Origin of the sequence: Pseudomonas morbosilactucae, from assembly GCF_023241665.1 — a bacterium.
In the GTDB taxonomy this organism is placed as follows: Bacteria; Pseudomonadota; Gammaproteobacteria; order Pseudomonadales; family Pseudomonadaceae; genus Aquipseudomonas; species Aquipseudomonas morbosilactucae.
On the sequence record NZ_JALQCX010000024.1, the window covers coordinates 57,493 to 115,163 of the forward strand.

Annotated in this window: 43 protein-coding genes and 5 pseudogenes (1 of these 48 running past the window's edge); 20 read left to right on the plus strand and 28 right to left on the minus strand. The window is 60.2% G+C overall.

Going from position 1 to position 57,671, the window contains the following annotated elements; genetic code table 11:
* Together M1B35_RS13835 and M1B35_RS13840 are read right to left on the minus strand one after the other, a co-directional pair.
* Nucleotides 1–1,065: the 5' portion of an MFS transporter gene (locus tag M1B35_RS13835; protein ID WP_123333147.1), read on the minus strand. It extends 234 nt beyond the left edge of the window; only the first 1,065 of its 1,299 coding nucleotides appear in the window; its start codon is at nucleotides 1,063–1,065; its stop codon lies off the left edge, out of view.
* A 98-nt stretch (nucleotides 1,066–1,163) separates the two neighbouring features.
* A complete protein-coding gene (locus M1B35_RS13840) occupies nucleotides 1,164–1,913 on the minus strand; it encodes an SDR family NAD(P)-dependent oxidoreductase (RefSeq protein WP_123333148.1) in 750 nt (249 codons plus the stop codon).
* Nucleotides 1,914–2,112: 199 nt separating this feature from the next.
* On the opposite strand from M1B35_RS13840, the gene M1B35_RS13845 reads away from it, so the two are divergent.
* The gene (locus M1B35_RS13845) at nucleotides 2,113–3,027 is read left to right on the plus strand and encodes a LysR substrate-binding domain-containing protein (protein ID WP_123333149.1); all 915 of its coding nucleotides are present in this window, start codon (nucleotides 2,113–2,115) and stop codon (nucleotides 3,025–3,027) included.
* Here the strand turns inward: M1B35_RS13845 and M1B35_RS13850 are convergent.
* Together M1B35_RS13850 and M1B35_RS13855 are read right to left on the minus strand one after the other, a co-directional pair.
* The gene (locus M1B35_RS13850; RefSeq protein ID WP_123333150.1) at nucleotides 3,024–4,091 is read right to left on the minus strand and encodes an aromatic ring-hydroxylating oxygenase subunit alpha; all 1,068 of its coding nucleotides are present in this window, start codon (nucleotides 4,089–4,091) and stop codon (nucleotides 3,024–3,026) included. The genes M1B35_RS13845 and M1B35_RS13850 overlap by 4 nt on opposite strands.
* Nucleotides 4,092–4,128: 37 nt before the next feature.
* Nucleotides 4,129–5,082 (minus strand): PDR/VanB family oxidoreductase, encoded by a 954-nt coding sequence (locus M1B35_RS13855; RefSeq protein WP_268262261.1) that lies wholly within the window; start codon nucleotides 5,080–5,082, stop codon nucleotides 4,129–4,131.
* Between the two features lie 290 nt (nucleotides 5,083–5,372).
* Between M1B35_RS13855 and M1B35_RS13860 the strand changes: the two genes are divergently transcribed.
* On the plus strand, nucleotides 5,373–5,843 hold the full coding sequence (locus M1B35_RS13860; RefSeq protein ID WP_123333153.1) for a MarR family winged helix-turn-helix transcriptional regulator: 471 nt from the start codon (nucleotides 5,373–5,375) through the stop codon (nucleotides 5,841–5,843).
* Nucleotides 5,844–5,866: 23 nt separating this feature from the next.
* Here the strand turns inward: M1B35_RS13860 and M1B35_RS13865 are convergent, their stop codons facing one another.
* On the minus strand, nucleotides 5,867–6,193 hold the full coding sequence (locus tag M1B35_RS13865; protein ID WP_123333155.1) for a hypothetical protein: 327 nt from the start codon (nucleotides 6,191–6,193) through the stop codon (nucleotides 5,867–5,869).
* A 222-nt stretch (nucleotides 6,194–6,415) separates the two neighbouring features.
* Between M1B35_RS13865 and M1B35_RS13870 the strand changes: the two genes are divergently transcribed.
* The 5 genes and pseudogenes from M1B35_RS13870 (at nucleotide 6,416) to M1B35_RS13885 (ending at nucleotide 11,287) form a co-directional block, all read left to right on the plus strand.
* Complete coding sequence (locus M1B35_RS13870; RefSeq protein ID WP_268262224.1) at nucleotides 6,416–7,024, plus strand: dTMP kinase; 609 nt, start codon at nucleotides 6,416–6,418, stop codon at nucleotides 7,022–7,024.
* Between the two features lie 258 nt (nucleotides 7,025–7,282).
* Nucleotides 7,283–8,038: pseudogene (locus M1B35_RS32220) on the plus strand (HAMP domain-containing protein); the annotation flags it as partial.
* A gap of 132 nt (nucleotides 8,039–8,170) precedes the next feature.
* The gene (locus M1B35_RS32225; RefSeq protein WP_425273411.1) at nucleotides 8,171–8,896 is read left to right on the plus strand and encodes a methyl-accepting chemotaxis protein; all 726 of its coding nucleotides are present in this window, start codon (nucleotides 8,171–8,173) and stop codon (nucleotides 8,894–8,896) included.
* Nucleotides 8,897–9,266: 370 nt separating this feature from the next.
* Entirely contained in the window at nucleotides 9,267–10,127 is an 861-nt protein-coding gene (locus M1B35_RS13880; RefSeq protein ID WP_268262226.1) for an RNA ligase family protein, read from the plus strand.
* Nucleotides 10,128–10,141: 14 nt separating this feature from the next.
* The gene (locus M1B35_RS13885) at nucleotides 10,142–11,287 is read left to right on the plus strand and encodes an AAA family ATPase (protein WP_268262227.1); all 1,146 of its coding nucleotides are present in this window, start codon (nucleotides 10,142–10,144) and stop codon (nucleotides 11,285–11,287) included.
* A gap of 622 nt (nucleotides 11,288–11,909) precedes the next feature.
* Here M1B35_RS13885 and M1B35_RS13890 read toward each other — a convergent pair.
* The gene (locus M1B35_RS13890) at nucleotides 11,910–12,620 is read right to left on the minus strand and encodes a DUF4365 domain-containing protein (protein WP_268262228.1); all 711 of its coding nucleotides are present in this window, start codon (nucleotides 12,618–12,620) and stop codon (nucleotides 11,910–11,912) included.
* Nucleotides 12,621–12,899: 279 nt separating this feature from the next.
* Here M1B35_RS13890 and M1B35_RS13895 point away from each other — a divergent pair.
* A pseudogene (locus M1B35_RS13895) lies at nucleotides 12,900–13,016 on the plus strand (IS3 family transposase); the annotation flags it as partial.
* Nucleotides 13,017–13,032: 16 nt separating this feature from the next.
* On the opposite strand, the gene M1B35_RS13900 reads toward M1B35_RS13895, so the two are convergent.
* Both M1B35_RS13900 and M1B35_RS13905 read right to left on the minus strand, forming a co-directional pair.
* On the minus strand, nucleotides 13,033–13,863 hold the full coding sequence (locus M1B35_RS13900) for an ATP F0F1 synthase synthase (protein ID WP_268262229.1): 831 nt from the start codon (nucleotides 13,861–13,863) through the stop codon (nucleotides 13,033–13,035).
* Between the two features lie 2 nt (nucleotides 13,864–13,865).
* Nucleotides 13,866–14,423, minus strand: coding sequence for a hypothetical protein (locus M1B35_RS13905; protein WP_268262230.1), 558 nt, complete (start codon nucleotides 14,421–14,423; stop codon nucleotides 13,866–13,868).
* Nucleotides 14,424–14,698: 275 nt separating this feature from the next.
* On the opposite strand from M1B35_RS13905, the gene M1B35_RS13910 reads away from it, so the two are divergent.
* Complete coding sequence (locus M1B35_RS13910) at nucleotides 14,699–14,893, plus strand: hypothetical protein (RefSeq protein ID WP_178081568.1); 195 nt, start codon at nucleotides 14,699–14,701, stop codon at nucleotides 14,891–14,893.
* Between the two features lie 321 nt (nucleotides 14,894–15,214).
* Here the strand turns inward: M1B35_RS13910 and M1B35_RS13915 are convergent, their stop codons facing one another.
* The 3 genes from M1B35_RS13915 to M1B35_RS13925 all read right to left on the minus strand — a co-directional run bounded on the left by M1B35_RS13915 (nucleotide 15,215) and on the right by M1B35_RS13925 (nucleotide 22,427).
* Nucleotides 15,215–17,716 carry a DEAD/DEAH box helicase gene (locus M1B35_RS13915; RefSeq protein ID WP_268262262.1) on the minus strand — a complete coding sequence of 834 codons (2,502 nt, stop codon included), beginning with the start codon at nucleotides 17,714–17,716 and terminating at the stop codon, nucleotides 15,215–15,217.
* Nucleotides 17,716–18,180, minus strand: coding sequence for a DEAD/DEAH box helicase (locus M1B35_RS13920; protein ID WP_268262231.1), 465 nt, complete (start codon nucleotides 18,178–18,180; stop codon nucleotides 17,716–17,718). The genes M1B35_RS13915 and M1B35_RS13920 overlap by 1 nt, the downstream gene beginning before the upstream one ends.
* Nucleotides 18,181–18,560: 380 nt before the next feature.
* Complete coding sequence (locus M1B35_RS13925; protein WP_425273409.1) at nucleotides 18,561–22,427, minus strand: DUF4365 domain-containing protein; 3,867 nt, start codon at nucleotides 22,425–22,427, stop codon at nucleotides 18,561–18,563.
* Between the two features lie 375 nt (nucleotides 22,428–22,802).
* Between M1B35_RS13925 and M1B35_RS13930 the strand changes: the two genes are divergently transcribed.
* Nucleotides 22,803–25,679: an AAA family ATPase gene (locus tag M1B35_RS13930; protein WP_268262233.1), complete on the plus strand. Its 2,877-nt coding sequence runs from the start codon at nucleotides 22,803–22,805 to the stop codon at nucleotides 25,677–25,679.
* Between the two features lie 729 nt (nucleotides 25,680–26,408).
* On the opposite strand, the gene M1B35_RS13935 is transcribed toward M1B35_RS13930, so the two are convergent.
* From M1B35_RS13935 to M1B35_RS13945, 3 genes are all read right to left on the minus strand, one after another.
* Nucleotides 26,409–26,885 (minus strand): hypothetical protein, encoded by a 477-nt coding sequence (locus M1B35_RS13935; RefSeq protein ID WP_268262234.1) that lies wholly within the window; start codon nucleotides 26,883–26,885, stop codon nucleotides 26,409–26,411.
* A gap of 473 nt (nucleotides 26,886–27,358) precedes the next feature.
* Nucleotides 27,359–27,664: a hypothetical protein gene (locus M1B35_RS13940; protein WP_268262235.1), complete on the minus strand. Its 306-nt coding sequence runs from the start codon at nucleotides 27,662–27,664 to the stop codon at nucleotides 27,359–27,361.
* A 238-nt stretch (nucleotides 27,665–27,902) separates the two neighbouring features.
* Nucleotides 27,903–28,886 carry a GlxA family transcriptional regulator gene (locus M1B35_RS13945; protein ID WP_268262236.1) on the minus strand — a complete coding sequence of 328 codons (984 nt, stop codon included), beginning with the start codon at nucleotides 28,884–28,886 and terminating at the stop codon, nucleotides 27,903–27,905.
* A 386-nt stretch (nucleotides 28,887–29,272) separates the two neighbouring features.
* On the opposite strand from M1B35_RS13945, the gene M1B35_RS13950 reads away from it, so the two are divergent.
* On the plus strand, nucleotides 29,273–29,884 hold the full coding sequence (locus M1B35_RS13950) for a TetR/AcrR family transcriptional regulator (protein ID WP_123333168.1): 612 nt from the start codon (nucleotides 29,273–29,275) through the stop codon (nucleotides 29,882–29,884).
* 7 nt (nucleotides 29,885–29,891) lie between these two features.
* Here M1B35_RS13950 and M1B35_RS13955 read toward each other — a convergent pair whose 3' ends face one another.
* From M1B35_RS13955 to M1B35_RS13975, 5 genes are all read right to left on the minus strand, one after another.
* Nucleotides 29,892–30,380: a DUF3237 domain-containing protein gene (locus tag M1B35_RS13955; RefSeq protein ID WP_341870147.1), complete on the minus strand. Its 489-nt coding sequence runs from the start codon at nucleotides 30,378–30,380 to the stop codon at nucleotides 29,892–29,894.
* 45 nt (nucleotides 30,381–30,425) lie between these two features.
* Nucleotides 30,426–31,529 carry a polyamine ABC transporter substrate-binding protein gene (locus M1B35_RS13960; protein WP_268262237.1) on the minus strand — a complete coding sequence of 368 codons (1,104 nt, stop codon included), beginning with the start codon at nucleotides 31,527–31,529 and terminating at the stop codon, nucleotides 30,426–30,428.
* A gap of 38 nt (nucleotides 31,530–31,567) precedes the next feature.
* Nucleotides 31,568–32,902 (minus strand): alginate export family protein, encoded by a 1,335-nt coding sequence (locus M1B35_RS13965; RefSeq protein WP_268262238.1) that lies wholly within the window; start codon nucleotides 32,900–32,902, stop codon nucleotides 31,568–31,570.
* A gap of 117 nt (nucleotides 32,903–33,019) precedes the next feature.
* Nucleotides 33,020–34,282, minus strand: coding sequence for a serine hydrolase domain-containing protein (locus M1B35_RS13970; protein WP_425273410.1), 1,263 nt, complete (start codon nucleotides 34,280–34,282; stop codon nucleotides 33,020–33,022).
* Between the two features lie 188 nt (nucleotides 34,283–34,470).
* Nucleotides 34,471–35,082, minus strand: coding sequence for a TetR/AcrR family transcriptional regulator (locus M1B35_RS13975; protein WP_268262239.1), 612 nt, complete (start codon nucleotides 35,080–35,082; stop codon nucleotides 34,471–34,473).
* Between the two features lie 195 nt (nucleotides 35,083–35,277).
* Between M1B35_RS13975 and M1B35_RS13980 the strand changes: the two genes are divergently transcribed.
* Together M1B35_RS13980 and M1B35_RS13985 are read left to right on the plus strand one after the other, a co-directional pair.
* On the plus strand, nucleotides 35,278–35,745 hold the full coding sequence (locus M1B35_RS13980; protein ID WP_268262240.1) for a DUF3237 domain-containing protein: 468 nt from the start codon (nucleotides 35,278–35,280) through the stop codon (nucleotides 35,743–35,745).
* Between the two features lie 69 nt (nucleotides 35,746–35,814).
* Nucleotides 35,815–36,459 carry a DUF3313 domain-containing protein gene (locus M1B35_RS13985; protein WP_268262241.1) on the plus strand — a complete coding sequence of 215 codons (645 nt, stop codon included), beginning with the start codon at nucleotides 35,815–35,817 and terminating at the stop codon, nucleotides 36,457–36,459.
* Between the two features lie 27 nt (nucleotides 36,460–36,486).
* On the opposite strand, the gene M1B35_RS13990 is transcribed toward M1B35_RS13985, so the two are convergent.
* Genes M1B35_RS13990 through M1B35_RS14000 form a run of 3 tightly spaced genes read right to left on the minus strand, consistent with a single transcriptional unit; the run spans nucleotide 36,487 to nucleotide 42,217 of the window.
* Nucleotides 36,487–37,884 (minus strand): efflux transporter outer membrane subunit, encoded by a 1,398-nt coding sequence (locus M1B35_RS13990; RefSeq protein WP_268262242.1) that lies wholly within the window; start codon nucleotides 37,882–37,884, stop codon nucleotides 36,487–36,489.
* Nucleotides 37,881–41,018, minus strand: a complete 3,138-nt coding sequence (locus M1B35_RS13995; protein WP_268262243.1) for an efflux RND transporter permease subunit — start codon at nucleotides 41,016–41,018, stop codon at nucleotides 37,881–37,883. Before M1B35_RS13995 ends, M1B35_RS13990 begins: the two co-directional genes overlap by 4 nt.
* Nucleotides 41,019–41,020: 2 nt before the next feature.
* A complete protein-coding gene (locus tag M1B35_RS14000) occupies nucleotides 41,021–42,217 on the minus strand; it encodes an efflux RND transporter periplasmic adaptor subunit (RefSeq protein ID WP_268262244.1) in 1,197 nt (398 codons plus the stop codon).
* Nucleotides 42,218–42,331: 114 nt separating this feature from the next.
* Between M1B35_RS14000 and baeS the strand changes: the two are divergent.
* Both baeS and M1B35_RS14010 read left to right on the plus strand, forming a co-directional pair.
* Nucleotides 42,332–43,749 (plus strand): annotated as a pseudogene (gene baeS, locus M1B35_RS14005) (sensor histidine kinase efflux regulator BaeS).
* Nucleotides 43,750–43,752: 3 nt separating this feature from the next.
* The gene (locus M1B35_RS14010) at nucleotides 43,753–44,424 is read left to right on the plus strand and encodes a response regulator (RefSeq protein ID WP_268262245.1); all 672 of its coding nucleotides are present in this window, start codon (nucleotides 43,753–43,755) and stop codon (nucleotides 44,422–44,424) included.
* Between the two features lie 76 nt (nucleotides 44,425–44,500).
* Here M1B35_RS14010 and dmpG read toward each other — a convergent pair whose 3' ends face one another.
* The 3 genes and pseudogenes from dmpG to M1B35_RS14025 form a co-directional block, all read right to left on the minus strand.
* Complete coding sequence (gene dmpG / locus M1B35_RS14015; RefSeq protein WP_268262246.1) at nucleotides 44,501–45,523, minus strand: 4-hydroxy-2-oxovalerate aldolase; 1,023 nt, start codon at nucleotides 45,521–45,523, stop codon at nucleotides 44,501–44,503.
* Between the two features lie 11 nt (nucleotides 45,524–45,534).
* Nucleotides 45,535–46,472, minus strand: a pseudogene (locus M1B35_RS14020) (acetaldehyde dehydrogenase (acetylating)).
* Nucleotides 46,473–46,515: 43 nt separating this feature from the next.
* Complete coding sequence (locus M1B35_RS14025) at nucleotides 46,516–47,823, minus strand: MFS transporter (protein WP_268262247.1); 1,308 nt, start codon at nucleotides 47,821–47,823, stop codon at nucleotides 46,516–46,518.
* Nucleotides 47,824–48,017: 194 nt separating this feature from the next.
* On the opposite strand from M1B35_RS14025, the gene M1B35_RS14030 reads away from it, so the two are divergent.
* The 4 genes from M1B35_RS14030 (at nucleotide 48,018) to nhaB (ending at nucleotide 53,727) form a co-directional block, all read left to right on the plus strand.
* Nucleotides 48,018–49,757: an IlvD/Edd family dehydratase gene (locus tag M1B35_RS14030; protein WP_123333199.1), complete on the plus strand. Its 1,740-nt coding sequence runs from the start codon at nucleotides 48,018–48,020 to the stop codon at nucleotides 49,755–49,757.
* A 154-nt stretch (nucleotides 49,758–49,911) separates the two neighbouring features.
* Nucleotides 49,912–50,634 carry a FadR/GntR family transcriptional regulator gene (locus M1B35_RS14035; RefSeq protein WP_123333200.1) on the plus strand — a complete coding sequence of 241 codons (723 nt, stop codon included), beginning with the start codon at nucleotides 49,912–49,914 and terminating at the stop codon, nucleotides 50,632–50,634.
* 61 nt (nucleotides 50,635–50,695) lie between these two features.
* Nucleotides 50,696–52,090: an FAD-binding oxidoreductase gene (locus M1B35_RS14040; RefSeq protein ID WP_123333202.1), complete on the plus strand. Its 1,395-nt coding sequence runs from the start codon at nucleotides 50,696–50,698 to the stop codon at nucleotides 52,088–52,090.
* A gap of 134 nt (nucleotides 52,091–52,224) precedes the next feature.
* Nucleotides 52,225–53,727 carry a sodium/proton antiporter NhaB gene (gene nhaB, locus M1B35_RS14045; protein ID WP_268262248.1) on the plus strand — a complete coding sequence of 501 codons (1,503 nt, stop codon included), beginning with the start codon at nucleotides 52,225–52,227 and terminating at the stop codon, nucleotides 53,725–53,727.
* A gap of 31 nt (nucleotides 53,728–53,758) precedes the next feature.
* On the opposite strand, the gene M1B35_RS14050 is transcribed toward nhaB, so the two are convergent.
* The 3 genes and pseudogenes from M1B35_RS14050 to gnd form a co-directional block, all read right to left on the minus strand.
* The gene (locus tag M1B35_RS14050) at nucleotides 53,759–54,598 is read right to left on the minus strand and encodes an HAD family hydrolase (protein WP_123333205.1); all 840 of its coding nucleotides are present in this window, start codon (nucleotides 54,596–54,598) and stop codon (nucleotides 53,759–53,761) included.
* Nucleotides 54,595–56,113, minus strand: a pseudogene (zwf, locus tag M1B35_RS14055) (glucose-6-phosphate dehydrogenase). Before zwf ends, M1B35_RS14050 begins: the two are co-directional and overlap by 4 nt.
* Nucleotides 56,110–57,090 carry a phosphogluconate dehydrogenase (NAD(+)-dependent, decarboxylating) gene (gene gnd / locus M1B35_RS14060; protein ID WP_123333208.1) on the minus strand — a complete coding sequence of 327 codons (981 nt, stop codon included), beginning with the start codon at nucleotides 57,088–57,090 and terminating at the stop codon, nucleotides 56,110–56,112. Before gnd ends, zwf begins: the two are co-directional and overlap by 4 nt.
* A 265-nt stretch (nucleotides 57,091–57,355) precedes the next feature.
* On the opposite strand from gnd, the gene M1B35_RS14065 reads away from it, so the two are divergent.
* A complete protein-coding gene (locus M1B35_RS14065; RefSeq protein WP_185039244.1) occupies nucleotides 57,356–57,532 on the plus strand; it encodes a DUF6026 family protein in 177 nt (58 codons plus the stop codon).
* The last annotated feature ends 139 nt before the right edge of the window (nucleotides 57,533–57,671 follow it).

Below are 57,671 nucleotides of genomic sequence, written 5' to 3' on the forward strand. Positions count from 1 at the left end.
GGCAGACAGGATGCCGGACGCCGCCAGGCACAGACTCAGGATGGACAGCACCACATTGCCCCCGAGCAGCGCGGCCAAGGTCAAACCCAAGGCGCCGGCAATCATCGGGCCGATCAGATGCCAGCGCCGTTCACGGTGTTTGTCACCGCTGCGCCCCACCAGCAGCATCGCCGCAATGGCACAGAGGTAGGGCAGGCTGGTGAGGAACCCGATGTGCAGCGGATCGGAGACGCCGGCGTTGCGCACCAGGGTCGGTAGCCAAAAGGTGATGGCGTACTGGCCCATGACCACACAGAAGTAAATCGAGGCCAGCAGCCAAAGACGGCGGTCACGAATGAACTCCCCCACAGAGGCATGGGTGACTTTCTGTTGGTTGTCCTCGGCCAGCTCTTTGGCGATGAGCGCTTTTTCATCGTCGTCCAGCCAAGTGGCTTGATGCACACCGTCCTTCAGATAGCTCAACACCAGCAACCCGACCACGACCGTTGGTATCGCTTCCAGGACAAACATCCACTGCCAGCCGGCCCAGCCGTGTACCCCAGCAAAGTGAGTCATGATCCAGCCGGACAGCGGGCCGCCGACCATGCCGGAGAGCGGGATGGCGATAAACCACAGCACCGTCATGCGGGCGCGTCGGTAGGAAGGGAACCAGTAGGTCAGATACAGCAACAGGCCAGGTGCCAGACCGGCTTCGGCGATGCCGAGCAGAAAGCGCAGCACGTAAAACTGCCAAGCGGTTTCGACAAAGGCGAACAACGCGGAAATGATGCCCCAGGTGATCATGATGCGTGCGATCCAGACCCGCGCACCGACCTTGTGCAGGATAATGTTGCTCGGCACTTCGCACAGGAAATAGCCGATAAAGAACATGCCGGCACCCAGTCCATAGACCGTTTCGCTGAGTGCCAAGTCGTTCATCATTTGCAGCTTGGCAAAACCGACGTTAACCCGGTCTAGATAAGCGCACAGGTAGCACAGCATCAAGAAAGGCATCAGGCGCCAGGCGGTTTTACGGTAGGCATTGGAGCGCACGGTCGAAACCGCTTCGAGCGACAGGGTTGTCATGATGGTCTGATCTCTTGTTTTTATTGACCGCCAGGCCCGTAGGCCTGGCTGCGTCGTCGATCCAGATCCGCACGGGCCGTGGGGCCCGCCAGGTGTCATCAGTGAATCAGCATGCCGCCGTTCACATCCAGCGTGATGCCGGTGAGGTAGGACGATAAGTCGCTGGCCAGGAACAACGCAGCATTCGCCACATCCTGGGCTTCACCCAGGCGCCCCAGGGGGATGCCATCGATGATCGCGTGGCGGCGCTCGTCCTGCATCAGGCCGCCGGTGATGTCGGTGTGAATCAAGCCCGGCGCGATGGAGTTGACGCGAACCTTGTCCGGCCCCAGCTCCCGGGCCATGGCTTTGGCCAAGCCCAATACGCCCGCCTTGGCAGCGCTGTAATGTGGGCCGCCAAAAATGCCGCCGCCCCGTTGGGCGGAAACCGAGGACATGCACACGATGCTGCCGCAGGTTTGTTGGCGCATGAGCGGGATCACCGCCTGCGACATCAGCAAGGTGCCACGCAGACTGACGTCCAGCACTTTGTCGTAGTCGGAAGGCCGGATATCCAGGGTCTTGAGCGGTTGGGTAATACCGGCATTGTTGACCAGAACATCAATGCGGCCGTAGTGCTGGATGATGTGGGCGACGGCGCGCTGTACCTGCGCTTCGTCCGCGACGTTGGCCGCCAGGCCCAGATGGCCCTCGCCCAGGGACGCGGCGGCATCACGTGCGGCGGCCTCGTCCAGATCCAGGATGACGACACGAGCACCGTGTTGCGCGAAGGTGGTGGCGGTAGCCCGGCCAATGCCGCGAGCGGATGCGGCGCCGGTGATGATGGCGACTTTGCCTTGAAGAAGCATGGAAGGAGCACCTCAGATTGTTTTTATTGGTTCGACTCGTTACGAATCGATGGCTCAGCTTGTCTTCCGGGCCCACCTTGAGCAATGACGTGGGTTTCATTGGGTGCTGAAAAAAATTCAGCACTCGCCATGTCTTTGCTCGAATGCTTGAATAGCCAGATGCCCGGCCCATGCCACTTGCAGCGGAGTCACTGTCATCATGCGTTATTCCAGCGATGCTCCTGCGTTACTGCCTCCCCTGAAAGCTATTCAGGCCTTTGAACAGACAGCACGCTTTGGCAATGTCGCTCGGGCGGCCGAATTGCTCGACCTGACCCCCTCGGCGGTCAGCCATCAGTTGGCCAAACTGGAAGCGATGATCGGCCGGCAGCTGTTTTTCAGAACCGCCCGCGGCGTGACACTGACACCGGTAGGTGAGCAGTACCTCAAGGAGGTTTCGGGCATCCTGCACAGCCTGGCCGTAGCGACTGAACGCGCCACCAGTGACGTCAGCCTGGATTGTCTGCGCCTGCATTCATCACCCAGTTTTGGGCTGCTGTGGCTGATGCCACGCCTGGAACAGTTTCGCCTGACGCATCCCGATATTCAGCTCAATCTGTCGTGCTCCTATGAGTCGTTGCACTTCAGCCGAGACAAGATTGATGTCGACATCCGCCATGGCATGCCCAACTGGCCCAGTTACGAAGTGCGGACCATAGGCGATGAAAACATTGCGGTGATGGCCTCGCCCAAACTATTGGAAAAGCGCCCGATCGGGGGGATTGCGGACTTGCTGGACAGCAATCTGATTCTGTCGGAAGCGACATTGGTCAAGTGGCCGCAGTTGTTTGCCCAGCACGGTATGTCACGCCCAGAAAAACCCTACACCCTCAGCTTTGACCGCTCGTACATGACGCTGGAGGCCGCCAGCCACGGGCTCGGTTTCGCGCTTGAAAGCACGCTGCTGGCGCAAGACTATCTGGCGCGGGGGGCGTTGGTGGAAGTGCTGCCGCACTTGAGCGCCGCCATCACCGCCCACCACTTGGTATTCCCCCGGGCCCACTCCAACTTTCCACGGGTCAGGCGATTTCTGGAGTGGATGCAGAAAGAGTTGGGGCATGATTTTGCTTATTAGGCGCCGCGCAGTCGCTCGATGATTCTGCGGGCACGGTTGGCACCGACGTCGACATGAATATCGATCATCGGCCGTGTGCCGAAGCGGCACATGTTCTGGTACTGCGCCTCGATCACCAGCTTGTCTTCGTCGAACGTCAGCATGGTCTGCTCGACCACCTTGGCTTTGACGGCCTCAGGATCCGTTTCTGGATTGGTGGCCATGGTCCAGAAGTAGTGGCTGGTGGTTTCCGTTTCCGGGGTCACCCCGTGAAAACCACGCATATGGAAACCGGCGCGATCGGGGTTGTTCAGGTCGTCGGTGCCCACGTCCACCGCGCCGGTCCAGATGCGCAGGTGATTGATGTGGAACTCGATCTCTTGCCAGCGATCGACGTGGCCCTTGAACGGGTAGGCCGCGGTGTAGGTCGGCGGCGGAACGGAGTCGGGCATATGGCGAACCACGCGGACCATCGACTCGTCACCGTCCACCCTCATCTGCGCGTTCATGTGGATGCTGGCGTTACCGCCGATGGTGCGCAAATGGACGTAGCCCAGGTGGCTGAGGTCCATGAGGTTGTCGTGGATGAGTTGATAGGGCGCGTCGTAGTGATAGACATCCCCGTCGAACAAGTATTTACCGCTGCTGTGGACGTCATAGGTCGGCGGTGCGAATGTCGGCTGCGGATGATCGGCGCTGCCAAACCAGATCCAGATGATCTGGTCCTGCTCCCGGACGTGGTAAGCGGGCACCTTGGCTTTGCTCGGAATCTTGTCCTGGCCGGGGATTTCAATGCATTGCCCCCCTTGGTTGAATAGCAGGCCGTGATAGCCACAGCGCAAGCCTCGCTCTTCCAGCGTGCCGTTGGACAGTGGCAGGGCCCGGTGACAGCAACGGTCCTCCAGTGCGGCAACCTGGTTATCGGCGGTGCGAAAGAGCACCACCGGTTTGTTCAGCAACGTGCGGCCAATGGGCTGATCCTTCAGCTCCCAGCCGAGCGCCGCGACGTACCACTGATCGAGGGGGAAACTCGGCAAGGCGGCCGGGGCAATGTCATGGGCAAGGGGCAGGGTAGACGTCGTCATAGGGTTCTCCGGCGAGCGATCTTTGCTCGGGTCAGGGTCAAAGGTCCAATACCAGGCGCGGCGATTTGGCACGTGAGCAGCACGGCGTGAAGCGGTCATTGGCGGCGTGTTCTGCGGCGGTCATGAACTGGTCGCGATGATCACCCACGCCGTCGAGCAGACGGGTGACACAGGTGCCGCAAACGCCTTGCTCACACGAGGACTCGATGTCAATTCCGGCCTCATCGAGCACCTCGAAAACCGTGCGGTCGGCGGGTATGTAGAAAACCTGCCCGCTGCTGGCTATCTGAACTTCGAAGGGCGTGTCGCCCCCTGGGTCGACAGGGGCGGCGGCGAAAAACTCCCTGTGCACCTGGTCTTCGGGCCAGCCAGCTTCCTGGGCCGTGTCGAGGATGAACTTCATAAACCCCGTCGGTCCGCAGACATACAGGTGGCGTGTGCTGTCCGGCGCGGCCAGTAGCGCGCAGGCATCGAGCTTCTGTTCGGGCGAGCCGCTGTCGTCATGCAAATGCACGCGACTGGCGAACGGCGCTTGCCCGAGCCATGGGATAAACGCGGCGCGTTCGCTGGATCGAAAGCTGTAGTGCAGCTCGAAATCCGCACCTTGATGGTGAAGCTCGTGGGCCATCGCCAGCATCGGCGTGATGCCAATGCCGCCGCCGAACAGCAGGTGACGTTTGGCTGAACGAGATAGGGCAAAGAGGTTGCGCGGCGCGCTGATGCTGAGGGTCTGCCCTGGGTCGACGTGCTCGTGCATGGCGCTGGAGCCGCCCCGCGAGGCGGGGTCCTTGAGCACACCGATCACATAGCGATGACGCTCTTGGGGGGCATTGCACAGCGAATATTGGCGGGTGAGGCCGCTGGCAAGGTGAATGTCGATATGTGCACCGGCTTCGAAAGGCGGCAGTGTGCTGCCGTTTGCGGCGCACAGCTCGAAGCTGCAGATGCCTTCGGCTTCAACGGCTTTGCGGGTGACCTTGACTTGAAGCATGACTTCTCCCTCCACACTGAAGTGGCTGCTGAAAAATAGGGGGGCGAAAAGACCGAGTGCTGGAAAACTCAGCCGGGAGAGAAGGCGCAGGGAAGGGGGGAAGTGGCGGGCACCAGGGTTGGGCACAGTCGGCAAGGGTTCATAAGCAAGACCTGATAATTATTTTTTGAGGTTGTGCTACGGCGTATCATGCGGGCCATTGCCCGCACTGCTTGGCGGAGTAAATCCTCAGGCGAATTGGTTGCGGTGTCAACTAATTTCAAAGCTGCTCGACCTACGGTGTTTTCTTGATGCCTACCGATACACAGTTGAACCTGTCTCGCTATGTCCCTGGTCTATTGACGTTCCTGGCCAACAAGCTCGCCACTGGCGCATCCCAGTGTTATCGCAAGCACTTCGGCATTGGCGTGGTGGAATGGCGGATGCTGTCGATGCTGGCCGTCGAGACAGACATCACCGCCAATCGCATCTGCCAGGCTATCGGGCTCGACAAGAGTGCGGTCAGTCGTTCGTTGCAGACGCTGGAAGCGGCGGGGCACATCACCAGTCAGTTGGATCCCAAGGATGCCCGGCGTTACACCGTCCGATTGACCGCCAGCGGTCAAGAACTGCATGACCGCGTGATTAAAGTGGCGCTCGAGCGAGAGTCCCGTCTGCTCAGCGGGCTCTCTGCAGCCGAGGTCGACACCCTGGTTGACTTGCTCGGTCGCCTGCATCTGCAAGTGCCGAACGTAAACAGCTATGAGCCCACGGATGAATGAACCAGGACCGAGCCCGCGCCAGGCTAGGGCTGATCAAGAGTACCCAACGAGCGATACCAGTCTGCATAGGGTGTGTTCACCACCTGACGCCTGTTGAAGTCCGGGGCTCCATCGTCCCACCAGACAGGCCCGCGCTCCCCGAGGGCAACCTTGGCCGTATCAACCCGCGCCCTTGCTGTCATTAACTGCTCAGGATCGCCAGAAGCCTTCGCGGCCTTTACCTCACGGCGAGCTGCCATCAAGTCATTGACCCATCGCTGCCGCACATCCTCACTCAGCGAGGGGTTGCTGCACCGCCACAGCTGCCCTTTGACCACAAAGTATCGATTATCAGGCGTTGTCGGATGCATCACTGAAGCTCCATGGCGTGGGCGCGCGGCCCTTGATGTGCAGGCACAGCGCAGATAGGCAAAACATTTAGCAACCGTAAAGCTACCATGCAGGCCAATGACGCCCAGGCGGCTTTGGTTTGATCTGCTCACAAGGACCCTCTACTCGATTCGCTCAGCCGCGCCCAGCGGTTCCAGCGAACGAACAGGGTAAAAAAACTGCATCTCATCGTTATGTGAAGAATGAATCGTCCGCTGTTTGTATCGCTAGATGGCCCCAAGGGTGCCGGCAAAACCACATTGTTGGAGGCCATCACGACAGTACTGAGGGCGGACCACAAAAAGGTGATCCGACTGTGCGAGAAAAAAAGCGATCCCTTTAGGGGGGAAACCATGAGCCTGGTAAACACACTGGTCAGAAATCCCAGCCGGGATTTGGAGTGGGCGGTTTGTGAGCGCTTTGCTGAAAGCCGGGCCTGGATTTCCCAGCAGGTGCTGCCTAAACAGCCACCCGGCAGCATCATCTTGATCGATCGCTGGTACCCATCTGACGCGGCGTTTCGCCGGATAATCCCGTTCGCAGAGATCTTGCAGCTGAACATGGATCGAAACGTACAAGTGCCAGACCTGCATGTCGGCGTTGTCACGGACCCTGATATTTCATGGGCGAGGGCAGCGGCAAGAGGGCGTGGGCTGAGCAGTACCGTGATGCATCGGCTGGAAGAACACATCGCCTGTACCCAGTCGTTCGAGCAGGCGATTGCAGATCACGGCTGGGTGTTATGCCGTAATGAAGGAACGATTGAAGCGGCAACGATGCAGGTGGTTTCTGAGATTTATAGCGTTCTTTGATGTTTGGACGGGGTTGTCGAAACCATAAGAGCCTGATGGGTTTCTTTATCAAGCCCAAGGGGAGGGGAGGCGCCAAAGAATGGTCTGCGGCCCAACCCCAGGTCATGGAGCCCGTTTTTTCCTGAGCCATTGATGCCCGCCATCGCTGCTGCGAATATCTGCAAATGGGCTTAAATCATGAGTACCCAAAAGCCTGGATGGGTCTAAGCGTCAGCAACCAGCGGCTTGTTTTATTCCACAACTGCAGAAGGCTTAACTATGTCAATAAAACTGCGTCTGTTGTTGCTGGTCGGTACCAGTGTGTTCACGGCCCTGATCATTAGCCTGACGAACTACTTGGGCAATAGCCGAATGGAAGCCGCGATGATTGGCAATGAGGTCAGCATGAGCGCGCTGAGCAATCATCTGGAGGCTGACATGATGCACGATGCGCTTCGCGCCGATGCACTGGCAGCGATGCTGGTCGGCCTGGGCAAAGGTGTCAGCAGCCGAGAGGAGGTCCTGGAGGCACTTAATGAGCATGCTGCGAATTTTCGCAAGGCGCTAGGGGATAACCTTGAGCTTCCCCTCGACGATAATCTCAAGGCAGCACTGAACAGCATCAAGCCGAGCCTCGACAATTACATAGCCTCCGGTGAACGGATTGTCAGTGTGGCAATGAACGATCCGGTAGGAGCGCAAGAGGAACTGGGTACATTTATCAGCGCCTTTACCCAGTTGGAAGGCAAAATGTCGAATCTGAGTGAGTTGATCGAGAACAACTCCAAAGTGAGTGGAGAGCACACTCGACAGGCTATCCGCAGCGCCAATCTCACCCTCTGCGTTGTGCTGGTACTTGGCTTGTTGCTGCTGGTCGCCCAAGGCTACTGGGTGACAAGAAGCATCATGAAGCCCTTGCACGTTGCCCGGCAGATTGCCGATAGCATTGCTCATGGCAACCTCAGCGAATCGATCCCCGAACCGGCTAATCGCGACGAGGCCGGCATGCTGATTCGCAGCCTGGCGGTCATGCAGCGTGACTTGCGCGGCATGATTGAGGTCGTGCGCAACAATGCTCAGGGCGTCACCCGTATGAGCCAGCAGTTGAGCCAGGGCTGTCATGAAGTTGCCACCAGCAGTCAACAGCAGAGTTCCGCGGCAGGCACGATGTCGGCTGCCACCAGTGAAATGACGGCGAGCATCGAAGAGATTACCCGGCATGCCGGGCATGCGCTGGAAATGGCCAGTGGAGCCGAGGCACTGGCCAAGAACGGCGGCCGTGTTATTCATCAAGTGGTGAGCGATATGGACGAGATTGCTCGTTCAGCTCAACAGTCAGCGCAGGTGATTCGCACGCTGGACAAGGAATCCGAAGGGATCTTCAGCATTATTCAAGTCATCAAGGGTATTGCTGACCAGACCAACCTGCTGGCGCTCAATGCGGCTATCGAAGCGGCCCGCGCCGGTGAGCAAGGGCGAGGCTTTGCCGTTGTAGCCGACGAAGTACGGAGTTTGGCGGGACGTACCAGCGCATCCACTCAGGAAATAGCCAGCATGGTTGCACGCATCCAGCAAAACACTCGCGAAGCCGTGACCAGCATGGAAGCCGGTGTCGCCCAGGTCGATAAAGGCATGGCCGTCACTGCCGATGTGGAGCGTGCGATCCGGGAGATTCTTGATGCGACGCTGAGCACCACCCAGTTGGTCAACGACATTACCCGCACCATCGGTGAGCAGGGCCTGGCCAGTAACGAAATTGCTCATCAGGTAGAAATGATTGCCGGCATGTCTGCCGCGAACACCCGGATTATTGGCCAGACCGCAGGTGCCACCGATGAACTGACGGCGCTTGCAAGTCAGCTCACGCAATCGGTGGATCGTTTTCGTCTTTGATTGAATAGGCTGGGGCTAAGTGACTTAGCGACGCTCCGGCCGAATCGAGTTTATGACTTGCAGCACCCTATGAGCGCCAGGTGGTTTTTTTCATGACAAAAGCTCGGGTGTTTCGCGTAAACAGGGACGCTGGAGTCTTGCCCTTTCGGGGCTTGACCTGATGCCGCTATCTGCTGTTGAATGCGCGCCCTGAAGCCTCTGCAACCTTTTCTCCAAGTGGTGAAGCCAGTGCCCTACGCCAGCCAACACGCCTGATACCGACGACGGTCCATCCTGCCTGATGGCTGCCCGTGCCTGTACGCGGCGGCGCTTCATTGCTATGCCTGCCTGATCCTGTCGTTGGTTTTTCTCTATTTTCGAGGACAAACCCATGTACATGGATACTCGTGCCACCGCGCACAACCTGGAACTGCTCAAATACCCCCGCACGCCCCACCTGCAAGGCTCGCGCCTGCAGGATGGCGACACTGATACTGGCCAGGTGCGCTATGCCGCCCTGGCCGGGCAGTGGCTGGTGGTGGAAGAAAAACTCGATGGCGCCAACGCCGGCATCAGCTTTACCGCAGGCGGCGAGTTGCGCCTGCAGTCACGCGGTCACTACCTCACCGGCGGTGGGCGCGAGCGCCAGTTCAATCTGTTCAAGCAGTGGGCCTCGGCCCATGAGCACTGGTTGCTGGAGCGCCTGGAAGACCGCTTCGTGCTGTATGGCGAATGGCTGCACAAGAAGCACTCGGTGTTCTACGACCGCTTGCCACATTACTTCTGCGAGTTCGATGTGTGGGACCGCGCCACAGGGCTGTTCCTCTCCACCGCGGCGCGCCGGTGCCTGCTTGAGGGGGGGCCGGTGCTTGCGGTGCCGGTGCTGTACGAAGGCCCGGCGCCGCGCCGGCATGCCGAACTGATGGCGCTGGTGAGCGATTCGCTGGCCAAGACCGCGCGCTGGCGCGAGGTGTTCGAGCAGGTGGTACGCCGTGAAGGCCTCGATCTGGCCCGTGCGTGGCGCCAGTGTGACCGCTCCAGCCGCATGGAAGGCCTGTACCTGAAGCTCGAGGATGAGCAGCAGACCCTTGGCCGGCTCAAGTGGGTACGGCAGGACTTCGTCCAAGCCATCCTCGATGCCGACCAGCACCATGCCAATCAACCCTTTATCCCCAATCAACTGGCCGACGGCGTCGATCTCTATGCGCCGCGCCTGTCCATGGACTGGCAGGGCCCACGCCTAGGCTACTGAAGGAGCATCCCGAAATGGATATTCGACAACTGCAACAACTGGTCCCCGAGCCGGGGTGCGATATGGACGCCGCCGCCTGCCTGGTGGCTATTCCGGCTCTAGCGCGCCTGGCCGACACACCGCAAGACCCGACCTACCACGCCGAGGGCGATGTGTGGATTCATACCCGCCTGGTGGTCGAAGCATTGCTGACGCAACCCGCCTACCAGCAGGCCAGCGCCGAGCAGCGTTTTGTGCTGTTCTTCGCTGCCCTGTTGCACGACATCGCCAAGCCTGACACTACGGTGATCGACCCGGATACCGGGCGTATCGGCCAGCCCGGTCACTCACGCCGGGGCGCGGTGGATGCGCGGCTGCTGTTGTGGCGCGCCGGCGTGCCTTTCGAGCTTCGCGAGCAGATCTGCCGCATCATCGCCGTGCACCAGGTTCCGTTCTTCGCCCTGCTGGGTGATCGCAGCGGCCGCAGCGCTGAGTTCTTGTTGCACAAACTGTCCTGGGAACTGCCGTTGTGGATGCTCTGTGCCGTGGCCGAGGCCGATATGCAGGGCCGCGATTACGCCGGCAAGGTCGATGTGCTGAGTGCCATCGAACTGTGGCGCGAACTGGCGGAGGAGGAGGGCTGCCTGCACGGGCCGCGGGCCTTTGCCGACGACTACACACGCATTCAGTACCTGCGTGGCGCCCGGGTACATCCCGACTACCCGTTGCATGCGCCGCAGGGTTCGTCGGTGGTCATGCTCTCGGGCCTGCCGGCCAGCGGCAAGGACACCTGGACCGCACAGCACTACCCGGATCTGCCTGTGGTGTCGTTCGACGACGCTCGCCAGGCCCTTGGCCTGCGCCATGGACAGAACGAGGGCGCCGCTGCGCATTACGCCATCGACCGGGCCAAGGCCCTGTTGCGCGAGCACAAACCCTTTGTGTGGAACTCGACGCACCTGTCGACGCAGATGCGCAACCGCACTCTGGACTTGCTCTACGGTTACGGCGCGCAGGTGGAGATTCTTTACCTGGAGCGCCCCGAGGACGAGATCATGCGGCGCAACCAGAAGCGCGACACCTCGCTGCGCAACGATGATATCCGCCGCATGCTGTTCAAGTGGGAAGTGCCGCTGCCGACCGAGGCACACCGGGTTGTTTATCAGGCAGTGACGGGATAAGCGGTCCTTATGGAGAGTCAAAGAAAATAAATTACTGCGGGGTAAAAACTGCTTTTGATTTTTATGAAAGTAGATTTCATGACGCCATTTGCGCTGAGGAAATTGTGAGGGTCTTTGCTGTTCCCGGGACTTGCAGCTGATCAATGCCGATATAATCTTTCATTTAACAAGTGGGCGATGTCAGATGTTCATAAGCCGCTCTCAAGCCAATTGCACTTGGTTCAACACACTTAAAATGAATGTGCTTGTTCATCGATTCATGTTCATGGACTAGGCTTCCCGCTCGTCTGGTCGATCCTACCTCTTGCCGCTACTCCAGCGGTGAGGATGCTGCGGTAGATGGGCAGGCATTCGCGTTGGGGGGGATTGATACTGGCCGATGGTGGCAACCGAGCGAGCCGTTTGGTACAGCCATTTAGACCGGGCATTCCCAATGACTCAGATATCGGATCGCCACCACCGCGCCGCCGAACCGCGCCCAGAGCTTTCATCATTTCGGAAATGCGCTGCAAGCTGTCGTGAACCAAGCCCGCATCGCGGGTCTCGGCCCTGTGGGCTTTCATCCTGCACGCCTTCGACCGGGGCGGCCTGCGCGCTCCGCTTGCTTTCGCATACTCAAAAGTTAGTAAAGGTCTTCCTTTTTTTGCCTATCAAGTGACATGTCTATCTGATTCCAAAGACGATTCAAGGTTTCTGCGGTTTTTGAGAATGATGCGGGGAGTCGGCCATTGCTTAATGCAATCATTCTATGAATAAGTAATATGGCTTCTTCATTAGCGGCATGCTGTTCTAAAGATTTTGGACTGTCTGTTGATAACCATGCTACCCCCGAACTGTCTATAAAACTTTGAAGTGAGTTCATTGTGGTTTTGGCTAGAGAGGCGAGGACGTTGTTGCCATCAGCGGCGATCTTTTCGAGCTTTAATTTTGAAGCTTTGGTTAGTCTGTCGGTGGTGCGATCCAGTTCTATTTTTGCTCCTTTGGGCGTGTCATAGTTGAAGTCTGCATCTATGACTTTCCAAAGGATTTCTTCGCTTTCTACATTTACTGCGCATAATATTACTGGTGTTGTTATTTTTTTCCAATATTCAATGTGCTCTCGATCTGGGTATATGGTGTTTGTCCCATCTTTGAAAGGAGTGTCAGTGGATTTTATCTGAACTTTGACGATTTTTCCTGAGGAGGAGTTGTCCTCGAGCATTACCTCGAATTCAGCGTCTATCCCTAAATCAATTTCCTGGCCACGACACGGCCATTTGAAAAGCTTTATGAATTCCTTCTTTACAATTAACTCGCCCATGTCACCGATTTGCTGATTATCGGAGTAATGCATTTTGTTCCCTTGAGGTGGTCAGTTAAGCTCAACGAGCATAGCGAGATGATGAAAGAAGCAATCACCTTATTTTTCTCAGTCGATTGTGTCTGTAGTGGTCTAATGAAGCCGGACACCCATTTAGGCGAGAATGCTCGACAGATCGAGGTGTCAGATAACCAAACAACGGCGCTCCTTTACTCCTGAATTCAAGCCCGAGGCCGCCGACCTCGTGCTCAAACAAAACTGCAGCTCCATCGAAGCCAGCCGTTCACTCGGCATTGGAGGGCTATCGAACTGCGCGAGATCAGCCATTTTTTGATGCATCGCTACAACTGGATTCGGCCTCACCAATTCAACGAGGGGTTGGCACCAGCGCGGTCCGAGGAAAAACTTAACGTCGTGTCCGGGATTAGTGACCACTACAACTCACCTACATCAGTTGTACAGAGTTTGCCAGGCGCCTCTCATTTCCGAAAAGCGTTGTGTAAAAGCGTTGCTCGATGCCGTAGATCAGCAGCTTTAACTGATAATCGCTGCCAATATCGAAGACGCCTTTGGCTTTGTCGAAATCAAGGTGGCCGGCGCAGTAGTCGTCGATGTAGCTGACCATCGCAGCTCGCTGGCTAGACGGAAGCGCTGCAAGGGTCGCCATCGCCAATCCAATGCGCTTCCTGTTCGGTGTAGACACACGTGCCGCCTCAAAATTGTTTGAAAGCTCAATAAAGGGCTCATCAAGGAATTTTTCCACTTCCTCATGAGTTGCTTCTTTGAACAGCTGGCCGATCCCTTTAAAAATGCTAGAGATCGTGGCCAGACTTTTGAAAACCAGCGAATCTGTTTTGGGCAGGTAAATAGCGTCCGGCGTTGCGTTAATCACAATTCGCAACTGTCCGTCGTCTAGCTCCGCGACCTCTCCGAAAGTGATACTTTTTCGGGACACTAGCAGGGACGGTGTCACTTTTTGAAAGTAGAAGGAGTCATTCTGGACACTACACAGCCATGTGATTTTATCAAACTGGTTTTTCTTGAGTTCGACATGATTTTTGCTGTCGAACGGCTCTTTCAGAAAATCGATGCAGAACGGCTGCCCTGAAAAACCAGGAATCACAAACCAGGAGTCTTCATCCAGATTATGGTCAGGCTCATAAGGTACGCAGGCTGCCGCGTCGATAACGATTTCTGCATAAAGTTTACTGTCCGAAAGAACCTTTACGATGGCATTCTTTTGGAGACGTTTGATTTTAGCGAGGACAAAGTCCATTTTCAGCCTCTATCGATTAGAGTGTAGTCATTAATGCGGTACACCTTGTCAATCACGACCTCCTTAGGAGTCCGAAAGCTTTCCTTGCTAATCAAGAAAAGCGTGACATGAGACGAGGTGCTCACGTTGTAAAACTCATATCCGTATAGCAAGAATAGAGGATTGAAATACAGCGCTTGTGATCGGTATGTGAAGATAAATAGTATCAAATACACAAACACTAGAGTCTGAAAGCTATTGATGCTAAGCGCCACGAAGAAATAACCCAAATAGCTTGGCAAAAAGCTATTATTCGCATGCTCAATGCTCACAACCTGCCCAGATTGAAAGGTGTCACTTCCCAGTCGTCTGCTTAGTCTTAAGCTGAGGCCTGTCAGTACGATAGGAATGGCAAGATACAGGGCATAGGAGAGTCCACTAATGGCAGTTCTCAACCCGGGCAAGCTCGGATCTGCGATAAACCCACCAAAGGTGATTTCACGCTGAACCAGATACACAATCACCAGCAGGGACGTCGCGTTGAAGGTCAGCAGTAATCTGAATAGCGTGTTGAAGTCCACTCAAAAATCATCCGTAATCATTTTCATCCTCTGATGGCAGGATGCTACCAAGAAGCGTCGGGGCTCGCCAGTTCTGGCCTATGACTGTCAATTAGCTTTTTTACACCCTTTATCTAAGCCTGAGATGCCCTGCATGAGCGGACACGTGCGTTGAGATGAAAGGTTCCGGGCGCGCAGACCTACCAGATTGAAGACGCACGGGAAGGTGAGCACGTCCGCGTACTTGTCGCGGATTCAGCTGAGTAAATCAATCAGGTACCCGCAAGATGCCGGATGTGAAGGAGATCGTCGCGGTGCTTGCAGCACAGTTCATCCATGACCCCGGACTCCAGATTCGGGTCAATGGTACGCCTCTGACCCTGGCCAAGCTTGAGCAGCATGCTCGAACGCACACCCTGAATCTGAGTGAGGGTAGGCTCACAAAAGTCATCGTCATCAATTCAACGCAGCAGAACCATTCATCTATCTGACTGTACGCTCGTGGGCGTTGCTCATATGTCCTTAAGCGTGTAATCAATTGGATGGGCTCGACCATGCTGGGCCATTTACGATCGTATTGACATAAGGTGCTGGGTTACTGAATAAATGCGTCGAGCAACCAGCGATGACCGGGGAGGGCAGCGATCCATTGAGTGCATTTGGCAAATTATCGATGCCTCCTGGTAACCGCCGGCCATTGCAATGCAATGGCTGGGCGCCGATCTGTGGTAGTGCCAAGTAGAATTTTAGTTCACCTTAAAGCCTGGCGGTGCGAAACCTCGACACATCGCATCTTCCAGCATCCGCTGCAGTTACTCACTCACTAGCCAGTAAGCTTTTGCCGAGCCCTGACGTGCGTAGCCTATGCAGAACGCCATCAAATCGCTCATGCGCTCATCAACCATAGTGCGCCGAATACCAGGTTGAACGCCTACCACCGTGAAGGTAAGAGCTGTTGCAGGTGTTGACCGCAGCAACTCGTAGGTTTCATCCCTGTCCCCGCTGACAAAGTACGAAGGAGATGTGTGTCTGCGATGCATGCGATCTTCCATATGATGCAGCAAGGTCGCGACGTTGCAGAAGTAAGCTGACTTTACCAGCTGTCCCGCAACCTCATACACATCACCAACTCGCCCTCCATTAGCTGGCCCTCCTGCACCTTTACAGTGATAGAGGGTTACGTTCACTTCATGGGCTGCATTGACAGTAACGCAGATGTAGTCGGCGGCCTCGCCTGAGCGATGGTCGTAATACAAACACCGGAGATCTGGAAGCGTGAGAAGGTATTGCTCCAAGTGCTCTTGCACAGTTGCTTGGCCATCGAGCTCTGCACGTCGCGCCAGTGTGCGAGGCTCCTGATTGTTCGGCAGGAACTCCACCTCGATCGCGCAACCTGTCCAATCGATTGACTCCGCATCACCTGGAGCAAGTGCGAGGGATCTGAGAAGAGGGGCAGCGATTTTGTTTAGCCCTTCAAACGAAGACTTATCTGTTGCATAGAAAATAGGAGGGTACTCACTAAGCCAATCGGCCAATGGCATCCAGCCATCCTGGCTAGACTCGATCGTCATTGTGGCATCTGGTTCCAGGCAGCGAATCAGTTGGCCACCCTCAAGACTCAGGCGCATACGGATCTGCCCCTCAGCATGAACGATCGAAAAATTCAAGTGCCCGGCTTGTGGATCGCACTCAAAGCCCTGGATATCCCACTCCACAAGCCTGGAGGTTTGTAATTCTTGTTCCTGCGTAGCCCTGAAGTGAATACGAGGATTGCGAGTGAGGCCTTGCCGCGACCAGTTGGCTGCCATCACCGCTTCTGGTAGCTCCCTAAGAGTCGTAGTGGTTCTGACCAAGTCGAGGTGTGTCTGGCTAAACGCAGCATCTCCTACGATGCGCCCATGAAGCGTCTGCACCCAGGCAAAGAAGTCAGGAACGGATAGGCGCTGATTGCTCCAGATTCTAGAGCTGCTACTGGCTCCGATGGTTTCACGCACCTGGCCGTTCATGCCACTCCCGAAGTAGTGACCCTGAGCGTAAGCGCGGCTGTCACCGGCAGTGACCGCGCGCTCGGCTTGAGGGCCAGTTAGGGTTCGATAAGTTTCGACTTGCGAATTGAAGGTCGTGTTCTGCAAGCCAACAGCAAAAAACCTCATCCCCTCCAGTCCGGCCCTCGCTCGGCTCGTTTCTTCATAGCTCAACCCTCGGCTGCCGGCGCGGCAAACGATATCCATGATGGTCAGGTACAGCTTCTCTGTCCTGAGGGTTGAGCCGATGAAGCAGTAGCTCGATTCAGGAAAATACATCAGCAAGAAGGCCTCGTGCCGAATATCAGTGAGCGTGTTTGAGGTCGACCAGTTCGGAGGTGCTTCATCTGCTGTCAATACGAGAGACAGATTGCCATGTGGCGTTCCCCACTGCTTCACAATCCGAAGCACTCGACCGACCTTTTCTCCCAGCAAGTCGAAATCCGGCCTGCGACTGCAATGAAACCCTCGGACGTGCGCGTACAAATTGAAGGACAACGCAGACACGGATTCATAGTCAGATTCAGTCATCCGACGCACCGGCAAGCTTTCGATGAATTCTTGGGCTTCAACTGCGCCCTGGATCTCAGCAAGCGCGGCATCATCAATCATCTGAGCCAGATCGACTCCCTCTCTGAGCAGAGTCGCGGTCGCCTCACGCACTCTGAATGCCGGTGCAATGAGGGTTGGGCGTCCCGTGGCGTTGTCGATCCTAGCGAACCTGCCGATGAACTGGATTGTGGGTACCAGTGATTTGTGGGGTGCGTGCAACGCGGCGACCTTGAGTTTTGGGAAGTCATAGCCTTCGCCAAACATGTCTACGCAGATGATGGCCTTCAACTCACCAGAAATGAGCTTGGCTTCAATTAAGTCCTGTTGTCGTTTGGTCAGTCGGCTGCTTATGGCGGCGACGGAAACGCCCAATTGCTCGTAGATCGGGACAAGCGCTTGCGCGGAAGATATGGTCGAGGCGCGTACGAAAAGCCTATGATCAAAACCGTTAGCAATATCTTCTTCGAGCTGTGCCACTGCAGTTTGGGCAATCACCCGATCAACGTGCTCATCATCAAGCTCGTTATCTATTGGGGCCTCCCGGAAGACGATAGGGTCGAACGCCCCTTCAGATACGGCTCTCATCACAGGATATCGGTAGACTAGCTTGCCCGGAATAACGCGGTCATCGCGCCGGAAGGGTGTTGCTGTCAAGAATATAAATCGAGCGGTCGAGTAGTGATCAAGATACGCTGCCCAGGAGTCCGCCGGCGCATGGTGAGCTTCATCGAAAATTATTACGTCAAAAAGGTCGGGCGCAGCGCCGGGGCAATCATTGGCGAAGAACTACCGGGGGTTGAGATCACGACGTCGAACTCCCGCAACTGTTCCCAAGCCTCGGGTGTTATCGGCCGCCCCGAATGCAAGTGAGCGGAAGGTAGCGGCCCGTCTTCAGGTAGCGCACCGATGCGCCTGAGTGTCGAAAGGGTGGAAAAATGCGAGTGCACCTGTTTGCGCAGAGCACTTGATGGCTCGACGACGAGGATCCGGGTTGCTCCAAGTAGAAGCGGTAGCGACATCATCAATGATGTCTTTCCATAGCCAGTGGGCAGGCAGATGATGGCAGGGTCGTCTTGCACAGAGAAATGGGCCAATGTTGCATGAATTGCGCCAAGCTGGCCCGGCCTGAAGCCGCTATTAGGCGCGTCAGCTTGCTGAAGAAGCTTGAGTGATCCCGCCTGTTTTACGAAAAAACCAGCCATTTCGACCATCCTTGGATATTTCTAACCAATCGTAATGTGCGACGGACTTTAAACAAGTGGTGAAGGTACAAATTTCTTTCAGCATCTCCTAGCTTCTGCTTGCTTCAGCAGGCACGGGGACTGAGGTGCCACCCGAGCAACTCACACTGGCTCGCTTGAGCGCGGCCCGTTCATTGTAATCAGTATAGGTGTTTGAATCGCCACTGGTTTCCAATAGACGCGACGCAATTCCAGGGCTGCAGTTCGCAAACCTCTACTGGGATCTTGTCCCAGGCCCACATCGTCAGAGCAGCTTCCGGACCAGTCATTGTAGAGAAATGGTGCCCCTCAGGCTCGACCACGCCGAAGCCGCGCACAGTCCAGCGCTTGCGGCGCCGCACTCATCGTCCGAATTTGGGCCTTTGCGCCGCTATTCGTGCTGTGGTGTAAGCGTTGGCGAACTCGGACTGGTCAATCGTGCCCCTCGTTAGGCTCTCATTGAGCTCGGTATAGATTCGCAACCCTTCGCCAGCCGCTACGGATTCCAACTGAGCACATTTCGTACCTAACAACTCGATAGCCACCCTCTCAAGGCGCTCATCCATGCGATCACCGTGATGAGACTCGACCAACAGCCTGTAAACCGCCCAGAGTCCCTTAGCGCTGGCCTTTGGCAAATGCCCCCTGAGTGCGGCGGCGATGATCAAAATGACAATGGTCTCAAGGGCCTGATCAGGGGCATCACTTTTCATGGCTGCTTTGACATGCCAGTGTCGCATCAGCGCTGCTAGCCCAATCTCAGGAAGCAAAGCCTGATCCACCAGAATACGTAGCACCGATGCTGCATGCCCCAACGCTTTCTCAAAGGTCGCGCGGTAATCCCAGAGCGCCGAGATTACTGAGATGAACCTGGGTTCTGCGTCAAGGATTTCTACGGCTTGACGTACGGTTCGTGCAGTAAAGGCAGCCGGGGGAAGCAGCCGCACAATCTCGGACAGCTGCACGATCACTCCGACCCTCCATTCGCACAGCTGCGCAATTTTGCCGGCTTTTTCAATGGGGGAGAGCTGCCCAACCTCTGTCAGTGCGGCCAGGACATCAAGCGTGCAGAAACCATCGACCTTGGAACCTGTGGCACAAAATATCCGCAGCGATTCGTCATCAGAATAGAGCCGGTACCGTTCCGGCTCTTTGCCGAGTATCTCCACGATTTCACTGTTGCTGCGCCCAATGACCCTGGCGGGCGATGCTTCGCTTGCCTCCTCTGGAGGGGAGGGCTGGAGGATCGAGGCTAGATGGGGTTTCAAGGCGTTCTGTAGCTCCAAGCATTTGCTTCGCTTTGGGCTTCCAAATACGGGGTTCGTGAACTCGGCGAGCTCCTCCATCGTGGCCCTGGCCACCGCAATTTGACCGAAGAAAGTGATGACGGCGTCGATCAGCCCCAAGTCGTTAAGGACTAACAGCGCTGTCCAATCCAGCAAAGGCACTCGCTTGCGCAGGGCATCGGCACCGATCGGTTGCCACCCCGTATCGTTGACCATCACCAAGTGATACTGGCGATCATCCCGGCTGGACACCTTGGCAACTTCCCACAGGTGCACAATATCGGAAATGTAAGACAGCACCAGTCGCGGGCGCCACGAGAAAGGGACGGTGTTTAATCCCTGCTGTAGGGATCGCTCCATCCGTTTCTGGAACGCTTCTCTGTCGGGCGTCATTCCAGTCAGTGCTTTCAGGCTTTCCACCAACTCCGTGCCAGAGGCGCCCTCTCGAATTTCGCCTCTCCAGAGCATCCGGGAATTCGGGAAATTCCTGAAAAATGCCTCAGCGCGTGTTCGGAACTGCTCTCTATCCCTGGCAAGGTCGATGTCACTGCGTCCCCCCAGTGTGCCGCTCAGGTGCATCATCAAGTAGGTGCCTTCCTGGCTCTCTACACTCTGATCCACCAATTCGCCTGCTCGTAGGGCTAGCTCCAGCAGCCGGTCGCTCGTTGGGTCGGAAAACTGGATGAGAAAGAACAGTAACTTCACGAACTCCAATTGTTCCCCTTTGGATCTCGCAGTTTCGAGCGCTCTTTCCGCTGCCTCCACGGCGTCATCGACGTAACCGCAACGTGTGGCAATCGTCGCATAGGTGTTCAGGGCCAGTGGGTCGTCAGATCCTGTGGCTACAATTTTCAACAACCGATCGCGGGCCTTTTCCGTTTCGCCCAAGTGATCAAGTGCCAACGCCTCGAAGGCCCCCATTCGATCACCAGGCTCAACCCGGACTCGATTGCTTTGACACAGCTCTACGAGGCCTTGCCAATCTTTCAAAGTCACCAAGGCCAACCCAAGCCGCGCAGCCACCGCAGGCGAGAGGACATAGTGCTCAGTGATCCTTTCGGAGAGTTGAACACACGCCTGCGCGCTTTGCGGATCGGTGGGGTCAAGCTCGTGGATGAGGGTGAGTGCAATACTGACGGGCCGATCCAGTTCCTCATACCTAACCTGCAGGGTCCTCAACGCCTCATCCTTGGCCAACCTGCTGATTTCCAACTGGAGGTAAAACTGTGCGAGGGCGGCTTCGGGGGCCAGAGCAGGATCTGCTTCGAGCAGCCCCATCCAATGGTTCACAAGGCCGGTCTGAACTGATTTGTGAGCCGAAATAGAGGCTGCGGTGACAGCCGACCCAAACAGGGGATGGCTGCGATCCACGTCACCGACGTATGCGCCAAAGCCTTGATAGCACGCCCGAAATTTACGGGTTTCATAGAGCAAAAGCGTGCTCCAGAGCTGCTTGTCAGGTGAGTCGGGCAACTGATCATTTGCCGACAACGCGAGGGTGAAGTCTGCCAACTGACCCGCAATGCCCCGTAAGACCTCATGGATATGGGGCAAGTCCGGACGCTTCTGCGCAGCATCCTTCAGGTCTGCAAGTATCGACTCTGCCTTGCCAAGGGCCGACGCTGTGGCCCCCCAGATGTCGACGAGCTGTTCTATGTTGGAACCCCAGCCAGATGCCTTTATGGACAGGACAGCATCGTTAATCGCAGCCCAGGCTTCCTCAAGCTTTTGAAGGTCTACACCCGGAAGACCTGCGGGTGGGATAGATTCACGTCGCGGCGTAGTGGCGGTGGCCACTGCGAGGGAAAATTTGGCTCGGGCCCTAAGCAACAGCAACAGTTCACGAATGTCATCGGACGCGTCACAGGCTGCAAGGCCCGCCTCGCAGTCCGTCAGGGCATTTTCCGGTTCTTCAGACAGCCAATGTGCAAACGCTCTGGCGAAAGACCGTTGAGGTTCCGCGAGCAAGTTCGCCTGCTCAACGGCCAACTCGTAATGCCCTTGCACGGCATGCAGCCGGGAGCGAATGGCAATGATGGCTGGGTCTTCACCCTCCAGTAGATCATTTAGCTCTGCAAGTGAGTCGCTATCGTTCTCGAATCGGATGCGGATCTCTGCTTCCACCTGGGCTGCTCGGAACTTGGGTAGCGGCGTTACCTCATACGCGTTCTGGTAGGAGGAGACCGCCGCTTGGTTATCTCCCGTTTGAACCTGCCAGTTGCCACGTAGGCGCCAATATTCTGCGCGCTCAAGGGTGACCGAGCCTTCGAGTTTTAGCTCTGCCTCATCGAGCTGAGTCTTCGCTCGATCCAGCGCAGTGACCCGTAGATATGCCTTGGCCTGAGTCAGGTTCCAGGCAAGCGTGTCCCGAGCTGGGTTGACCCAGTAGTCTTCCGTTGGGCCCGCCAAGGCGTTCATCAGTGCGGAGCCTCGTGCAGCCACACCTTTTACCACGCCCTGAACCAGGGTTAAGCGGTCATCTGCTTGCATCCCTGGGTGTGTTTGCTCTGCGCGCTCACTCAGGAAATGCCCCATGCGAGACAGTTCGTTCTGGTGGTGAATGTCCTCTGAGAGATCCGTAGCTCTTTTTAGTAAGTTCTTTGTGGGAGCACGAAGGGTGACGTATCTGCGTTCGGCGGACAGATCGTCGACCGAGATGCGACTCAGCTCATCCCTGAGCCAAACATAGAAAAGGGGGCAGTCGACAGGATCTTCGTTCACCGATAGGTCGCAGATCACCAAGAGCACCGGTTCTACGGCACGGGCGTAATAGCGGACAGTGGTGGCTTTCAGAGAGACCGAAATGTATTCGCCATCCGCCGTCAGGCTCGGAGAGCGGGTGCCTTTAAGTTGGATACGGAAAATATCCGTCGCGCGTTGATTCGGCGTGGTCTGCACTTGGAAGTCATAGCCATAGTCGTCAGTCCCTTCCAGGCTTTGCACTCGCCAATCCTTGGGATGTCGAGCCATCAGGCAACGTGTTGCATCGGCATTGATGTCGTGCTGATCACCCGTCCCAGGTAGAGGCCCGTCAACTGGCATGGTGCTTCCTCGGTATTATCAAAATGGGTGTTGTAGGCTTTAACGGCGTTCTGATGCAGCACTATTTGTCCTGAGTATACAGGCCGCCAAACCGCACTTGGGATCAGACTATGGGATCAATATCTCTGTATCTGGGGCTGTGAGTCAGGTTGGGTGCGTGCCTGTTTTGTACGAGACTGCCCAGAGTTTTTCCGAGGCCCGGCTCATCCAAAGCGCTCGGTAATGGCTTCCTGATGCCAGTCCGGTTACGCTGATGTGTATCAGGGAGGAGGCGCAATGAGTCAGTACCTTTTAAGTTTTGCCAGGCAGAACCTTGAGGGGCGTACTGATGCGTACCTGGTGCTTCTTTGGTGTATGTACCAGGCCAACCAAAGCAAGGGCCGCTATTCCGACCACATCAAGTCACACATCACCACGGCTTCGGATCAACTGCTGGGTCGCAACTACCAGCGGGTCGCTGCTCGCTTCAAGAAAGTGCTCGATAAAAGGCCTGAATTGGATCGGATACCCCCCTCGGGCTTGGGGGCGTTGGATTACCTGCGCGTCAGGAATTTCCGGGGCTTTGGCGAGTTTGGTGCCGACGACAAAGGCACGTTCATTCGATTCAGTAAGTTGAAAAACATTTTCTACGCACCCAATGGTGGCGGTAAATCATCGCTCTGTGAAGCCATCGAAATTTGCACCACTGGGGACATCAAGGAAGCCGCTAGGCGCAAGACCAAGGTCAAGCAGTACATTGCGCGAGGGGAAACCAAGCCCCAGCTCGCTCTCCTGGGAACGAATAAGCTCAAAATTGCGCCCAGTATCAGTTGGTCGAGCTGCTTTATTGATCGCAATCGCCTTCAGGAGTTTTCGCTCTTGGGCTCCAAAGACACAGGCAGTGGCGAAAGTGATGTGTTGGCGACCTTGTTCGGCCTGGAAGAGCTTCAGGAAGTCATATCTCGTTTCGTCCGCCCTGACAGCTTTACGCTCAAGGCATTCATGCGTGCCGACCAGGCCGAGGCCCTGACGAACCTTGAACGCGCTCGAACAGAACTTGGCCAACTGCGTAGCAAGCACAGGACAGATCTGTACGCTGCGATTTCGCAGACCTGTCAACTCTTGGGGCTGAGGGCCGATCAAGATTTCGAAATTCGTCCAAAGGTACAGCGGCTGCGCAAGACGATAGACATGCACATCCGTGGGGCAGAGCGACTGCGAGCAGCCAAAGCACCGGTGGTCATTCCCATCAAGCATGTTGCACGTACATCTGCCATCGCCAGGCGGTTGCTCAGCCGCAAGACGCAGGTCGAAACACTGTTTCTGCAAAGGGCCAGTGACGTTAACTATCGCGCTGTTTTTGAAGCCTTGGAAGCGTTGGAAGCCACCGAACAGCCGTCTGAGCAGACCTGTCCCGCCTGTTTGACGCCACTTGACCAAGTCACAGTGAACCCGTTTGAAAGGGCTCGTGATCAGATCAAAGCGCTCGAAGCTCTGGAGGCCCTGAAGCAATCCAAACTGAAAAATGACGCTCAAGTTGTCCTCTGGGCCTCAAGGATCGCGACTGGGATCAATTCCGTGAAGGCCAATGCCTATGCCGATATACCCTGCCCACTGGCGATGGACGCATTGGAAACGGTGCTCACAGAGTTCCATACGGCCACTGACCGCTCGACAGTGGCGGCGTCTGTCCTCAATGCTTTCATCGCGCTCTCTGCAGACAGCACTGCCCAGATCGAGGCCTATCTGCGTGCCTGCGAGCGCAAGCGACGGGAGGTTGATCAGGCGGAGGTTCAAGCGGCTCGTCTGGATGCACTTATCGAACACCTCAGGCAGGTCGATGAGTCGCTGAAACGACAGTTTGACCTCAAAACCCAGGCGCTAACCGAGTTCACAACCGCCAATGACAGGATGCTTGCACTGATAGGGCAGAGAACGGCTTTGCTCAACGATTCGGTGGATAACAGTCACTTCAACCAGTTGCTCAAGGATCTTGAGGCTGAATACCGAACGCTGTATGGCGACCTGCTGGACTACAAGCTAGATCTCGAGAAAGCGCGCATTACAGGGATCGAAGCCAAGGCTGCCGAGTATTACCGAGCGATCAATAACCATGATGACGACCATGAGCAGATAGAGACGCTGGCCTTTGAAAAGCTCACTGAGAGCTATCGGATCAAGATCACCAACATGGACGGATCTCTGCTGGATGCTTTTGCTGTGCTCAGCGAGGGGCATCTGAGAGCATTGGGCTTATCAATTCTCCTAGCGATGGCTGAGAAAAACAATTTTCCGCTCATTGTCTTTGATGACGTCGTCAATGCGATCGACACGGATCACCGATCCAACATCATTGATTTATTTTTTAATGATGCCTACCTGCGCCGGATCCAGATGGTGGTGACGACCCATGATCGTCTTTTCTGGGAGCGCTTCTGCATCATCGCTGACCGGCATCCTCAATCCGACCAGCACGCAAACCATGTGCTCAGCTACACGAACAAAGGCATCGTGGTCATTGATCATGCAGGCGGTTTTCAGAGAAAGGTGCACGTGGCGCTGTCGGTCTACGACGTTCGGCAAGCATTGCTGTATTGCCGGATCTGGTTCGAGTCCATGGTGCTGGAGTTCTGCATTGAAAACGGCGTCCAGGTCACCGCGAATTTCAACAAATCGCAGCTCAAGAAGAGTATGTACCTGCAGGTGAGCCTGGAACACACCTTCAAGCTGGTGGAGCCCTTCATTGACTACGACCTTTCGCATTTCAATTTCATCAAGAATGACTTGGTGAACTGGGGTGGCCAAAACCAGGAGCACCACGCCTTTGATGAAGGAAGCCTGAACTTTGTGCACTCCAAGACAAGTGGTGAGGTCCTGAAAATCTACGATGCCATCCGCTTTCTGGAATGCCAGCTCTTCATGGACAAAAAGAGAGAGTCAGGAGAAAGGTACCTTGCAGAGATGAATGAAAAAATCGAGAAGGGCCGCAGGAAATTGGTAGGACTCGCCAGGGCTCCGGAAGAGGTGCAGCAAGAACATCAGGCCGGGTTAAGGGCGCTGGAAAAGCGCGCCATTGAGCTCACCCAAGAGCTTCAGTTCATCGAGCGCTGCGTAGTGAGCGTTGCTGACCGCGAGCGAGCCAGGGATCTGCCAGCTGAGTTGTCGCCTACCTAGCCGTGTTGCAAGCCACCGTCTGGATGGTTGTTCGAATGATCAGTTTGAATCGCCCTGCGTTTTGTAGATACCTCGTTGCCTTAAACTGAGGCCGAGTACGAGGAGCCCTGAGCAATCCGGGTCTGGCTGAAAACACAACAGCGATAAAAGGGTGAATACGAGGGAGCGTCTTATGAGAGTTCAGAGCAACACAGCAGAAAGGCAAAGCCCGGTCGTTATTCATTGCCATGCCGCCGCCGTACCACGTCCAGACCTTCAATCTAGTATCGACGTACCTTGGTTGGTCATTGGTGCGAGTTCGAATCGCAACATGAGCCGGTCCCTTGAACACGTAGGCTGGAGGAGAGGAGGAGGGTGATGCTTGTTCGTGATAGGCTGATTTAGTCACGACGAACCTCCTTAGCTGTCAAGTCGGCCCCAAGCTGCCGAGGCACGTTGAGCGTTATGGCGGTTGGCCGACTCGGCTAGATAACGACTTGCATAACGACGTGGCATCGCCGAAGTCTCAGCCCAACCGCAGACTCGCCGGTTTGCCGTCACGTAGAGGTCGCCGTTCGCTCTGGATGTAGTGCTCGTAGACCTCATACAGCTGTGCAGAAATACCTACGGTTCGTCCGTGGGTTTTCAGCGCAGGCTCTTCAGCACGCGGGTCGGCGGGGTCATGTTCGCGGTCATTGATGGTGACATAGGCGTGCTGAGAACCTTGGTTGATATCCGTGGTATAGAGCTTCAGAAGCTCTCCACGACGATACCGGTCTCCAGCAACAATTCAATCATTAGCCAATTGCGCAACTGCAATCTTTCCGGAAACGGATTCTCCGCGGCTCCCGGGCGAATCAGTGTACGAACAATCTGGAGTTGCGTATCTGTCAGGCTGCGGTAACGCGTGCGGTCGGGATGAGCATTGATGATACGGCTCTCAAAGCGCCGTTCAATGACGTCGGCAACATCGGCAAACGCAACGTCAAGACTAGCTAGGGCGCTCAAGTTTTGACGGGCACGCGGGATGTATCGGGTGACACACCAGGACAGGTACTGCTTCAGCAACCGCAGGTACTGGTCACGGGTACGCGGATCGATCTGCGGAAAAAATGCCGTTTCAGCTTTGCCGATTCGGGCGACCAGGTTGTCGGCTTGACGGCCGCTTTGGAGCCAGATGGCGTAACCGTCCAGTAAAGCCAGAATCGACTCGAAGTGGCAGGCCAAGTTTGAGTTGAACGTAGATGAACGGAATGACTATGGGCAAAGGCGCTGCGTTACCAGCTTGCACGAGCAGCGGTACACGCTGACCTGAAGAGAAACGACACTGAATCAGCTTCATCGGCAGCCACCTCATTCAATGACTCGCCATGAACACGAAGGACATGGCCCGTTGAGAGAGTGGACGTCAGAAACGGATTTGTCGAATCAGTGGCTTAGGCAGCTCATGAACATCTATGACATGACCTGTCATTTAACATAATATACATTATGTGAACCATCATATACGCCCACGGGGATGTCTGCCGGTCAGATTCAAAGCCAGGCCACTCCCTTTTGAGCCTCAACAATCACCAGGTCCAGTTACCTGCTTGGCTTGCTAATGTCGCTCAAGGTGAATACGCCCTGTGATCCGCACACCGCCGCGTCCAGTGCATCCTGCATCCGTTAATGCCGAACGCGCGCTGATCCGGATCGATTCAGAAAACTTCGTGACGTGATGCTGCCGCCAGTCTCATGCAGCTAACGATTGCAGGTAATCGCTTTGCGCGAGCTCTCGTGCAGTCTGAGCAATTTTCTTGCCCATCCGGTGCCAAGCTGAGCTGTGTTTGTTTGGAGATGACTTGAAGCAACGGCCACAGATAATCCCCAGCAACGCTGAGCTGAATCGTGCGCGCTGAATCTTGGATGCCTTTGTGATGCTGTCTTAGCCAGGCCTTTATAAAGTCCGTAATTTCATCGGTGGCGCCTGAGGTTTGCTCAGGCATGGCAATCACATCATTCAACGAATGCGCCTGCATCAAGCCTCAGATATTCAGGCGTTTTAACCGCATTTTGGGTGATTCGGTCAGGCCAATCCCTCGAGGATTCAGCCTCAATCTGGCGGAAACTCGTAGCGGCCCTAACCTCTCTGTTAGTCTTGATAAATAACCAAAAAACATAACTAAACTAAATGACTATTTAGTTGAGTTATATTAATTCCCCCGCATTTCTCATCACCACACTCCTCCTCCCATCCCGCTTTCATTTCACCAACCGCACTTCCTTCGAAGGCCTGTAGCCAAAATACGAGCTGTAGCACTTGCTGAAGTGGCTGGGTGAGACAAAGCCGCAGGCGACGAGTACGTCGACTTGAGACAGTTCGGTGTGCTGCAGCAATCGGCGGGCTTCGGTGATGCGCAGTTCCAGGTAGTAGCGTTGTGGTGTGGTGCCCAACTGCTCTTTGAACAGGCGTTCGAGTTGTCGGCGTGAGCGCCCTACGTAGGTGGCGAGTTGGGTCAGTTCCAGGGGTTCTTCGAGGTTGGCGTCCATGAGTTTCACGACTTCGCGCAAGGGTGCGCTCAGGCAGATGTTTTCAGTGGGTTTGATGCGCCGGTAGCGGGACTCTTCGAAGGCCAGGATGTCTTCGATGCCTTCGACCAGGGCCTTGTCGTGCAGGGTTTTGATCCAGTCCAGGGCCATGTGGAAGGCGCCGGAGGGGCTGGATGCGGTCAGTCGGTCACGATCGATGACGTAGGGTTCGCTGCTGACTTGGGTGGCTTTGCAGAACTCTGCCAGCGCCGGGCGATGCTCGGGGTGGATGGCGCAGCGGTAGCCTTCCAGCACCCCGGCCCGACCGAGGAACCAGGCGCCGTTCCATAAGCCGGCGAGGCTGATGCCCAGGTCGGCAGCGGTTTTCAGCAACTGGATAAACAACTCCGAGGCCTTGAGTTCAGTGCGGTAGCCGCCGCAGATGACCAACAGGTCCAGGTCTTTGATGGCCGCGCCATCGATACGCGCGTCCGGGCGGATGACCAGGCCCAGGTCGCTGATGACTTCGCTCTCATCCAGGCCGAAGGTGCGTGCGGCGAACAGTTGGGGCCGCAGTAGATTGGCGGTGACTATCGTGTCCAGCATCTGGGTAAACGCCGGTAGGGAGAAATGCTCCAGCAGCACGAAGCCGGCCTGAAGGGTTTGACGAGCTTCGCCAGGCTGCTCATTCAGGTAGCGCAGGTTTTTACCCTTCATGCCGCCGCTAAATTGGCGTCGTTGGATCACGGTTCAAGCACTCTATTGCGTTGACGAGCCTCCAGTTTGATACGTTTTCCATGCCCACTACCAGCGATGAACAGCCCCCTTGCTGCAGTTCCCCACAGAGACAGTTGCACGCTTCCGAGGAAGACCTGGGCACCGCCCTCCTCGGCCATACCGCTAAACACTGAGTGAGGGAACCTCCCCAAGTCCTGACCGTCGCCCCGGCGGATAGCCCAAACCGCCCCGCGCAATGCGGGGGCGCGTTGCAGGAAAATAGTTTTATCCGGAAAAATAATTTAACCGGACAAGTATTTTTGCCCGACAGCCAATGCGCTATTCTTGCGGCCTTTCCCCTCCTCCCACGTGCCCAAGGATCTTCAGTGAGCGGACTACGCGAACGCCAGAAAGCCCAACGCCGCCAGGCCATCAGCCAGGCCGCCATCGAACTGTTCGAACGCCAGGGTTTCCAGAGCACCACCATCGAGCAGATCGCCGGCCAGGCCGGGGTTTCCGCGCCCACGGTGTTCAAGTACTTCGGCAACAAACAGGAAATCCTCCTGGAGATCCTCCGCGAAGCCGATCAGCGTGCCCTGCGCGACACCCGCAGCCTGATTCCGCAACTGGACGACCCGGTCGACACCCTGTGCTACCTGGAGAAGCTGCTCACGGGTTATGCCCTGGATGTGATGCAACCGGCGCTGTGGCGCGAGTTGCTGCCGCTGATCCTGTTTGGCGGCGACAGTGAACTGCCGGAAGGCTACCGGGCGATGAACGAGGCCCTGCGTGCGGAAATCAGTGGTTTGCTGCGCGAACTGCAACAGGCCGGCAAGCTGCGCGCCGACCTTGACGTCGACCTGGCGGCCTACCTGCTCAACGACTACTCCCACCTGCAACTGTTGCGCCTGGTCAGCCAGGACCCGCCGGACGTCGAGTCTCACTCCAGCCAGGTGCGGCGCATCACTGCCCTGCTGTTCCAGGGCATGCGCGCCTGACCCCGATTCAATAGAAGCGGTAGCAGCGAATCAGCACCTCGCTGGCACTGGGGTAATGCACCAAGCCGATAAAGCTGGTGCGCACCAGCCACTCCAGGCGCCCCTTGGGCACCTGGAAACGCGGGGTGCAGGTGCAGTGATACTGATCCTCGGGCAGCGGCCACTGACCTTGGCGCTCCAGTTGCCGGCCACGCTCGGTGAGGGTCAGTAGCCCCAGGTTATGAAGATTGATCAGCTCGCCCTGGGTGGTGCGCAGGCTGTAGCGGGCATCCAGTTCCCCTGTGCCGTCCGGGCGCTGCAGATAAAAGTCGGCGCCGCCCGGCAGGACCTGCCCCTCCAGGTCGAGCCCGGAAAACTCACCGCCGATGATCGGGTAGTTGCTGCGCAGGCCGCCCTGGCTGTCGCCCAGCCTTTGCTCGGGGCCGATCTCGACGCGCAGGCTCAGGACCCGTTGCAGGTTCGGCGCCACGCCCATGGCCCGGGATTGTCTGTTCACGGCATTCACTCCTGAGGGCCCCGGCCAGTGCCGGGGCCCGCGGTTTCAACGGCTGGTCTTGATCGTGGTCCAGGTACGGGTGCGGATGCGTTCCACCGCCGCCGGCACCGGCTCCAGAGGGAACAGGGTCTTGAGTGCCGCCTCCGGGACATACATGTTCGGGTTGTTGCGGATCGCCGCATCCACCAGCACGGTGGAGTCTTTGTTGGGGTTGGGGTAGCCGATGCGGTTACTGATCAGGGCGATCACGTCCGGGCGCAGGATGTAGTTGATAAAGGCATGGGCCTGCTCGGCATGGGGCGCGTTGATCGGCACCACCATCACGTCCGACCACATCGGTGCGCCTTCCCTGGGCAAGGCCATTTCCACGTTCACCCCTTTGCCGGCGGCATCCGCCAGTTGCTTGGCCAGGGCCACCCCGCCGGACCAGCCCACCGCCACGCAGATTTCGCCGTTGGCCAGGTCCATGCCGTAGCGCGAGGAATTGAAATAGGTGATATAGGGGCGAATCTTGGCCATGGCGGCCTGGGCCTTGGGGTAGTCCTCGCGCTTCTGGCTGTTGGGGTCCAGGCCCTGGTAATGCAAGGCAATGGGCACGATCTCGTTGGCAGCATCGAGGAAACCGACGCCACAACCGGCCAGTTTCGACAGGTTTTCTTCCTTGAAGATCATGTCCCAGGTGTTCATCTGCACGTCCTTGCCAAACACCTGCTGGACCTTGTCGACGTTGTAGCCGATCAAGGTGGTGCCCCACAGATAAGGCACGGCGTAGCGGTTGCCCGCATCGCCCACGGCTTCCAGGGAGGTCATGAACTGTGGGTCCAGGTGCGGCCAGTTGGGCAACTGCTGGCGGTCCAGGGGCTGGATCGCCTTGGCCGCGATCAAGTGGCTGATGTTGGAGCTGCTGGGGAACACCACGTCGTAGCCGGAGTTGCCGGTCAGCAGCTTGGATTCCAGGGTCTCGACACTGTCGAAGACGTCGTACACCGGGCGGATGCCGGTCTCTTGCTCAAAGCTCTTGAGCACTTCGGCGGGCAGGTACTCGATCCAGTTGTAGATCCGCACCGTGGGTTGCTCGGCCAGGGCCGGAGCAGCCCCCAGCAAACCCAGGGCTACGCCCAACAGGGTGTTACGCAAATGCTTGTTCATGGTGCAGGACTCCTACGCGGCCGCGTTGGCACGCGACATCAGTAGCGGTAGGTGAAATAGAGTTCAAGGGCGCTGAAGGTCTGGTCATCGCCAAACACTTGCTTGGCGGCGGCCAGGGGCTTGACCCAGTTATAGGACAGCGAGGTGTAGAACGATGGCGTCGGGGTCCAGTCGAGGAACACCACACTCTCGTCGGCAAAACGCCGATCGCTGACCGGCACGCCCTGGTAGTTTTTTTCGTCGAGCCAGAACTGGTAGTGGATCGCGCCCAGGGTCAGGGTCTCGCTGACGTGGGTCTTCAGGGAAAACTGCTGGACGTTCTCGTTGCTGTTGAACAACAGGTAGTTGCCCACCACATCCCCCACCAGCCAGGTGCCCCAGTCGGTAAAGCCCTTGCTCAGCGGGTCCCAGGATGTCTGCCGGTTGTCCGCCAGGTTGTCATCGCCGGAGAAGCTGGCGTAGCGGTAGCCGAGGATCGGCGTCAGCGGCAGGCCGTTGAAGGCGTAGTCGGCTTGGGCGTACCAGGCCTTGGCGTCGTACTCGGTGCCCTCGCCGCTGCCCCGCTCCAAGGCGTATTCGCCATTCAGGGTCAGCGCCGGCAGGCCCGGCACCACGGCTTTCAAGGCCCGCAGGTTGTACACCCGCATGCCGTCGCGGCGGGAAGTCGTGCTGCCACGGGGCGCCAGAGAGTCCACCTGCAAGGCCATGGCCCCCAGCGTCACCTGGTCGTCGAGGTTGTAGTCGAGGTTGACCCCGCTCAGGCGGAAATCCCCCAGGTCGTCGTCGGTGCGCAAGGTGAAGCCCTGGGCCTTGAGCGGGCCGTGGTCCCAGGCGAGGATCGCCGAATCCTTGAACGCGGTGCGCGGGCCAAGCCAGTAGGCGCCGTCCTTGAGCTGGTCGAGGTTGCCGTCCATGACGATGAAGCCATTGCCCACCAGGTAGTTCTGCCGGCCGACGGTGAACTTCCATTCGCCGGCGCGGAACCCGGCGAACAGTTCTTCGGCCGCCACCTTGCCATCTGAGCTGCGGGTGTAGCCGCCGGCATCGCCGTCGCCCAGGGTGGTCGCGGCCACCAGGGAACCACCGGCCAGCAGGCTGAAGTCCGGTTGCAGGGCGTAATCCAGGGTGATGCCGGGCTTGACGTAGAACTCTTGCCAACTGATGCGGCTGCCGCCGTTTTCACGGCTGCGCTGATCGACTCGGCCGCTGCCGAAGTTCACCTGGCGGGTGGTGAGGGTGGCGCCGCCGACGGTGAGGTTGACCTCGCCCTTGAGGTCGCCGTCTTCGAAGCTGTAGCCGGCCAGCGCCGTCTGGGCGGCCAGGGGCAAGCCGAGGGCCAGCAGCCCCCGGGCAATACGGGTCGTGGGAAACATGGTGGAGCTCCTGTCTGGTTTTTGTTGTTACAGGGCAGTGAAAGGCGACGCAGGACGCCGCCAAGACCGGGCCAGGCCCGGTCGGGTGCAACGCAAAATTCTTATGGTGGGTGGGCTTCAGCGCCCGAGATGCTCGGCGATGGCCCGCAGCATGCGCACGCTGTCGGCATCGACCTCGCTCACGGCATCGGGCAGTGACGACTGCTTGACGATCACCACCTTGGAGGCGCGGTCGATAAACAGGTATTGGCCGTGAATGCCGCCGGCCATGAGGGCCTGGCGCAAGTCGTTGAACACGTACCACTGGCTGCGGTAGGAGGCGCCAGGGGTCCACTGGGAAAACTCGGCGTTGGCCGCGTAGATCGCCGGGTCGGCGCCGGCGGCAATGCGCTCGACGGTGTCCCGGGCCAAGAGTTGCTGGCCGTCGTGGCGCCCCTCGTTGGCCAGCAGACGGCCAAAGCGCCCCATGTCCCGCAGGGTCGCGTTGAAACCGGCACCGGCCACGCTGCGGCCCCAGGGGTCGGCCATGAAATAGCCGTCGCGCTCGCAGCCCAGGCGGCTCCAGATGTTTTGCAGCAGGGCCTCGCAGGGTTGCCCCGAGGCCCGCTCCATGACCCAGGCCAAGGCCTCGGTGGTGGCGGTGACGTAATGGAAGAAGCCGCCGTGCTCGACATTTTTCTGCAGGGACGGCAGGTACTGGTAAAGAGACTCGAAGCGCGCATATTCCGCTGGTGCCGGCTGGAAGCCACAGGCATAGCCGTATTGCGAACTTTCCGAATCGGGGTCGTCGTAGACCTCGCTGTAGCCAACGCCCACGGCCATGTCGAACAACTGGCGCAGGGTGGCGTCGGCAAAGGCGCTGCCGGCCAGTTCCGGCACGTAATGTACGGCGTTCAATTGCGGGTCCAGCAGGCCCTCGCTGACCAACTGTTCGCCCAGGGTGCCGATCAGCGACTTGGTCACCGAGAACATCACATGCCGGTCTCGGGGGCCCTGGCCATTGAAGTAGCGCTCGAACAGCACTTCATCGTCGCGCAGCACCAGAAAACCGTCGGTGTGGCTGGCGTGCAAGTGCTCCAGCACGCTAATGTCCTGGCCGCTCGTGCTGCGAAAGTGCACCTGATCGAGGCCCTGGGGCGCCGCGCGCAGCGGGCTTTGTGCGGCGCGCCCGGCTTGCACCTCAATGCTCGGGCGCAGCCGCGCCAGGTTGCGAAAGCCCCACTGGTTGTACGGCGGGCGCATCCAGTTGTGCCAGGTCACCCGCTGTTCCCGGGGCGCGGGAAAGCCCTGCATCAACAAGGATGCCGAGGAAAATGGGGTGGATGCCGCGTTGGCGTGGAGGGGGTGGCTGACTGGGGTGGACGAGGTGTGCTGACTCATCGGGTTGAACTCGGAAAATGACTCTGCGTGACAGCAGATGCGCAGAAATAATTAACCAAGACAAATTGTTTAGTCAATAAAATATTTTACAGGCGAACTTATGCTTCATCCGTTGCGGCGCAAGCACACCCCTGAAAAGACTTGCCAGCGCCCTGCCCCGGATTGCCCGGGCCCAGGCGCGGCCTGTGTCAGCGCGGCTTAGCGCCCATCAGGAACATGTCCACGGCACGCTCCACCATCCCTTGCACCTGGAGCAGATCCAGCGGCGCGGGGGCCTGCTGAAACACCCGAGCGTCGTTTTCCGCGGTCAGCAGGGCGAGGAACTGCTGCGCACACAGGTGCGGGTCGGCTTGGCGCAGCGTCCCCTGTTGCATGGCCTCAGCCATCAGGGTGGCCAGGCGGTTGATGCATTCGCTGGGCCCCGACTCGTAGAACAAGTGGCCAATCTCGGAGCGCCCGGCTTCGGCGATCACCATGCGATACACCGCCAGGGCGGTGCCGTCGTTGGTCAGCACCATCAGCATGCGTTCGCCAAAACGGCTCAGGACCTGCGCCAGGCAGCGATCACTGTCCTGCACCAGGTCCGCCACGGCTTCGGACAAATGGGCGGTGGCGTATACCCGGACCACCGCGCCAAACAATTCTTCCTTGGACGGAAAATAGCCGTAAAGCGTTGTTTTAGAGCCCCCACAACGCTTCGAGACTTCATTCATGGACGCCCGTTCGTAACCCATTTCGAGGAACACGCTGGCGGCGGCCTCGATGATGGCCACCCGACGCGCCTCGGTTCGCATCTTCATTGCGACTCCTAAAGTAAACCGACCTGTACACTTTTTCTTGACAAGACCGGTCGGCAAATTAAAACTGCACCGCACTGTACGCTTTAGTCGATAACGACCGCCCGCCATTGTAAAGGGATGTCACGGCAGAAGCGCCCTCAGTGCACCCCATAGCCCAGCACCCTACGCCGGCACCCGGCCAGAGGAGTGAACCCCATGCCCACCGCCCAGCTGCGCAAGGTCTTGACCCTGATTGTGCGCATCGACAAGGCGCGCCTGCTGGGCCCGTGTCGCGACGGTTTACGCAGCAACAACACAATCCTCGGTGGTGAGTTCCATGGCCACGACCTGCGCGGCGAGGTGCTGCCCGGCGGCGCGGACTTTTTTGTCGAGCGTGGCGACGGCCTCGCCCACTTGAGCACGCGCTACAGCCTGCTGACCGACGACGGCACCCTGATCAACCTGCTCAACGACGGCCTGCTGGTGCTGGACGCCACGGGCCAGGCGTTGCTTCAGGAAGGCTGCTGGCCCCTACCGCCCCAGCATTATCGCTGCCGTTGCAGCCCGCGTTTCCAAGTGCCCCGGGGGCGTTACGAGTGGCTGGAGCAGGACCTATTTATTGGCCATATCGAATACCTGGAAGCCGATGATCTGTTGATCAACGTCTACGCCCTGGATGGCTGAACCCTGGCGGCCTTAGCGCCGGCCCGCCGTGCATTCCCTGCTCCCTTCTAGCGTCCGAGGATCACCCCCATGCGTCACGCCCTCCCCTTGCTGCTGTGCGCCACCCTGGCCGGCTGTGCCGGTACCCAACCCCATCCGTATGCCGACCTGCCGGCGAGCCGCGAGTTGCGCCTGAACACCCAGGACCCTTCCGGGCGGATTCCCTACCGCTACTCGGCGTACGTGGACTGGAAAACCTACCGCAACGTGATCCTCGACCCGGTGGTGGTCTACCAGGGTGCCGACCATCAGTTCAACGCGATCAATGCCAATGAGCGGCTGATCCTGGCGCGCTACATGGACCAGCAATTCGCCGACACCCTGCAAGGGCGGTTCAAGCCGGTGCAGCGCCCTGCCCCGCGAACCCTGAGGATTCGCCTGACCCTTACCGGCGCCGAGCGCACCACGCCCTACCTGGGCACCTTTTCGCGCTTCGACCTGGCGGGCGGTCCCTACAACTTGGTGCAGACTCTGCGTGGCAACAAGGGTTCGTTCACCGGTTCGGTGAGTTATTCGGTGGAGGTCTACAACGCCTACACCAACCGCCTGCTGGACAGCTACGTGACCAAGCAATACCCCAGCCCCCTGGACATCGGCGCCACCCACGGCGACCTGACCGCGGCCAAGGCCGGCATCGACAAGGGCGCGCAGATGATGCTTGCGCAGTTCAAGTAACACGGGGTCAAGGCAGGAGTCGCATCCTCAGTTCCAGCCGCCTCCCAGTACCTTGTACAGGGTCACCCGGTTGCTCTGTTCCGCCAGGCGCAGGGTGATCAGGTCTTGCTCGGCGCTGTACAGCGAGCGCTGGGCGTCCAGGGCTTCGAGGTAGCTTTGCGAGCCGCCGCGGTACAGGGCGTCGGCCAGTTCGAAGCTCTTGCGGCTGGCGTCGGTCAGGGCCTGCTGGGCCGCCAGGCGCTGGTCCAGGGTGCTGCGCACGGCCAGGGCGTCGGCCACTTCCCTGAAGGCGGTCTGCAAGGTCTGCTGGTACGTCTGGGCCTGGATCTCGCGCTCGACCTTGGCCGCATCCAAGGTGGCGCGGTTGGCCCCGGCATCGAAAATCGGCAGGCTGACGCTGGGGGCGAAGGTCCAGGCGCCGCTGCCGGCCTTGAACAAGCCGGACAAGGCCGAGCTGGCACTGCCGGCGTTGGCAGTCAGGCTGATGCTGGGAAAGAACGCTGCCCGGGCGGCGCCGATGTCGATGTTGGCGGACTTCAGGCTGTGTTCCGCCGCCAACACATCGGGCCGCCGCTGCAACAGGCTGGACGGCAGTTGCGCCGGCACCTGCACCAGCAGCGCCACCGATTGCAGGTCGTCGCCAGGCAGCAGCTCCGTGGGCAGTTCGGCCCCAACCAACAGACGCAGGGCGTTCTGGTCCTGAAGGATCTGGCTGGCGTACACCGCCACCTCGCCCCGGGCCGATTCCACCGTGGTTTGCGCCTGGGCCAGGGCCAGCCCGGAAGACCCGCCCAAGGCGTGGCTGCGCTGGGTCAGCTCGTAGGTGGCTTGCTGGCTGCGCAAGGTGCTCTCGGCCAGTTGCAGGCGCTGGTTGTCGGCGGCCAGGGTCAGCCAGGCACTGGCCACTTCGGCCACCAGGCTGATCTGTGTGCTGCGGCGGGTTTCACCCAGGGCCAGGTAGTTCTCCAGGGCTTCGTCCTGGAGGTTCTGCACCCGGCCGAACACATCCAGCTCATAGCTGCTCAGGCCCAACTGGGCGCTGTAGTCGTGGCTGGTGACCGCCGAACCACTGCTGGACACCGACGCCGGGCTGCGGCTATGGCTGCCACTGAGGCCGGCGTCAATGCTCGGCAACGCTGCGGCCCGTTGGATGCGGTACTGGGCCTGGGCCTTCTCGATGTTCAGGCTGGCCAGGCGCAGGTCGCGGTTGTTGGCCAGGGCCAGGCTTTGCAAACGTGCCAGGCGTGAGTCGGTGAAAAACTGCTGCCACTGGATATCGGCGGCCGCGTCGCCCGCGGGGGTTTGCCCGGCGGGCAGCCACTGTTCGGCAACCGGCGCGTCAGGGCGCTGGTACTCGGGGGCCAGGTTGATGCAGCCGCCCAACAGGGTGAAGGCGGCCAGCAGCGGCCAATGCGACTTGATCATGCGTCACCTTTGGTGGCGTTGGATTGAGGGCCGGACACGCGGCTGAAGCGCCGGCGAATCAGCACGAAGAACAGCGGCACAAAGAAGATCCCCAGCAGCGTGGCGCTGAACATGCCCCCCAGCACCCCAGTGCCGATGGCCTGGCGCCCGGCGGAACCGGCACCGGAACTCAAGGCCAGGGGCAGCACGCCGAACATAAAGGCCAGGGAGGTCATGAGAATCGGCCGCAGGCGTTGACGCACGGCAATCAGGGTCGCCTCGCGCAGGCTGTTGCCCTGCTCTTGCAGGTGCTTGGCGAACTCGACGATCAAGATTGCGTTTTTTGCCGCCAGGCCCACAGTGGTGAGCAGCCCGACCTGGAAATACACGTCGTTGCTCAGGCCGCTGAACCGGGTGGCCAGCACCGCGCCGATCACCCCCAGGGGCACCACCAGCATCACCGAGAACGGCACCGACCAGCTCTCATACAAGGCCGCCAGGCAGAGGAACACGAACAACACCGAAATGCCGTACAGCAACGGCGCCTGGGAGCCGGAGAGCCGCAGCTGATAGGACTGACCAGTCCACTCGTAGCCAATGCCTTCGGGCAATTGCCGGATGATTGCCTCCACGGCGTCCATGGCCACCCCGGAGCTGACGCCCGGTGCCGGGTCGCCCACCACTTCCAGGGATGCGTTGCCGTTGTAGCGTTCCAGCAGCGGCGAACCCTGGGTCCAAGCGCTGCTGGCAAAGGACGAGAACGGGACCATTTCGTCGTTGCTGTTGCGCACGAACCAGTGGTCGAGGTCGGCTGCTTGCATCCGCGCCTCGGCCTCGCCTTGCACGTACACCTTCTTCACCCGGCCCTGGTTGAGGAAGTCGTTGACGTAGCTGCCGCCCAGGGCGGTGGACAAGGTGGCGTTGATGTCGCTGGTACTCAGGCTCAGGGCCCCGGCCTTGCGGTCGTCGATGCTGACCTTGAGTTGGGGCGTGTCGTCCAGGCCGTTGCTGCGCACCCCGATCAGCCGCGGGTCCTGTTTCGCCAGTTCGATAAAGCGCTCCCGGGCCGCCACCAGGGCCTCATGGCCCAGGCCGCCCAGGTCCTTGAGCTGCAGGTCGAACCCTGAACTCTGGCCCAGGCCACGCACCGCCGGCGGCTGCATCACAAACACATTGGCGTCACCGATGCTGGCCAGGGCCTGGGTCGCTCGTTGGGCGATGCTCGCGGCGTCCTGGCCCTGGCCGGTGCGCAGGCTCCAGTCCTTGAGTTTGATAAAGGCCCGGCCGGTGTTCTGGCTGTTACCGCCCATGCCCAGGCCGGTGATGCTGATCAGCGCCTCGACTTCCGGCTGCTCCAGCAGGTACTGCTCGAATTGCCGGGTCACCGCCTGGGTGCGGCTGTCGGTGGCGCCCACCGGCAACTGGATCTGCGCCATGAGCATGCCCTGGTCTTCATCAGGCAGGAACGAGGTCGGCAAGTTGAGGTAGCCCACCCCCATTACCAAAAGGATCACCCCGTACAGCAGCAAGCTGCGGCCGCCGCGCTGGAGAATGCGATCGACCAAGCCCTGGTAGCGCCCGGCGCTACGCTCGAAGCTGCGGTTGAACCAGCCAAAGAAGCCACCCCGAGTGCCGTGGCCCTGGGCGTCGCTGGTTTTGAGCAAGGTTGCGCACAGCGCCGGGGTCAAGGTCATGGCCACCAGCACCGAGAGCACCATGGCCGAGACGATGGTCACCGAGAACTGGCGGTAAATGATCCCCGTGGAACCGGCGAAAAACGCCATGGGGATGAACACTGCGCTGAGCACCAAAGCAATGCCGATCAGCGCGCTGGTGATCTCGGCCATGGACTGGCGCGTGGCCTCCAGCGGCGACAGGCCCTGCTCGCTCATCACCCGCTCAACGTTTTCCACCACCACAATGGCGTCGTCCACCAGCAGGCCGATGGCCAAGACCATGGCAAACAGGGTCAGGGTGTTGATGGAGTACCCGCACAGCGCCAGCACGCCAAAGGTGCCTAGCAGCACCACCGGCACGGTGATCGCCGGAATCAGCGTGGCCCGCAGGTTCTGCAGGAACAGGTACATGATCAGCACCACCAGGACGATGGCCTCGCCCAGGGATTTGACCACCTCCTCGATGGACAGGCTGACAAAGGGCGTGGTGTCGTAGGCGATCACGTTTTTCAGCTGCATTTCCGAGGGGTAGAAGGGTTCCAGCTCCTTGAGCTTGGCCTTCACCGCCTCCCCCACGCTCAGGGCATTGGCCCCGGCCGCCAGTTGCACCCCCATGGCCGCGGCGGGCTTGCCGTTGAGGGCCGATGTGACGTCGTAGCTTTCGCTGCCCAGTTCCACCCGAGCCACGTCCCCCAGCAGCACCACGGCGCCGTCACTGGAGGACTTGACCACCACGTTGCGAAATTCCTCGGCGCTCTGCAGTTTGCTGCGGGCGCTGATGGTGGCGTTGAGTTGCTGCCCCGCCACCGCTGGCAAGGCGCCGAGCTGGCCGGCGGAAACCTCGGTGTTCTGCGCCTCCAGGGCACTGCTGATGTCGGACGGCATCAGCGCGTACTTTTCCAGCTTGGCCGGGTCCAGCCAGATGCGCATGGCGTAGCCCGAGCCCAGGGTCTGCACGTCGCCCACACCGTCGATGCGGCTGATGGAGTCCAGCAGCGTGCTGGAGATGTAGTCACCGATCTGGGTTGCGGTGACGCTCTCATTGTCCGAGGCCAGGGCCGCGATCATCAGGAAGTCCGAGCCGCCCTTGGTCACCGTCAGGCCTTGGCTCTGCACCGATTGGGGCAGCCGCGACTCGGCCTGTTGCAGCTTGTTCTGCACCTGCATCTGGGCCACGTCCGGGTCGGTGCCGGCGGCAAAGGTCAGGCTGATGCTGGCGCTGCCCGCCGAACTGCTGGACGCGGACATGTAGGTCAGGTTGTCCAGGCCCTTCATCTGCTGCTCGATGACCTGGGTCACCGAGTCTTCCACGGTCTTGGCCGAGGCGCCGGTGTAGGTGGCGGAAATACGCACCGTGGGCGGGGCGATGTCCGGGTACTGTTCCAGGGGCAACTGGCTGATGGACAAAGCGCCGCCAAGCATGATGACGATGGCGATGACCCAGGCGAAGATCGGCCGGTCGATAAAGAAACGCGCCATGCTCAACCCTCCTGGGCAATGGCAGTGGCCGGCGCTTTCAGGCTCGGGCTGCGGCTGCCACCGTTCTGCGCCACCACCGGGTTGCCGGCCCGGACTTTCTGCCCGCCCTCGATGATCAACTGATCACCGGCCTGCAGCCCCGACGTCACCCACCACTGGTTGCCCACGGCACGGTCGATGGTCAGCACCCGCTGCTCGACCTTGCCATTGACCACCAGCAACACCGAGGTCACGCCACTGGCGCTGCGGGTCACCGCTTGCTGGGGAATCAGGATCGCCTGGTCGTCCCGGGCCTGCTCCAGCACCGCACGCACGTACATGCCCGGCAGCAACAGCCGCTCCGGGTTGGGGAATTCGGCGCGCAGGGTCACGGTGCCAGTGCCTTGGTTGACGCTGACCCCGCTGAATTGCAGGCGGCCCGGGTGCTCGTAGGTGCTGCCGTCGTCGAGCTTGAGGCTGACCTGGGCGCTGCCGGCGTCGGTCCCTTGCAAGGCACCGCTGGCCAGGTCGCGCTTGAGGCGCAGCAGCTCGCTGGTGGACTGGGTGACGTCGACGTAGATCGGGTCCAGTTGCTGCACCGTGGTCAAGGCGCTGTCCTGGTTGGCCACCACCAGGGCGCCGGGGGTCACGGTGGAGGTTTCAATGCGCCCGCTGATGGGCGAACTGATCAGGGTGTAGGCCAGGTTGATACGGGCACTGTCCACCCCGGCCTGGGCCACTTGCACCTCGGCAGCAGCCGTCAGCAGGCTGGCCTGGGCGTCTTCGTTATCCTGCTGGCTGATGGCGTCGATCTTCGCCAGTTGGGCATTGCGCTTGGCGGTGGCCTGGGCCGACTTCAAGGTGGCGCGGGCTTTGGCCAGTGTCGCCTGGGCCTCCGCCAGGGCCGCCTTGTAGCTGGCCGGGTCCAGTTGGTAGAGGGACTGCCCGGCCTTGACCTCGGCGCCTTCGACAAACAGGCGCTTCTGCACAATGCCGCCGACTTGGGGGCGGATTTCGGCACTGAGCAAGGCGCTGGTGCGCCCGGCCAGCTCGCTGGTCAGGGCCTGGCTCTGGGGCTTGACGGTCAGCACCTTGACCTTGGGCACCTCGGCCACCGGGGCCTCGGTGCTCGGCGAGCAGCCGCTCAACAGACTGAGCAAGACCATGGCCAGGATAAAGGCCGCGGTCACCATGAATTTGGCGAAAAGTTTGGTCGACATAAATGCCTCTGCAAGACGGAATGGCGGGAGCCAGGCGTTCATGCTGGAAGGCAAATGTGCAGGAAAATTGAAGATTGCCCCGCGACCTTGAATCTTCGCGTCACCAGGGCCTAAATGTGCGGGCCTTTCCCCCTGTACGGCGAGCCGATGAAACTGAGTATCTCCACCAAATTGTTCAGCGCGGTCCTGGCCAGCGTCCTGTTGGTCATCCTCAGCATGGGCCTGGCCAACGGCTGGAGCTTCGGCCGCGGGTTTCTCGACTACCTCAACGAGCAGGCCCTGCAACGCATGAGCCCGGTGCTGCCGCGCCTGGCCAACGCGTACCGCGATGAAGGCAACTGGGAGTTCCTGCGCAACCAGCCGGACCGCTGGTTCGAGATGTTGCGCCCGGACCCCAGCGAAGACTTCGCCTACCAGGAGCGGCCGCAGGTATCCACTTCGGACCTGACCGGCGCGGTGTTCCGCATCGCCCTGCTCGACGGCCAGAAACAACTGGTGATGGGCTACGCGGCAATCGGCGATGACGCGTTGCAGCGGCCGATTGTGGTGGACGGCCAGACCGTCGGCTGGCTGGCCGTGACGCCGTTCCAGACCGTCACCGAGGCCGGCGGTGATCGCTTTCGCCTCTACCAATTGCGCACCAGCCTGGCCATGGGCGTGGTCTCGCTGCTGCTGGCGATGCTGATTGCCTGGTGGATTGCCCGGGTGCTGCTGGACCCGGTCAAGCGCGTGGCCGCGGCCACCCACCGCCTGGCGGCGGGTGAATACAGCAGCCGGGTGGCGGTGTCGTCCAATGATGAAGTGGGCCAGTTGGCCCGGGACTTCAACCAGTTGGCCTACACCCTGGAACGCAACGAACGCATGCGCCGGGATTTCATGGCGGATGTCTCCCACGAACTGCGCACCCCGCTGTCGGTGTTGCGTGGCGAGCTGGAAGCCATCGAGGACGGGGTACGGCGCCTGGACCAGGCATCGATGAAGTCCCTACAGGGCGAGGTGACCATGCTCAGCCAACTGGTGGATGACCTGTATGAACTGTCCCTGGCAGATGTCGGCGCCCTCACCTATCGCAAGAGCGAATGCGCCGTGGATCAGTTGCTGCACGACTGCGTGGCGATGTTCAGCGAACGCTGTGCGGCCCACCCGCTGCGGCTGGAGTTGCAACTGCCGGAGCAACCGCTGCGGGCCCAGGCCGATGACAAGCGCCTGACCCAGCTATTCAGCAACCTGCTGGAAAACGCCTTGCGCTACACCGATGCCGGTGGCGTGCTGCGGGTGACAGCGGCGCTGGAAGGCGAACAACTGCGCATCGACTTTCTCGACTCCGGGCCCGGGGTCGAGCCGGAGCAACTGCCTCGGTTGTTCGAGCGGTTTTACCGTGGCGAGGCCTCGCGCAACCGCGCCAGCGGCGGCGCCGGCCTGGGCCTGGCGATCTGTCACAGCATTGCCCTGGCCCATGGCGCAGCCTCAGCGCCGAGCACTCACCCCTGGGCGGCCTGTGGCTGACCCTGCGCCTGCCGCGGAGCGCCTGAACCATGGACGACGCACCGATCCTGATCGTTGAAGACGAACCCAAACTGGCGGCGCTGATGCGCGACTACCTGAACGCCGCCGGCTACCCGACCCTGTGCCTGGACAATGGTTTGGATGTGCTGCCCAGCGTGCGCGCCCGGGTGCCGCGGCTGATCTTGTTGGACCTGATGCTGCCGGGCCGCGACGGCCTGGAAGTGTGCAAGGACCTGCGGGCGTTCAGTGGCGTGCCGATCATCATGATCACCGCCCGGGTCGAGGAAGTGGACCGCCTGCTGGGGCTGGACCTGGGGGCCGACGACTACATCTGCAAACCCTTCAGCCCGCGGGAAGTGGTGGCCCGGGTCAAGGCCATCCTGCGCCGTGGCCCTGCACTCGAAACGCCCAGTGTGGCGCGCTTGCAGATCGACGAGGCGCTCTACCGCGCCACCTTCGATGGTGTGCAGCTGGACCTGACCCCAGTGGAACTGCGCCTGCTCAACACCCTGGCCAAAGCGCCGGGCCGGGTGTTTTCCCGGGATCAACTGCTGGACCGCCTGTACTCCGACCACCGCGTAGTCACCGACCGCACCGTGGACAGCCATATCCGCAACCTGCGACGCAAACTGCAGCAGGCCTGCCCGGGTGAAGACATCATTCAGTCGTTGTATGGCGTGGGTTACAAGCTGCAGCTCTAGGTCGCGGGGCTGAACTGATCGTTCCCACGGGGACCGTGGGAACGAGGGGGATGTCACTGGGAGCGCAGAAGGCCGGTCAGGCTTTGCGCAGCAGGTCGAGTGCGACGTCGACGATCATGTCTTCCTGGCCGCCGACCATGCGCCGCTTGCCCAGCTCAACGAGGATGTCCACGGTCTTCAGGCCGTAGCGCGCGGCAGCGATTTCGGCGTGGCGCAGGAAGCTCGAATACACCCCGGCATACCCCAGCGCCAGGGACTCGCGGTCCACCCGCACCGGGCGGTCCTGCAACGGCCGAACAATGTCATCCGCCGCGTCCATCAAGGTGTAGAGGTCGGTGCCGTGGTTCCAGCCCAGACGATCCGCCGCAGCGATAAACACTTCCAGCGGGGCGTTGCCGGCCCCGGCGCCCATGCCCGCCAGGCTGGCGTCGATACGGTCACAGCCCTCTTCCACCGCGGTGATGGAGTTGGCCACCCCCAGGGACAGGTTGTGGTGAGCGTGCATGCCGGTCTCGGTTTCCGGCTTGAGCACAGCCTTGAAGGCACGGAAACGGTCACGCACGTCCTGCATGTTCATGGCGCCACCGGAGTCGGCCATGTACACGCACGTCGCACCGTAGCTTTCCATCAGCTTGGCCTGTTGGGCCAACTGCTCGGCCGGAATCATATGGCTCATCATCAAGAAGCCCACGGTGTCCATGCCCAGCTCCCGGGCGAATTCGATGTGCTGTTTCGACACATCGGCCTCGGTGCAGTGGGTGGCCACCCGAACGACCCGGGCGCCAGCGTTGTAGGCGGCCTTGAGGTCATGCACCGTGCCGATGCCGGGCAGCAGCAAGGTGGTGATTTTCGCGTGGCTGATCACGTCGGCCGCCGCTTCGATCCACTCCAGGTCTGTGTGCGCAGCAAAGCCGTAGTTGAAACTGGAGCCTTGCAGGCCGTCGCCGTGGGCCACTTCGATGGAGTCGACCTTGGCCGCATCCAGGGCGCGGGCGATGTCCTGCACGTTCTGGATCGAATACTGGTGGCGCACCGCGTGGCTGCCGTCGCGCAGGGTCACATCGGAGATGTAGAGCTTTTTACCGGGATTGAAGGTCATGACGGGATTCCTCAGGCCTTGAGCAGCGACTGGGCCATGCGCTCGGCCGTGGCCAGGGCCGCCGAGGTCATGATGTCGAGATTGCCGGCGTAGGCTGGCAGGTAATGGGCGGCGCCTTCGACTTCAAGGAAGATCGAGGTCTTGAGCCCGGAGAAACGCCCCAGGCCCGGGATGTTCAAGGGCGCGTCCTCGGGGATCACCTCGAACTGCACCTGCTGCTTCAAGCGATAACCCGGCACATAGGCCTGCACGGCGGCGGCCATCTCGATAATCGAGGCTTCCACCAGCGCCTGGTCGCGGCTTCCGACAGCACAAACACCGTGTCGCGCATCATCGGTGGCGGCTCGGCCGGGTTCATCACGATGATTGCCTTGCCCTTGCCGGCGCCGCCGATCACTTCAATGGCCTTGGAGGTGGTTTCGGTGAATTCGTCGATGTTGGCCCGGGTGCCGGGGCCGGCGGATTTGCTGGCGATCGAGGCGACGATTTCCGCGTAATGGACCTTGGCCACCCGCGACACCGCCGCCACCATCGGAATGGTCGCCTGGCCGCCGCAGGTGACCATGTTGACGTTCAACTGGTCGAGGTTCTGCTCCAGGTTGACCACCGGTACGCAATACGGGCCGATGGCCGCCGGGGTCAGGTCGATCAGGCGAATACCGGGTTTTACCGAACGCAGGAAGGCGTCGTTCTTGACGTGGGCGCCGGCGCTGGTGGCATCGAACACGAAGTCGATGTCGGCGAACTCCGGCAGCCGGGTCAGGCCCTCGATGCCTTCGTGAGTGGTCGCCACGCCTAGGCGTGCTGCCCGGGCCAGGCCGTCGGAAGCCGGGTCGATACCGACCATGGCGCCCATTTCCAGGTACTTGGCGTTGCGCATCACTTTGATCATCAGGTCGGTGCCGATGTTGCCGGGCCCGACGATGGCCACTTTGAGTTTTCTAGTCATGCAGGGACTCCAGGACGGCGGGCATCCCTGCCCGCCGGAACGATCAGGATGGCTGGCTCAACGCGGCGTTGCGCGCGGCCGAGGCCTTCTTTTCCAGTTGGGTGTAAACGATGTAGGTCAGCACCACGCCGCTGAGCATGACCGCCGCCAGGAAGTACAGGCCCGAGGACAGGGTCCCGGTGTATTCCTTGAGGGCGCCGATACCGAACGGGCCGATGTAGCCGCCCAGGTTGCCGAAGGAGTTGATCAGGGCAATGCCCGCCGCCGCCGAGGCACCGGACAGGAAACGCCCCGGCAGCACCCAGAAGATCGCTGTCACCGAGAACAGGCTGAACGCGGTCAGGCACAGGGCCGCCAGTTGCAGGACCGGCATGCTCAGCCAGGCACTCAGGAACAGGCCCAGGGCGCCCAATACGTAGAGCACGCACAGGTGGCCGTAACGGTCATTCAGACGGTCGGAACTGCGCGGAATCAGCAGCAGGCCGATGACCCCGAAGATGTACGGAATCGACGAGATAAAGCCGGTGGTCAGGTCGCTGCCGCCGAACTGGTGCACCAGGGTCGGCAGCCACAGGCTCAGGCCATAGGTGCTCAGGGTGCTCGGCAGGTACAGCAGCGCGAGGATCAGCACACGGCGGTCGGTCAGGGCCCGCAGGGGGTTGGTGTGCTCGGTCTGGCCATATTCCTTGCGGTCCTTGTCCAGTTCATTGAGCAGCCATTGACGATCGCTTTCCGCCAGCCAGCGGGCATCTTTCGGGGTATCGGGAAGGATTTTCAGGGTCGGCCAGGCGAGGATGATCGCCGGCAGGCCAATGGTGATGAACAGCCACTGCCAGCCGGCCAGGCCGGCGATCCCGTTCATGCCCAGCAAGCCGCCGGCCAGGGGGCCGGTGACCATCAGCGCGATGGGTTGAGACAGGATAAAGAAGCCCAGCACCTTGCCCCGATTACGCACCGGGAACCAGCGGGTGATGTAGTACAGCACCCCGGGGAAGAACCCCGCCTCTGCCGCGCCCAGCAAAAAGCGCATGACGTAGAAGCTGTAGGAGCCTTGGACAAAGGCCATGCCGACAGTGATTGCGCCCCAGGTAATCAGGATGCGAGCAAACCAGCGGCGGGCGCCGTAGCGTTCCAGCAGCAGGTTGCTCGGCACTTCAAAGATGAAGTAACCGATAAAGAACAGCCCCGCGCCAAAGCCGTATGCCATATCGCTGAGGCCGATGTCGGCGTTCATGTGCAATTTGGCGAAGCCCACCGCGGAACGGTCGATAAAGGCCACGAGGTACAACAGGATCAGGAAGGGAATCAACCTGAGCGTGAGCGTGCGAATGATCCGAGCTTCCGGATTCATAGTCTTCTCCAAATTGTTTTTGTTATGGATGTGCCGGGCCTGATCGGGGGCGTGTCGAGCGCACACCCTCTCGATCAGGTCGGCAGACAATATAGTAATACGATTTAACGTTCAACGATTTCAAAATGGCTTTTTATGGGGTAGATTCAATGCCACACCCCGTAACTAGTCATACAATAAGAGTTATCCGCGCCATGACAGACAAAAAAGTTCCCCTGCGCTCCGCCCAATGGTTCGGCACGGCCGACAAGAACGGCTTCATGTACCGCAGCTGGATGAAGAACCAGGGCATCCCGGACCACGAGTTCCAGGGCAAGCCGATCATTGGCATCTGTAACACCTGGTCCGAGCTGACCCCGTGCAACGCCCACTTCCGCAAGATCGCCGAACACGTGAAGAAAGGCGTGCTGGAGGCCGGCGGCTTCCCGGTGGAATTCCCGGTGTTCTCCAGCGGCGAATCCAACCTGCGCCCCACCGCCATGCTCACCCGCAACCTGGCCAGCATGGACGTGGAAGAAGCCATTCGCGGCAACCCGGTGGACGCCGTGGTGCTGCTGACCGGCTGCGACAAGACCACCCCGGCCCTGCTGATGGGCGCCGCCAGCTGCGACGTGCCGGCCATTGTGGTGACCGGTGGGCCGATGCTCAACGGCAAGCACAAAGGCAAGGACATCGGCTCCGGCACCGTGGTCTGGCAGATGCACGAAGCCTATAAAGGCGGGCAAATCAGCCTCGACGAATTCCTCTCCGCCGAAGCCGGCATGTCGCGCTCGGCCGGTACCTGCAACACCATGGGCACCGCCTCGACCATGGCCTGCATGGCCGAAGCCCTGGGCACTTCGCTGCCGCACAACGCCGCGATCCCCGCCGTGGACTCGCGCCGCTATGTGCTGGCCCACCTGTCGGGCATGCGCATTGTCGACATGGTCCGCGAAGACCTGCGCCTGTCGAAGATCCTCACCAAGGCGGCGTTCGAGAACGCGATCAAGGTCAACGCCGCCATCGGCGGTTCCACCAACGCGGTGATCCACCTCAAGGCGATTGCCGGGCGCATCGGCGTCGAGCTGGACCTGGAAGACTGGACCCGGGTCGGCCGCGGCACCCCGACCATCGTCGACATGCAGCCGTCGGGGCGCTTCCTGATGGAAGAGTTCTACTACGCCGGCGGCCTGCCCGCGGTGATCCGCCGTTTGGGCGAATCGGGCCTGCTGCCCAACCCGGACGCCCTGACCGCCAACGGCCAGAGCATCTGGAACAACTGCCAGAACTCGCCGCAGTACAACGACGAAGTGATCCGCCCGATCGACAAACCGCTGGTGGCCGACGGCGGCCTGTGCATCCTGCGCGGCAACCTGTCGCCACGGGGTGCGGTGCTCAAGCCCTCCGCTGCCACTCCGGCACTGATGCAGCACCGTGGCCGCGCCGTGGTGTTCGAGAACTTCGACGACTACAAGGCACGCATCGCCGACCCGGACCTGGACGTCGACGAAACCTGCGTGCTGGTGCTGAAGAACGCCGGGCCCAAGGGTTACCCGGGCATGGCCGAAGTCGGCAACATGGGCCTGCCGCCCAAGGTCCTGGCCAAGGGCGTCACCGACATGGTGCGCATTTCCGATGCCCGCATGAGCGGCACCGCCTACGGCACCGTGGTTCTCCACGTGGCCCCGGAAGCGGCGGCCGGCGGGCCGTTGGCTGCGGTGCGCAACGGTGACTTCATCGAACTGGACTGCGCCGGTGGTCGCCTGCACCTGGACATCAGCGACGAGGAACTGCAAGCCCGCCTCAGCGACCTGAAGCCGGACACCAGCGCGAAGATCTTCTCCAGTGGCTACAGCCGCCTGTACGTGGACCATGTGCTGCAAGCCGACGAAGGTTGCGACTTCGACTTCCTGGTCGGCTGCCGTGGCTCCGAGGTCCCGCGTCACTCCCACTGATGGGCTGCGACCGTGGTTCGTCGGCGTGCCGGCGACCACGGTGGTCGGGCCGTCATCCCCCAAGGCAATACGTGGCAGGAGGTACCGGTGCTGCCTAAACCACAGCCCGGCGGTGCTATGATGCACGCCATTTGGCCAGAGCAATCCCCCTGTTATGGACTACCAGACACCCAAGCCGCGCAAAAGCATGCACGCCCAGATCGTTCAGGAACTGGGCATGCACATCGTTTCCGGACGCTTCAAGCAAGAGGAAAAGCTGCCCCCGGAAGCCAACCTCTGCGAGCAGTACCAGGTCAGCCGCCCGGTCCTGCGCGAAGCCACCCGGGTGCTCAGCGCCAAGGGCCTGGTGTACTCCAAGCCACGGGTCGGCACGGTGGTGCGGCCACGGGTCGAATGGCACCTGCTGGACCCGGACGTGCTGTTCTGGCTGATGCAATCCACGCCCCACAGCGAATTCTTCAACACCCTGGCCGGGGTCCGGCGGATTCTCGAACCGGAGATCGCCGCGATGGCGGCGGCCACCGCCACCGAGGACGATATCGCACGGATCGAGGACGCTTACCGGCGCATGGAAGCGGCCAGCAGCCCCAAAGACCTGTTGCAACCGGACCTGGACTTCCACCGGGCCATCGCCGAGGCGACCCACAACGACTTGCTGGCCTACATGTGCAACATGCTGTCGTTGCCCCTGCGCGAATCCATCAACGTCACCAACCTGCGCCCCAATACCCAGCAGCTCAGCCTGCCGCGGCACAAGGCGATCCTCACCGCGATCAAGAACCGCGACGCCCTCGGCGCGCGCCATGCATCGCTGGTGCAACTCGACGACACCCGCGTCGCCCTCGACACCGTGATGAATGTTCTGACCCCGCTCTAAGCCGGGGACGACGGATCGCGGCGCGAGACAGCGAAGCGATCCGACCCGCAAGGAGCTTGTCATGACCCACTCTTCTGCCCTGCCCCAAGCCTTTCTGGCCGCTATGCACGCCTGCCTTGGCGAACGCTTCAGCACCGTGCTGGCGGTGCGCGAGCACCATGGCCGCGATGAATCCCTGTACGACCCGGTGCTGCCCGATGCGGTGGCCTACGCCACGAGCGTGGAGGACATCAGTGCCGTGCTCGCCCTCTGCCATGCACACCGGGTGCCGGTGATTGCCTACGGCAGCGGCTCGTCCCTGGAGGGTCATTTGTTGGCGGTCCAGGGCGGCATCAGCCTCGACCTGTCGTTGATGGACCAGGTGCTGGCCTTTGAACCGGCGGACCTGTCGATCACCGTGCAGCCTGGCATCACCCGCAAGGCCCTGAACGACTACCTGCGGGCCAGCGGGCTGTTTTTCCCCATCGACCCGGGGGCCGACGCGAGCATTGGCGGCATGTGCGCCACCCGTGCTTCGGGCACCAATGCCGTGCGCTATGGCACCATGCGCGAGAACGTGCTGGGCCTGAACGCGGTGCTGGCCGACGGACGCGTGCTGCGCTCGGGCTCCAAGGCCAAGAAGTCGTCTGCCGGTTATGACCTGGCCCGGTTGTTTATCGGCAGCGAAGGCACCCTGGGGGTCATCAGTGAGATCACCCTGAAGCTGCACCCGCAGCCGGAAGCCATCAGCGCCGCGGTGTGCAGCTTCGACTCGGTGGAGGGTGCGGTACAAACGGTGATCGAAACCATCCAGATGGGCATTCCCGTGGCCCGCGCCGAACTGGTGGACCGCTTGGCCATCCAGGCCTTGAACCAGTACGCAAAGCTGGGCCTGCGGGAAGCCCCGACGCTGTTCCTGGAGTTTCACGGCAACGCCGCCAGCGTGGCGGAACAGGCCCAGGCAGTGCAGGAACTGGCGGACGGCAATCAGGGCAGCGGCTTTCAATGGGCCACCGCCCAGGAAGAACGCAACCGCCTGTGGAGTGCCCGGCACAACGCGCTGTTCGCCTTCTTGCAGCTCAAGCCCGGCTGCCGGGCGCTGTCCACCGACGTGTGCGTGCCCCTGTCGAAGCTCGCGGAATGCGTGGTGGGCAGTGAGCAAGACCTGAGCCAGTCGAGCATTCCCGCACCAATCTTCGGCCATGTGGGAGACGGCAACTTTCATGTCTGCCTGCTGCTGGACCCGAGCAAACCCGAAGAGCTGGAGGAAGCCGAGCGCCTCAACCACGCCATCGTCCACCGCGCCCTGGCGGCGGGCGGCACTTGCACCGGCGAACATGGAGTGGGCCTGCACAAGATCGACTTCATGGTCCAGGAACACGGCCAGGTGGCCATCGACACCATGGTCGCCATCAAGCAGGCCCTGGACCCGCTGAACCTGATGAACCCGGGGAAAATCTTCCGCATTCCGGCCTGAGGCGTTTGCCGGCCCGCGGCTGACCCCGGCCAGCAGCGGGCCCTCCGAGAATTTGTGGCAAAAGATTTCATCGTTTCTTGATCTTGTACAAGGCTTGCGGCAAGTTGCGCGCTTCTCAATCCAAGGAGCAGCCGATGTCCGGTTCAATGGCCCAGGCGTTCGCGCACAACTTTCTCGGCCACTCGCCCCGCTGGTACAAGGCCTGCGTGGTCGCCTTTCTGGTCCTCAACCCGCTGCTGCTGTTCACGGTCGGCCCGGTCGCTGCCGGTTGGCTGCTGGTGGTGGAGTTCATCTTCACCCTGGCCATGGCCCTCAAGTGCTACCCGCTGATCCCCGGTGGCCTGCTGCTGGTCGAGGCCCTGCTCATGGGCATGACCACGCCCCAGGCGCTGTACGAGGAACTGCTGCACAACTTCCCGGTGATCCTGCTGCTGATGTTCATGGTGGCCGGCATCTACTTTATGAAGGAGCTGCTGCTGTTCCTGTTTTCTCGGCTGCTGCTGGGGGTGCGCTCCAAGGCCCTGCTGGGGCTGATGTTCTGCTTCCTTTCGGCGTTCCTCTCGGCCTTTCTCGATGCCTTGACCGTTACGGCGGTGATCATCAGCGCGGCGGTGGGCTTCTATTCGGTCTACCACCGGGTGGCCAGCGGCAACGACCCGCGCCAGGACAGCGCATTCAGCGACGACCAGCACCTGCCCGCGCTGCACCACGAAGACCTGGAGCAGTTCCGTGCCTTTTTGCGCAGCCTGCTGATGCACGGTGCGGTCGGCACCGCCCTGGGTGGCGTCTGCACCCTGGTGGGCGAACCACAGAACCTGCTGATCGGCCATGAAATGGGCTGGCACTTCGCCGACTTTTTCAGCAAGGTCGCGCCGGTTTCCCTGCCGGTGCTGGTGGCCGGCCTGGTGACCTGCGTGCTCTTGGAGAAACTGCGCTGGTTCGGCTACGGCACCCTGCTGCCAGACAATGTGCGCGCGGTCCTGGCCGCCTACGCCGCTGAAGACAACGCCCAGCGCACCCCACGGCAACGGGCGGCGTTGCTGGTCCAGGGCCTGGCGGCGCTGATCCTGATTGCCGGCCTGGCCCTACACATCGCCGAAGTCGGTCTGATCGGCCTGATGGTGATTGTGCTGATCACGGCCTTTACCGGAATCACTGAGGAACACCGCATCGGCAATGCGTTCAAGGACGCCATGCCGTTCACCGCCTTGCTGGTGGTGTTTTTCGCGGTGGTTGCGGTGATCCACGACCAGCAGCTGTTCACCCCGCTGATCCAGTGGGTGCTGGCCCTGCCGGCGGAGCAACAGCCGGGCATGCTGTTTATCGCCAACGGCCTGCTGTCGGCCATCAGCGACAACGTGTTCGTGGCCACCATCTACATCACCGAGGTCAAGCAGGCCTTCGTGTCCGGGCACATGAGCCGCGAGCATTTCGAAACCCTGGCGATCGCCATCAATACCGGGACTAACCTGCCAAGCGTGGCCACACCCAACGGCCAGGCGGCGTTCCTGTTTCTGCTGACGTCGGCGATTGCCCCGCTGGTGCGCCTGTCCTACGGGCGCATGGTGTGGATGGCGCTGCCGTATACGGTGGTGATGGGGGTGTTGGGCTGGTACGCGGTGAGCCACTGGCTGTAACAGCGGGCGCCCTGATGGGCGCCCACGTGGTTCAAGCCCGGGACTGGGCGCGGGGAGACAGGATGAAACGTTCGATGGCCTGGGCCGCGCCATCCTCGACGTTGCTGGCGGTGACCACATCGGCCTGATCCTTGATGGCCTGTTCCGCCTGGCCCATGGCAATCGACAACCCGGCCTGGTGAAACATCGCCGGGTCATTGCCGCCATCGCCGATGGCCGCGGTGCGCTCGATGGCTACCCCCAGATATTCCGCCAGGGTGCGCAAGGCATCGCCCTTGTTCGCCTGGAGCGCAGTCACGTCCAGGTACACCGGCTGCGAACGCGACACTTGGGCCTGCTCACCCATCTGCGCTTGCAACTGAGCCTCCAACTCCACCAGTAGCCCGGTGTTGTTGCTGGCGGCGACGATCTTGTCGACCCGTGGCAGGTAGGCCTCGAAGCTGTCCACCACCTGCGGCGGATAACCCAGGCCCTGCTGCTCACGGGGCACCATGGGCCGCTCAGAGTCACGGAGCAGCCACAAGTCATCGGCAAACACCCAGACTTCGACGTCCGCGTGAGGCGTGAACAGGGCCAGGGTGGCCAGCACCGCGGGCAATGGCAGGTGATGGCGCGCCAGGAAGCGCCCATCCGGATGAACAATGGTCCCGCCATTGAACGCCGCTGTGGGCACATCCACGCCCAGGGCTTCGATCTGCTGGCGCATGGCCCGGGGTGGGCGCCCCGTGGCCAGGCTGAAGGCCACGCCGGCCTCGCGCAAGGCCCTGACTGCCGCCAGGGTGCGGGGGCTGATGCTGTGATCGGGAAGTAACAAGGTGCCGTCCATATCACTGAGAAGAAACTCGATGGGCTGCTGCACGTGATCACTCATCCCAGTTGGCACCATTCACGGCCGTCACGGCGCAACAACTCATCGGCATCCGCCGGACCTGTACCGCCAGCGGCATAAGGCTGGACGGTGGCGTCCTGTTTCCACGCATCGAGGAAGGGCTGCACTGCTCGCCAGCCGTTTTCGATGTTGTCGGCACGCTGGAACAGGGTCTGGTCACCCGTGAGGCAGTCGTAGATCAGGGTCTCGTAGCCGGTGGAAGGCTGCATCTCGAAGAAATCCTTGTAGGCAAAGCCCAACTCGATGTTGGCCATGTCCAGGGTCGGCCCGGGCTTTTTCGCCAACAGGTCGAACCACATGCCTTCATTGGGCTGGATCTGGATCCGCAGGTACGTCGGCTGCAGGCTGTCGACCTCGGTGTCGCGGAACTGCGCATAGGGCGCCGGCTTGAAGCAGATGGCGATCTCGGTGTCGCGCACACTCAGGCGCTTGCCGGTGCGCAGGTAGAACGGTACGCCGACCCAGCGCCAGTTATCGATCATCACCTTGAGGGCGACGTAGGTTTCCGTACTGCTGTCGGCGGCAACCTTGTCTTCCTCGCGGTAGCCCGGCACGGCCTTGCCACCCAGTTCGCCGGCCACATACTGGCCGCGCACCGAGTTGGCCCGCGCGTCGTCCACCGACCAGGGACGGATCGCCCCCACCACCTTGGCCTTCTCGCCCCGCACTGCGTCGGCACCAAAGGCCGCGGGCGGCTCCATGGCGACCATGGCCAGCAACTGGAACAGGTGATTGGGCACCATGTCGCGCAAGGCGCCGGTGTGTTCATAAAAACTGCCACGGGTTTCCACCCCGACGGTTTCCGCCGCGGTGATCTGCACGTGGTCGATGTAGTGGTTGTTCCAGAACGCCTCGAACAGGCTGTTGGAGAAACGGCTGACCAGAATGTTCTGTACCGTTTCCTTGCCCAGGTAATGGTCGATGCGATAGATCTGCTTCTCGCTCATGACCTTGAGCAGGCAGGCGTTCAACGCCTCGGCGGTTTGCAGGTCGGAACCGAAAGGCTTTTCGATCACCACGCGGCGGAAGGCATCGCTGCCCTCCTCCAGCAACCCGGCAGCGCCCAGGCGCTGCACCACTTCAGCAAAAAAAACGCGGCGCGGTGGCCAGGTAGAACACCGCATTGCCGCTGCCGCTGGCGGCAATCTTGGCCGCCAGCGCTTGATAGGTGTTGTCGTCGAGGAAATCCCCTTCAACGTAGCTGATGCCTTTGGCCAGCTGGGCCCACAGCGCCGGGTCGAGGCTGGCGCCATTGCCGACTTTGCTGGCGACCTCGGTGCGCAGGAAGTCCTCGAGCTTCTTGGCGAAATCCACATCGCTGATGGCGTTGTGGTCGACCCCGACAATCCGCACGCCCTCGTTCAGCAAGCCATCGCGGCTGAGGTTGTACAGCGCCGGCATCAGCAGGCGCTTGACCAGGTCGCCATGGGCGCCGAACAGGAACAGGGTGGTGGGCGGAGCGGGTTGAGCCTTGGACTTCTTGCGCATTTCGGTCATTTTTTCGAAGTCTCCACGTGGCCGCCGAAGCCGAAGCGCATGGCCGACAACAGTTTGTCGCCGTAGGTGCTTTGCTGGCGCGAACGGAAGCGCGCGAACAGCGAGTTGGACAGCACCGGCACCGGCACCGATTGCTCCATGGCGGCTTCGATGGTCCAGCGGCCTTCACCGCTGTCGGCCACGGAGCCCGAGTAACCGTCGAGTTTCGGGTCGCTGGCCAGGGCGTCGGCGGTCAGGTCCAGGAGCCAGGACGACACCACGCTGCCACGCCGCCAGACTTCGGCGATGTCCGCCACATTGAGGTCGAAACGCTGGTCTTCCGGGAGGTTTTCCGAAGCCTTGGTCTTGAGAATGTCGAAGCCTTCGGCGAAGGCCTGCATCATCCCGTACTCGATGCCGTTGTGGATCATCTTGACGAAGTGCCCGGAGCCAGCCGGGCCAGCGTGGATGTAACCGCGCTCGGCACGGTCGTCCTCGGCGACCCGGTCGCGGGTCCGCGGAATGTCGCCGTAGCCGGGTGCCAGGGCCGCGAACAACGGGTCCAGGCGCAGCACTTCATCAGCGTCGCCGCCGATCATCATGCAGTAGCCGCGTTCCAGGCCCCAGACACCGCCGGAGGTGCCGACGTCGATGTATTTCAAGCCTTTTTCCGCCAGGCTGCGGGCGCGACGGATGTCGTCCTTGTAGTAGGTGTTGCCGCCGTCGATGATCACATCACCGGCTTCCAGCAGTTGGCTCAGGGCCTCGATGGTGTCTTCGGTCGGCGCACCGGCCGGCAGCATTACCCACACGGCCCGAGGGGCCTGTAGGCCCGCCACCAGGGCTTGCAGGTCGGCGACGCCTTGGGCGCCTTCAGCAGCCAGGGTGCTGACAAAGTCCACATTGCGGTCGAACACCACGGTTTCATGCCCGTTGAGCATCAGGCGCCGTGCAATGTTGCCGCCCATGCGGCCCAGTCCAATAATCCCGAGTTGCATGTGCTGATGCTCCTTACTACCAATAGATTTGTGTCAAAAGGTTATAGCCCAAGGGGGCCAATGAGGGTTAGTCCAGAGCGTCTGGCCTAAGTTTCCCGTTCAGACAGTGGATAACGACGGTAAACGACTAGAAGACACAACGACCGTTAAAAATAAAAAAGTTCCCTTTGCCCCTAAAAGAAATCAAACTTGCCGCCGATAGTGTGGTGTCGCCGCTCAGCGCGGGGCAACACACAGTTGAAACACGCCATTTGCGAGGTGAGCAATGGGCACAGTACTACCAGCACGGCCTGCACAAACCCTGTATGTCACCATCCGTCGTGACGAATTGCGCCAACTCAAGGAAGAACGCGAGCAGTTGCAACGGGAACTCACCCAGTTGCGCCAGCTTATGTTGAGTCAAGGCCAGTCCCAGCCGTTGCAACTACCCGCCGCCCATTGATCCCCCACGGTTGAACGCAGGGCCTTGCCCTGCGTTGCTGTTCTCCCCGGCCCTGTGCCGTCGCTCCTACGCTCCGCCCTCTGCCGCCGCGGCTAACAAAGTTTTCACATCCGCTTGTCGATACTCCCAGCCTTTATCG

Bases quoted from the DNA above. Each gene is read 5' to 3' on its own strand.
- M1B35_RS13965 (WP_268262238.1), bottom strand. From the start codon at position 32,902: ATGTTTCCCACGACCCGTATTGCCCGGGGGCTGCTGGCCCTCGGCTTG.
- M1B35_RS13995 (WP_268262243.1), bottom strand. From the start codon at position 41,018: ATGGCGCGTTTCTTTATCGACCGGCCGATCTTCGCCTGGGTCATCGCC.
- M1B35_RS13990 (WP_268262242.1), bottom strand. From the start codon at position 37,884: ATGATCAAGTCGCATTGGCCGCTGCTGGCCGCCTTCACCCTGTTGGGC.
- M1B35_RS14040 (WP_123333202.1), top strand. From the start codon at position 50,696: ATGACCCACTCTTCTGCCCTGCCCCAAGCCTTTCTGGCCGCTATGCAC.
- M1B35_RS14030 (WP_123333199.1), top strand. From the start codon at position 48,018: ATGACAGACAAAAAAGTTCCCCTGCGCTCCGCCCAATGGTTCGGCACG.
- M1B35_RS13865 (WP_123333155.1), bottom strand. From the start codon at position 6,193: ATGCATCCGACAACGCCTGATAATCGATACTTTGTGGTCAAAGGGCAG.
- M1B35_RS13840 (WP_123333148.1), bottom strand. From the start codon at position 1,913: ATGCTTCTTCAAGGCAAAGTCGCCATCATCACCGGCGCCGCATCCGCT.
- M1B35_RS13975 (WP_268262239.1), bottom strand. From the start codon at position 35,082: ATGAAGATGCGAACCGAGGCGCGTCGGGTGGCCATCATCGAGGCCGCC.
- M1B35_RS14025 (WP_268262247.1), bottom strand. From the start codon at position 47,823: ATGAATCCGGAAGCTCGGATCATTCGCACGCTCACGCTCAGGTTGATT.
- dmpG (WP_268262246.1), bottom strand. From the start codon at position 45,523: ATGACCTTCAATCCCGGTAAAAAGCTCTACATCTCCGATGTGACCCTG.
- M1B35_RS14035 (WP_123333200.1), top strand. From the start codon at position 49,912: ATGGACTACCAGACACCCAAGCCGCGCAAAAGCATGCACGCCCAGATC.
- M1B35_RS13985 (WP_268262241.1), top strand. From the start codon at position 35,815: ATGCGTCACGCCCTCCCCTTGCTGCTGTGCGCCACCCTGGCCGGCTGT.
- M1B35_RS14000 (WP_268262244.1), bottom strand. From the start codon at position 42,217: ATGTCGACCAAACTTTTCGCCAAATTCATGGTGACCGCGGCCTTTATC.
- M1B35_RS13870 (WP_268262224.1), top strand. From the start codon at position 6,416: ATGAATCGTCCGCTGTTTGTATCGCTAGATGGCCCCAAGGGTGCCGGC.
- M1B35_RS13980 (WP_268262240.1), top strand. From the start codon at position 35,278: ATGCCCACCGCCCAGCTGCGCAAGGTCTTGACCCTGATTGTGCGCATC.
- M1B35_RS13900 (WP_268262229.1), bottom strand. From the start codon at position 13,863: ATGGACTTTGTCCTCGCTAAAATCAAACGTCTCCAAAAGAATGCCATC.
- M1B35_RS13880 (WP_268262226.1), top strand. From the start codon at position 9,267: ATGTACATGGATACTCGTGCCACCGCGCACAACCTGGAACTGCTCAAA.
- M1B35_RS14065 (WP_185039244.1), top strand. From the start codon at position 57,356: ATGGGCACAGTACTACCAGCACGGCCTGCACAAACCCTGTATGTCACC.
- M1B35_RS14010 (WP_268262245.1), top strand. From the start codon at position 43,753: ATGGACGACGCACCGATCCTGATCGTTGAAGACGAACCCAAACTGGCG.
- M1B35_RS13945 (WP_268262236.1), bottom strand. From the start codon at position 28,886: ATGAAGGGTAAAAACCTGCGCTACCTGAATGAGCAGCCTGGCGAAGCT.
- M1B35_RS13855 (WP_268262261.1), bottom strand. From the start codon at position 5,082: ATGCTTCAAGTCAAGGTCACCCGCAAAGCCGTTGAAGCCGAAGGCATC.
- M1B35_RS14050 (WP_123333205.1), bottom strand. From the start codon at position 54,598: ATGAGTGATCACGTGCAGCAGCCCATCGAGTTTCTTCTCAGTGATATG.
- M1B35_RS13890 (WP_268262228.1), bottom strand. From the start codon at position 12,620: ATGCATTACTCCGATAATCAGCAAATCGGTGACATGGGCGAGTTAATT.
- M1B35_RS13845 (WP_123333149.1), top strand. From the start codon at position 2,113: ATGCGTTATTCCAGCGATGCTCCTGCGTTACTGCCTCCCCTGAAAGCT.
- M1B35_RS13930 (WP_268262233.1), top strand. From the start codon at position 22,803: ATGAGTCAGTACCTTTTAAGTTTTGCCAGGCAGAACCTTGAGGGGCGT.
- nhaB (WP_268262248.1), top strand. From the start codon at position 52,225: ATGTCCGGTTCAATGGCCCAGGCGTTCGCGCACAACTTTCTCGGCCAC.
- M1B35_RS13960 (WP_268262237.1), bottom strand. From the start codon at position 31,529: ATGAACAAGCATTTGCGTAACACCCTGTTGGGCGTAGCCCTGGGTTTG.
- M1B35_RS13850 (WP_123333150.1), bottom strand. From the start codon at position 4,091: ATGACGACGTCTACCCTGCCCCTTGCCCATGACATTGCCCCGGCCGCC.
- M1B35_RS13920 (WP_268262231.1), bottom strand. From the start codon at position 18,180: ATGGCTGGTTTTTTCGTAAAACAGGCGGGATCACTCAAGCTTCTTCAG.
- M1B35_RS13885 (WP_268262227.1), top strand. From the start codon at position 10,142: ATGGATATTCGACAACTGCAACAACTGGTCCCCGAGCCGGGGTGCGAT.
- gnd (WP_123333208.1), bottom strand. From the start codon at position 57,090: ATGCAACTCGGGATTATTGGACTGGGCCGCATGGGCGGCAACATTGCA.
- M1B35_RS32225 (WP_425273411.1), top strand. From the start codon at position 8,171: ATGTCGGCTGCCACCAGTGAAATGACGGCGAGCATCGAAGAGATTACC.
- M1B35_RS13970 (WP_425273410.1), bottom strand. From the start codon at position 34,282: ATGAGTCAGCACACCTCGTCCACCCCAGTCAGCCACCCCCTCCACGCC.
- M1B35_RS13860 (WP_123333153.1), top strand. From the start codon at position 5,373: ATGCCTACCGATACACAGTTGAACCTGTCTCGCTATGTCCCTGGTCTA.